Source organism: Hydrogenophaga sp. (assembly GCF_030656115.1).
GTDB lineage: Bacteria > Pseudomonadota > Gammaproteobacteria > Burkholderiales > Burkholderiaceae_C > Hydrogenophaga.
The window spans coordinates 1-50,183 of record NZ_JAUSOO010000043.1 but is presented as its reverse complement, the minus strand read 5'-3'; the positions used below and the strand labels follow the sequence as shown (position 1 = coordinate 50,183).

The 50,183-nt window shown below is 64.7% G+C and carries 42 protein-coding genes and 2 pseudogenes; 10 read left to right on the top strand and 34 right to left on the bottom strand.

Going from position 1 to position 50,183, the window contains the following annotated elements; all coding sequences use genetic code 11:
- Positions 1–753 (bottom strand): annotated as a pseudogene (locus tag Q7J58_RS05945) (pyruvate dehydrogenase (acetyl-transferring), homodimeric type); the annotation flags it as partial.
- Between the two features lie 103 nt (positions 754–856).
- Here Q7J58_RS05945 and Q7J58_RS05940 point away from each other — a divergent pair.
- Both Q7J58_RS05940 and Q7J58_RS05935 read left to right on the top strand, forming a co-directional pair.
- Positions 857–1,324, top strand: a complete 468-nt coding sequence (locus tag Q7J58_RS05940; protein WP_304824796.1) for an Lrp/AsnC family transcriptional regulator — start codon at positions 857–859, stop codon at positions 1,322–1,324.
- Between the two features lie 141 nt (positions 1,325–1,465).
- Entirely contained in the window at positions 1,466–2,002 is a 537-nt protein-coding gene (locus Q7J58_RS05935; RefSeq protein ID WP_304824794.1) for a hypothetical protein, read from the top strand.
- Positions 2,003–2,796: 794 nt separating this feature from the next.
- Here Q7J58_RS05935 and Q7J58_RS05930 read toward each other — a convergent pair.
- Together Q7J58_RS05930 and Q7J58_RS05925 are read right to left on the bottom strand one after the other, a co-directional pair.
- Positions 2,797–3,309, bottom strand: coding sequence for a hypothetical protein (locus Q7J58_RS05930; RefSeq protein WP_304824791.1), 513 nt, complete (start codon positions 3,307–3,309; stop codon positions 2,797–2,799).
- Positions 3,310–3,910: 601 nt separating this feature from the next.
- The gene (locus tag Q7J58_RS05925) at positions 3,911–4,927 is read right to left on the bottom strand and encodes a 1-aminocyclopropane-1-carboxylate deaminase (RefSeq protein ID WP_304824801.1); all 1,017 of its coding nucleotides are present in this window, start codon (positions 4,925–4,927) and stop codon (positions 3,911–3,913) included.
- A 264-nt stretch (positions 4,928–5,191) separates the two neighbouring features.
- On the opposite strand from Q7J58_RS05925, the gene Q7J58_RS05920 reads away from it, so the two are divergent.
- Positions 5,192–5,656 carry an Lrp/AsnC family transcriptional regulator gene (locus Q7J58_RS05920; protein WP_304824788.1) on the top strand — a complete coding sequence of 155 codons (465 nt, stop codon included), beginning with the start codon at positions 5,192–5,194 and terminating at the stop codon, positions 5,654–5,656.
- A gap of 121 nt (positions 5,657–5,777) precedes the next feature.
- On the opposite strand, the gene Q7J58_RS05915 is transcribed toward Q7J58_RS05920, so the two are convergent.
- The 9 genes from Q7J58_RS05915 to Q7J58_RS05875 all read right to left on the bottom strand — a co-directional run bounded on the left by Q7J58_RS05915 (position 5,778) and on the right by Q7J58_RS05875 (position 14,810).
- Positions 5,778–6,749, bottom strand: coding sequence for a PDR/VanB family oxidoreductase (locus Q7J58_RS05915; protein WP_304824785.1), 972 nt, complete (start codon positions 6,747–6,749; stop codon positions 5,778–5,780).
- 18 nt (positions 6,750–6,767) lie between these two features.
- Positions 6,768–7,808, bottom strand: coding sequence for an aromatic ring-hydroxylating dioxygenase subunit alpha (locus tag Q7J58_RS05910; protein ID WP_304824782.1), 1,041 nt, complete (start codon positions 7,806–7,808; stop codon positions 6,768–6,770).
- 88 nt (positions 7,809–7,896) lie between these two features.
- On the bottom strand, positions 7,897–8,406 hold the full coding sequence (locus tag Q7J58_RS05905; RefSeq protein ID WP_304824779.1) for a MarR family transcriptional regulator: 510 nt from the start codon (positions 8,404–8,406) through the stop codon (positions 7,897–7,899).
- Between the two features lie 89 nt (positions 8,407–8,495).
- A complete protein-coding gene (locus Q7J58_RS05900) occupies positions 8,496–9,893 on the bottom strand; it encodes a sensor histidine kinase (RefSeq protein ID WP_304824776.1) in 1,398 nt (465 codons plus the stop codon).
- Positions 9,894–9,933: 40 nt separating this feature from the next.
- Positions 9,934–10,635: a response regulator transcription factor gene (locus Q7J58_RS05895; RefSeq protein ID WP_304824773.1), complete on the bottom strand. Its 702-nt coding sequence runs from the start codon at positions 10,633–10,635 to the stop codon at positions 9,934–9,936.
- 196 nt (positions 10,636–10,831) lie between these two features.
- Positions 10,832–12,115 (bottom strand): outer membrane protein transport protein, encoded by a 1,284-nt coding sequence (locus tag Q7J58_RS05890; RefSeq protein WP_304824770.1) that lies wholly within the window; start codon positions 12,113–12,115, stop codon positions 10,832–10,834.
- A 164-nt stretch (positions 12,116–12,279) separates the two neighbouring features.
- A complete protein-coding gene (locus tag Q7J58_RS05885; protein ID WP_304824767.1) occupies positions 12,280–13,587 on the bottom strand; it encodes a multifunctional CCA addition/repair protein in 1,308 nt (435 codons plus the stop codon).
- An 83-nt stretch (positions 13,588–13,670) separates the two neighbouring features.
- A complete protein-coding gene (locus Q7J58_RS05880) occupies positions 13,671–14,378 on the bottom strand; it encodes a glutathione S-transferase family protein (RefSeq protein WP_304824764.1) in 708 nt (235 codons plus the stop codon).
- 105 nt (positions 14,379–14,483) lie between these two features.
- Entirely contained in the window at positions 14,484–14,810 is a 327-nt protein-coding gene (locus Q7J58_RS05875) for a metal-sensitive transcriptional regulator (protein WP_304824761.1), read from the bottom strand.
- A 220-nt stretch (positions 14,811–15,030) separates the two neighbouring features.
- Here Q7J58_RS05875 and Q7J58_RS05870 point away from each other — a divergent pair, with 220 nt between their 5' ends.
- Positions 15,031–15,609, top strand: coding sequence for a DUF302 domain-containing protein (locus Q7J58_RS05870; RefSeq protein ID WP_304824758.1), 579 nt, complete (start codon positions 15,031–15,033; stop codon positions 15,607–15,609).
- Between the two features lie 141 nt (positions 15,610–15,750).
- On the opposite strand, the gene Q7J58_RS05865 is transcribed toward Q7J58_RS05870, so the two are convergent.
- Both Q7J58_RS05865 and Q7J58_RS05860 read right to left on the bottom strand, forming a co-directional pair.
- Positions 15,751–16,707, bottom strand: coding sequence for a complex I NDUFA9 subunit family protein (locus Q7J58_RS05865; RefSeq protein WP_304824755.1), 957 nt, complete (start codon positions 16,705–16,707; stop codon positions 15,751–15,753).
- Between the two features lie 59 nt (positions 16,708–16,766).
- Complete coding sequence (locus Q7J58_RS05860; protein ID WP_304824753.1) at positions 16,767–18,740, bottom strand: lytic transglycosylase domain-containing protein; 1,974 nt, start codon at positions 18,738–18,740, stop codon at positions 16,767–16,769.
- Between the two features lie 108 nt (positions 18,741–18,848).
- Here Q7J58_RS05860 and Q7J58_RS05855 point away from each other — a divergent pair, with 108 nt between their 5' ends.
- On the top strand, positions 18,849–19,436 hold the full coding sequence (locus Q7J58_RS05855) for a 5-formyltetrahydrofolate cyclo-ligase (RefSeq protein WP_304824750.1): 588 nt from the start codon (positions 18,849–18,851) through the stop codon (positions 19,434–19,436).
- Between the two features lie 110 nt (positions 19,437–19,546).
- On the opposite strand, the gene Q7J58_RS05850 is transcribed toward Q7J58_RS05855, so the two are convergent.
- Entirely contained in the window at positions 19,547–20,464 is a 918-nt protein-coding gene (locus Q7J58_RS05850) for a DMT family transporter (protein WP_304824747.1), read from the bottom strand.
- Between the two features lie 166 nt (positions 20,465–20,630).
- Complete coding sequence (locus Q7J58_RS05845) at positions 20,631–21,662, bottom strand: LysR substrate-binding domain-containing protein (protein WP_304824744.1); 1,032 nt, start codon at positions 21,660–21,662, stop codon at positions 20,631–20,633.
- 117 nt (positions 21,663–21,779) lie between these two features.
- Here Q7J58_RS05845 and Q7J58_RS05840 point away from each other — a divergent pair, with 117 nt between their 5' ends.
- The gene (locus tag Q7J58_RS05840; protein ID WP_304824741.1) at positions 21,780–22,256 is read left to right on the top strand and encodes a DUF2917 domain-containing protein; all 477 of its coding nucleotides are present in this window, start codon (positions 21,780–21,782) and stop codon (positions 22,254–22,256) included.
- A gap of 312 nt (positions 22,257–22,568) precedes the next feature.
- On the top strand, positions 22,569–24,104 hold the full coding sequence (locus Q7J58_RS05835; RefSeq protein WP_304824738.1) for an MFS transporter: 1,536 nt from the start codon (positions 22,569–22,571) through the stop codon (positions 24,102–24,104).
- A gap of 239 nt (positions 24,105–24,343) precedes the next feature.
- On the opposite strand, the gene Q7J58_RS05830 is transcribed toward Q7J58_RS05835, so the two are convergent.
- The 15 genes from Q7J58_RS05830 to asd all read right to left on the bottom strand — a co-directional run bounded on the left by Q7J58_RS05830 (position 24,344) and on the right by asd (position 43,120).
- On the bottom strand, positions 24,344–25,258 hold the full coding sequence (locus tag Q7J58_RS05830) for a LysR family transcriptional regulator (protein WP_304824735.1): 915 nt from the start codon (positions 25,256–25,258) through the stop codon (positions 24,344–24,346).
- A gap of 569 nt (positions 25,259–25,827) precedes the next feature.
- Positions 25,828–27,036, bottom strand: coding sequence for an ABC transporter permease (locus Q7J58_RS05825; protein WP_304824732.1), 1,209 nt, complete (start codon positions 27,034–27,036; stop codon positions 25,828–25,830).
- Positions 27,037–27,038: 2 nt separating this feature from the next.
- Entirely contained in the window at positions 27,039–27,791 is a 753-nt protein-coding gene (locus Q7J58_RS05820) for an ABC transporter ATP-binding protein (RefSeq protein WP_304824729.1), read from the bottom strand.
- A complete protein-coding gene (locus Q7J58_RS05815) occupies positions 27,788–29,140 on the bottom strand; it encodes an efflux RND transporter periplasmic adaptor subunit (protein WP_304824726.1) in 1,353 nt (450 codons plus the stop codon). The genes Q7J58_RS05820 and Q7J58_RS05815 overlap by 4 nt, the downstream gene beginning before the upstream one ends.
- Positions 29,141–29,183: 43 nt before the next feature.
- Complete coding sequence (locus tag Q7J58_RS05810; RefSeq protein ID WP_304824723.1) at positions 29,184–30,692, bottom strand: efflux transporter outer membrane subunit; 1,509 nt, start codon at positions 30,690–30,692, stop codon at positions 29,184–29,186.
- Positions 30,693–30,805: 113 nt separating this feature from the next.
- The gene (locus Q7J58_RS05805; RefSeq protein ID WP_304824720.1) at positions 30,806–34,261 is read right to left on the bottom strand and encodes a DEAD/DEAH box helicase family protein; all 3,456 of its coding nucleotides are present in this window, start codon (positions 34,259–34,261) and stop codon (positions 30,806–30,808) included.
- A 25-nt stretch (positions 34,262–34,286) separates the two neighbouring features.
- Entirely contained in the window at positions 34,287–35,543 is a 1,257-nt protein-coding gene (locus tag Q7J58_RS05800) for a HipA domain-containing protein (protein ID WP_304824717.1), read from the bottom strand.
- Positions 35,540–35,821: a helix-turn-helix transcriptional regulator gene (locus tag Q7J58_RS05795; RefSeq protein ID WP_304824714.1), complete on the bottom strand. Its 282-nt coding sequence runs from the start codon at positions 35,819–35,821 to the stop codon at positions 35,540–35,542. Before Q7J58_RS05795 ends, Q7J58_RS05800 begins: the two co-directional genes overlap by 4 nt.
- Before the next feature lie 128 nt (positions 35,822–35,949).
- On the bottom strand, positions 35,950–36,084 hold the full coding sequence (locus Q7J58_RS05790; RefSeq protein WP_304824711.1) for a hypothetical protein: 135 nt from the start codon (positions 36,082–36,084) through the stop codon (positions 35,950–35,952).
- Complete coding sequence (locus Q7J58_RS05785; RefSeq protein WP_304824708.1) at positions 36,081–36,758, bottom strand: RloB family protein; 678 nt, start codon at positions 36,756–36,758, stop codon at positions 36,081–36,083. The genes Q7J58_RS05790 and Q7J58_RS05785 overlap by 4 nt, the downstream gene beginning before the upstream one ends.
- Positions 36,748–38,031, bottom strand: coding sequence for an ATP-binding protein (locus Q7J58_RS05780; RefSeq protein WP_304824706.1), 1,284 nt, complete (start codon positions 38,029–38,031; stop codon positions 36,748–36,750). Before Q7J58_RS05780 ends, Q7J58_RS05785 begins: the two co-directional genes overlap by 11 nt.
- A gap of 95 nt (positions 38,032–38,126) precedes the next feature.
- On the bottom strand, positions 38,127–39,314 hold the full coding sequence (locus Q7J58_RS05775) for a restriction endonuclease subunit S (RefSeq protein ID WP_304824703.1): 1,188 nt from the start codon (positions 39,312–39,314) through the stop codon (positions 38,127–38,129).
- Entirely contained in the window at positions 39,311–40,945 is a 1,635-nt protein-coding gene (locus tag Q7J58_RS05770) for a class I SAM-dependent DNA methyltransferase (protein WP_304824700.1), read from the bottom strand. The genes Q7J58_RS05775 and Q7J58_RS05770 overlap by 4 nt, the downstream gene beginning before the upstream one ends.
- Before the next feature lie 64 nt (positions 40,946–41,009).
- Positions 41,010–42,182, bottom strand: coding sequence for a glycosyltransferase (locus tag Q7J58_RS05765; protein WP_304824697.1), 1,173 nt, complete (start codon positions 42,180–42,182; stop codon positions 41,010–41,012).
- On the bottom strand, positions 42,179–43,120 hold the full coding sequence (asd, locus tag Q7J58_RS05760; RefSeq protein ID WP_304824694.1) for an archaetidylserine decarboxylase: 942 nt from the start codon (positions 43,118–43,120) through the stop codon (positions 42,179–42,181). Before asd ends, Q7J58_RS05765 begins: the two co-directional genes overlap by 4 nt.
- A 60-nt stretch (positions 43,121–43,180) precedes the next feature.
- Here asd and Q7J58_RS05755 point away from each other — a divergent pair, with 60 nt between their 5' ends.
- Entirely contained in the window at positions 43,181–44,842 is a 1,662-nt protein-coding gene (locus Q7J58_RS05755) for an aminotransferase class III-fold pyridoxal phosphate-dependent enzyme (protein WP_304824691.1), read from the top strand.
- Positions 44,843–45,180: 338 nt separating this feature from the next.
- On the opposite strand, the gene Q7J58_RS05750 is transcribed toward Q7J58_RS05755, so the two are convergent.
- A complete protein-coding gene (locus tag Q7J58_RS05750) occupies positions 45,181–45,789 on the bottom strand; it encodes a hypothetical protein (RefSeq protein ID WP_304824688.1) in 609 nt (202 codons plus the stop codon).
- Between the two features lie 249 nt (positions 45,790–46,038).
- Between Q7J58_RS05750 and Q7J58_RS05745 the strand changes: the two genes are divergently transcribed.
- Positions 46,039–47,277: a glycosyltransferase family 1 protein gene (locus tag Q7J58_RS05745; protein ID WP_304824685.1), complete on the top strand. Its 1,239-nt coding sequence runs from the start codon at positions 46,039–46,041 to the stop codon at positions 47,275–47,277.
- Between the two features lie 417 nt (positions 47,278–47,694).
- Entirely contained in the window at positions 47,695–48,552 is an 858-nt protein-coding gene (locus tag Q7J58_RS05740) for a UDP-2,3-diacylglucosamine diphosphatase (protein WP_304824798.1), read from the top strand.
- Here Q7J58_RS05740 and Q7J58_RS05735 read toward each other — a convergent pair.
- Positions 48,539–49,711: a mechanosensitive ion channel family protein gene (locus tag Q7J58_RS05735; protein ID WP_304824682.1), complete on the bottom strand. Its 1,173-nt coding sequence runs from the start codon at positions 49,709–49,711 to the stop codon at positions 48,539–48,541. The two genes, Q7J58_RS05740 and Q7J58_RS05735, sit on opposite strands and share 14 nt — an antisense overlap.
- Before the next feature lie 21 nt (positions 49,712–49,732).
- Positions 49,733–50,183: pseudogene (locus Q7J58_RS05730) on the bottom strand (AMP nucleosidase); the annotation flags it as partial.

Sequence of the window (50,183 nt, the reverse complement as noted above, 5' to 3'; positions counted from 1 at the left end):
CGCGCTCATGCTCTCGGGCTCGTCCATCTCGCCGTCGCCGAACACGCCCCACACTTTTCTGCCTTCACAGTTCAGCAACTGCCGGTGCGTGAGGTAGCGCATGAAGCGCGCGTGGTAGATCGAGCTGATGGGGCCGATGCCCATGGAGCCGGTGGGGAACTGCCAGAAGTCCGGCATCAGCCATGGGTGCGGGTAGCTGGAGAGGCCGCGCGCGCCACTGGCCGGCGCGGTGATCTCCTGGCGGTAGTGCAACAGGTCGGCCTCGCTCAGGCGGCCTTCCAGGAAAGCCCGCGCATACACACCCGGAGCGCTGTGCGGCTGGAAGAACACCAGATCGCCCTGGCGCCCGGCTTTGAAAAAGTGGTTGAAGCCGGTCTCGAACAGATCGGCCGCGCTGGCGTAGCTGGCGATGTGACCACCGAGCTCACCGTACGCCTGGTTGGCCCGCACCACCATGGCCAGTGCGTTCCAGCGCATCAGCGAGGCCAGGCGCTCTTCCACCGCGAGGTCGCCGGGAAAGGCGGGCTGGTCTTCCACCCCGATGGTGTTGATGTAGGGCGTGTTCAGCTCGGGTTGCCAGCCGATGCGCTGGCCCCGTGCCAGGCGCGCCATCTCGTCGAGCATGAAGCGTGCGCGCTCGGGCCCTTGTGAGGCCAGCAACGCGGTCAACGCTTCTCGCCACTCCGCTGTTTCGGAGGGGTCGGTATCGCTTTCCGGGGTGTTGAGATAACGGGCTTGGCGGGTGTCAGTCATGGGTTACTGTAAGGGTTTTTTGACCACATGTGCTTTTGAGTGGGTGCCGCATTCTGGCGTAAAACAGCATAAACTGCTTCAAAATCAATTTTTGAAAGTGTTTATGGCTTTGGATGCTATCGATATCCGCATACTGTCCGAACTGCAGGAAGACGGATCGCTCAGCAACGTGGAGCTGGCGCGGCGGGTGAATCTTTCGCCATCGCCCTGCCTGGTGCGGGTGAAGGCGCTGGAAAACGAAGGCGTGATCCAGCGCTATGTGGCCTTGGCCGACCCCAAGGCTTTGGGGCTCGGGCTCAACGTGTTCATCTCGGTCAGCCTGAAAGAGCAGTCCAAGGCCGCGCTGGCCGAGTTCGAGCGCCGCATCGCCGAGCACGACGAGGTGATGGAGTGCTACCTGATGTCGGGCGACAGCGACTACCTGCTGCGCGTGGCCGTGGCCGACATCGGGGCGCTGGAGCGGTTCATCCTGGAGCAGCTCTCGCCGATTCCCGGGCTGGAAAAAATCCGCTCCAGTTTTGCGCTCAAGCAGGTGCGCTACAAGACGGCGCTGCCGCTGCACGCGGTCTGAGCAACGACTCCCTCCCGCTCTGGGGGTGGGTTGGGGTGGGGACTCGCGATATGAAGGAACGCAACAACGACTCAGGTCTCGCTGAGAATTGGAGGCTCCCGTAAACTCTCTGCGCGCCCCCTGTTTTTTAAGGCCTGTGCAATGAAGCTCTGGAATATTTGGTTGATGGCCGTGCTCACTCTGTACACCGGGTCAACGTTTGCAATCTTCAAATGCACCACGCCAAGTGGACACATCACTTTCCAGGACTTTCCCTGCGGCGAAGCCACAGATCCACAGCGGATGGGAATTGCGGCGCCGGCCATGGGTACTTACGTTGCTCCCAACCCGATCAAGAAGGCGCCCGCCCAAGCACTTCCTATGCTGATGATCTATCGGCGATGGATTGATGCCGAACAGTTGGCCATTGCGGCAGATCGATCTGCTTTGGTCGGACCCATTGCCTCAATGCAGACGATCCGGCGAGATGTTGAGATGCTCCAGGTGCCGGAATGCCTTGAGAAGTCGAGGGCCGCACTTCTGGCGCTGGTATCGAATACCACCAAGAACATGCTGGAATTCATGTCCAGGACGGGAGCGGACGATCTGAAGTTCTTTTTGATCGAGCGTATCCCGCTGATCAATCAGTTTGAGCGCGCCTTGAGATTTGCGCCCTGCCCGGGGTACAACGCTGGATAGTTCCGTCAGCAGTGCGGCAGGCATTTTTTTGGTCATGCACCGGTCCGAAGGAACGGCGCATGACCAAGGACCGCTGGCGGACTTGACCGCGAACTTGCGGTTTCGGCCAGGAGCAGTCTACGGTCATAAGGAGAACCGCGGTCGCTCAACCGCCAAGGCTGAGCCGCGCGCCTTGGAGCATCGATTCCAACCCTTTGTTGAGCAGGTCAATATTATTTTGATGACTTTGTCAACTAAATGATTGAAAGCAGCGTTCTACCGCTATCCTGATAGTAGCGAAGCTGAAGAGACCGACTGTGTGTAAAGTTGAACACACTCTTTGTGTAGTTAAAACCTTGAGTGAGGTATACATCTGTGATTCGAGCTGTATCCGCAAGAATCAGAGGGGACAAATCTGTCCGCTTATAGGAGTAACCGTCTTCGATCAAGCCATACTTTGGAGAATACAAGTCATCCAGCCTGCAAGATATGACTTGATTCGATAGAAAAATACGGAACCAATAGCGTCCAATCTTAAAAAAAGTAAAAGCGGCATTATCTATTGTCTTGCCAGATTTCTGCCGCGTCAGCACGACGGCACTAGTACACTCATGCTCAAAGAGACGTTGGATCGGTCCATATTCTTCGGAAAGTGGAAGCGGTTTTTCATCCATTGTGGGACTTTCTCAGGCCTATTTACTATGAAACCAAAGTACTGAAGCGACTAGAGTTTGTGATGCTCAACGACTAATGCAACAGAGGCTAATCGTCCGAGTTTACTAGCAAGTTAGACCTTGCGGAGGTCGGGTATGGTTTCACGTGTACCATATCTCGATTTTGCGGAGATCGCATCCTAATATCTTCTTCGCTTTGTCCAACAGCTCCTTGTCTGAACCTTCATAGCTAACGTCAACAAGTTCAACAGCAAACCTAGTAAATCCACCGTAACCTTTGAAATCGAGCTGGAGTGCAGAAACGTCTGTACTACAACACGGAGTAATGACACGGTAAGCATCCAAATCGAGTTCTTCTTCGTCAACCAAGTGTTCATGTAACTCTTGAGCCCAGGTCTCAGTAGTTGGAATGGCCGCAAGACAGTTGGGGCAACCAATGGTCATCATTGGAAAATACCCATCATAACCGTCAATGTACGTAAGCCGTGGGAAGACGTGAACACGCATTGTTTCGCAACCGAAATCAGGTAAGTCTTCCGGGTTGTGAAAATATTCTTCGACCAGTCGTCTTGCATTTTCCATCGGAACTAAATTTACGTCTGTGGGTGCAATCCAAAAGTTCACCTGCATTTGTGTTTCCTTGAAAAACTGCATGTTGGACCGCCGTCAAACTTGCGGTTTATCTGTCCAGGCAGCGAATACTCACAACAGCGGTCAACAAACAAAGTGCGCGCCGCCTCCGAAAAGTTTTTGAAATCAACCAGTTGGCTCACTCTGGTAGGCCGGTGAGCAGATATAACAGATTCGACAAATCTGACCAAGTTCGAAACACCTCACCGAGATAGCTGGTAAGGCCAGCCGATCACCTTGTAAGTTTACTCTAGCGTTTAAGTTTTATTCCAAAGGTCTTGCCGGACAAAGCACCAGGGATGCGACGGCTATGAGGCCAATGGCTGGATGACAGCAACGGGTCGAGAGCACCAGTTTGCAGTTGGGGGCAGCGGACGTTCAAGATGGAGTTCCGTACTGGCGTTCCGGTGTCGGCCATACAACTCAGACCGGCCATCGTTCCTGCGGAGATCACTATTTCTCGGACGACCTGAACTGGACACGACCCCCGTCAGGTCACGTCATGCGATCCAAGGTAGAGGCGTATGGACAGGCCTGGCCCCACACCCCAACCCACTCCCCAGAGGGGCGAGGGAGTGAAGGCACGGCGCGCCGCTGTTTGGGGTCGCGTCAAGCTCGGCGGCTTTCAGCCGTTCCTGAACAGAAAGCTGTACGCGTTGAGCGCCGGCACGCCGCCCAGGTGGGCGTACAGCACGCGCGAGCCTTCGGGGAATTCGCCGCGGCGCACCTTGTCGATCATGCCGTGCATGGACTTGCCTTCGTACACGGGGTCGGTGAGCATGCCTTCCTGCCGCGCACACAGGCGGATGGCTTCCAGCGTGCCTTCGTTGGGCAGGCCGTATTCGGGGCCGCCGTAGCGCGTGTCGAGCACCACGTCGTCGGCGGTGATGTCCTGGTTCAGTTCCACCAGTTGGGCCGTGTTCTGCGCGATGCGCAGGATCTGCGCGTGGGTCTGCTCGGGCTTGGCCGAGGCGTCGATGCCGATCACTTTGCGGGCACGGCCGTCCGCCGCGAAGCCCACCACCATGCCGGCCTGTGTGCTGCCCGTCACCGAGCAGACCACGATGTAGTCGAACCGGAAACCCAGCTCGGCTTCCTGCTGGCGCACCTCTTCGGCAAAACCCACGAAGCCCAGGCCGCCATAGGGGTGCTCGGAGCAGCCGGCGGGGATGGGGAAGGGCTTGCCGCCGGCCTTCTTCACGTCGTCCATGGCCTGTTCCCAGCTGGGGCGGATGCCGATGTCAAAACCGGCCGCGTCCAGCCGCACGTCGGCGCCCATGATTCGGCTCATCTCGATGTTGCCCACGCGGTCGTACACGGCGTCGGAGTAGTTGACCCAGTTCTCCTGCACCAGCACGCACTTCATGCCGAGGTGCGCGGCCACGGCGGCCACCTGTCGCGTCTGGTTGGACTGGATGCCGCCGATCGACACCAGCGTGTCGTAGCCACCGGCGATGGCTTCCGGGATCAGGTATTCGAGCTTGCGGGTCTTGTTGCCGCCGAAGGCCAGGCCGCTGTTGCAGTCTTCGCGCTTGGCGTAGAGCTGCACCTTGCCGCCCAGGTGGGCGCTCAGCCGTTTGAGCGGTGTGATGGGGCTGGGGCCGAAGGTGAGCGGGTGGCGGGGGAATTTCTGCAGGTTCAGGGGGTGGGTGGTGGTGGTCATGGCGTCAATGGTCCTGGTGTGTAGGAGCGCTTGCAGCCCCGGTGCGTACAGCGTCATGGCGGCAAAGCACGTGGGCATGGGGCGAACTCCGGTGGGGTGAAAACGAAGTTCATCGTAGGACCGAGCAGGTGCTACGAATTGCAAACATGTCCTTCAAAAGCAGCCCTGAATGCTTATTCGATGGATTTCAACGAATAGATGGTGTGAAATGGCTATATGACGCAACAAATGAAGGTTTCAGCTATGGAAACGCCACTCGACCGCATCGACCGCAAACTGTTGGAGCTGCTGCAGCAGGACGCCTCCCTGCCCAACCTGGAACTGGCCGAACGCACCCACCTCAGCCCGCCGGCCTGTTCGCGGCGGGTGGCGCGGCTGCGCGCTTCAGGGGTGATCCGCAAGACGGTGGCGCTGGCCGACCCGCGCGCGCTGGGCTACACGGGGCTGGTGATCATTGGTGTGGTGCTGGACCGGTCCACGCCGGACTCGTTCGCCGCGTTCGAGAAGGCCGCGGCCAAGCTCACCGGTTGCCTGGAGGTGCAGCTGGTGACGGGCGAGTTCGACTACTTCGTCAAGCTGCGCATCCAGGGCATCGACTCGTTCAACGACATGCACAGCGCCCAGCTGATCGCGCTGCCGGGTGTGCGCCAGGTGCGCACCTTTGTGTGCCTCAAGGAGGTGTTCGAGACCACGGTGCTGCCGGTATAGGAAACACCCCCGCCGCGCTTCGCGCGACCCCCTCAAGGGGGCGATACCAGTCGTCCGGCAAAGCCGGCCCGACGGTATTTCTGGAAAGGATCACTTCGCGCCGGTTAGCGCTGGCATGCTTTTACAAGTCCAGAACAAGCCGTGTGCTGCTGGCGCGCGAACAGCAGGGCAGGAACTGGTCGTTCGCGGCCTGTTCTTCGGGCGTGAGGTACTGGTCGCGGTGGTCGGGCGTGCCGGCTTTCACGCGTGTCAGGCAGGTGCCGCACACACCCTGCTCGCACGACATGGGGATGTCCAGGCCGGCTTCAAGCAGCGCGGCCAGCGCGCTCTGGTCGGCGCGCACCGGGATCACGCGGCCGCTGCTGGCGATCTCCAGCTCGAAGCCGCCGTCGTGGCTGTGGTCCACCGGCGCCGCGGCGAAGTACTCGCGGTGCAGGCGCTCCTCGGGCCAGCCGGCGGCGCGCCCGGCGTTGAGCACCGCGTCCATGAAGCCTTGCGGGCCGCACACATAGAGGTGCGTGCCGGCGGGCGCGCGCTGCAGCGTGGCGGCGATGTCGAGCTTCTGTGCGGCTTCGCCGTCGTCGAAGTGGTGGTGGGAATGGCGCGCGAACGCCGAGGCCGCCACCCGCTCCGTGAAGGGCGTGCGTTCGCGCGAGCGCGTGCAGTGGTGCAGTTCGAAACACTCACCCTGGCTGCTCAGGTGCTCGGCCATGGCCAGCATCGGCGTGATGCCGATGCCGCCGGCCAGCAGCAGGTGGTGCGGCGCATCGGTGGCGAGCGGGAAGTGGTTTTTCGGCGCGCTGATGCGCAGGGTGGCGCCTTCGGCCACGGCTTCGTGCACCGCCTGCGAGCCACCGCGCGAGGCGGCATCGCGCAGCACCGCGATCTGGTAGCGGCCCGTTTCGCCGGGCGGGTTGCACAGCGAGTACTGGCGCACCAGGCCGTTGGGCAGCGCGACGTCAAGGTGCGCGCCGGCGCTGAAGGCGGGCAGGGTGTGGCCGGGCTCGGCCACCAGGTCCAGGCTGCAGATGTCCAGCGCTTCGGTGTGCTTGCGCACCACGCGCACCAGCAAGGGGGTTTGGGGTTCGCTCATGGTGGTTCGGCCGGTGCGTCAGGCGGTGGCTGGCTGTTCCACCGCGAGCGCGCGGTCGATCAGCTTGCGCGACTGCACGCCGCCGGTGTCGATGTTGAGCATGAGCAGCTTGCGGTCCGGGAAGGCGCTCAGGTTCTTCTGCTGGCGCTCCAGCATCTCCAGGTCTTCCGCAAAAATCTTGCCCTGGCCTTCGCGGATCTGCTCGGTGAGCGACGCATCCTGCGGCTTGAACTTGCGCGCCATGCCCCAGAAGTAGTGCATCGAGGTGTCGGTCTCGGGGGTGATGAAGTCGACCACCCAGCTGGCCGCTTTCACCGCGTCGGGCGCGGCGTGGCCGCCGTTGCCGGCCAGCGCCACGCCGACCTCGATCATCACGTGGCTGGGCGGCGTGAAGTGGCAGATCTGCCAGCGGTCCACCGGCTTGTCATCGGGCAGGCCGTTCATGCGCAGCGCCATCTTCCAGAACGGCGGCGCCTCGATGCCTTCCATGTAGCGCTCGGTGATCACGTGCTCGCCGTCCACGCGCGTCTGGCACGGCACTTCGTCGATCTCCTTCTGGCCGATGCTGGTCGAGTGCACATAGGTCTCGTGCGTCAGGTCCATCAGGTTGTCGATCATGAGCCGGTAGTCGCAGGCGATGTGGTACAGGCCGCCGCCGTAGCCGAAGGCGGGGTTGTCCTGCCACTCGAACTTGGGCACCAGCGCGGTGTCGGCCAGCGCGGCGTCGCCCGGCCAGACCCACACGAAACCGTGCGCCTCGTGCACCGGGAAGCTCTGGATGGCCGGGAACGCGCGCACGCGCTGGCAGGGCATCGAGACGGTCTTGCCGTCGCAGCCCATGGCCAGGCCGTGGTAGCCGCAGACCAGGGTGTCGCCCTCCACCTTGCCGAGCGACAGCGGCGCACCCCGGTGGGGGCAGAAATCGAGCACAGCGGCCACCAGGCCGGCGCTGTTGCGGAACAGGGCCATGGGCTGGTTGCAGATGCGTCGGCCGAGCGGGCGGTCGAACGGGATTTCTTCGCTGCGGGCAGCGACGTACCAGGTGTTGAGGGGGAACATGCGGTGTCTCCGAAGGTGTGGTGGTGGAGTCATTCAGTATGCTGAATGAAGTGCATTGTACGGACGCCAAGGGTTGGTGGCAAGGGGTTCAGCCCTCGGGTTTTCCCGAATCCGGGTCGCTGGGTGATGGGGTGTTGAACTGCACGAACTTGCGCAACAGGCGCAGGAATTCCGCTTGCTCGGCGGGCTCCAGTGGCGCCAGCAGCTGGCGGTACATGGGCGCCACACGCGGCAGCATGTGGGCCAGCACGGCGTCGCCTTCGGGCGTGAGGCGCAGGGCGCGCTGGCGCCGCGGCAGCAGCTCGCGCACGATCCAGCCCTTGGCCTCCAGCCGGGTGGCGATGTCGGCGGTGGTGGAGGTGTCGAGCGCCACCTTGTCGGCCAGTGTCACCTGGTCGATGCCAGGGCTGTCCTGCAGCGCGCGCAGGATGGCGTATTGCACCGGTGTCACCTGGCGGCCATGGGTTTCATGAAAGGTCGACACCGCCGCCTGGTGCGCCCGGCGGATCAGGTGCCCGGGCTCGGCCTGCAGTTCCACGGCACCTTCCGCCTCGGGGCTGAGCGGTCGGGGTGGCTGGGGCAGGGGTTTTTCGGGCATGGTTCGGGGATTCGGTATGCGGGGTTCGGGACTCAGGATGCGGTCGGGCGACTATACGAGACGGAAAGCGGGGGGCCGGATGGGCCGGGTCAGGGGCCGGCGTTCGGGCGGGCGAGCGCTGGTGTATCCAGCGCCAGCACCACCCGCAAGCCCTGCGGGAGCACCGGCGCCACGGTCGCGTCGCCGCCGTGGCGCCGGGCGATCTCGCGCACGATGGCCAGGCCCAGACCGCAGCCGCCGGGCTGTTCGCTGGCGCGCCAGAAGCGCTGGAACACGTGCGCCCGGTCGTCGTCGCTGAGGCCCGGGCCGTTGTCTTCCACGGCCAGCAGCGCGCCGCTGGGCTGGGCCTGCACCTGCAGGGTGATGGTGCTGCCGCGCGGCGTGTAGCGCAGCGCGTTGTCGATCAGGTTGGCCATGGCTTCGCGCAGTTGCAGCGGGTCGCCCTGCATCAGCAGGTGGTCTTCGCCCTCGTAGCCCAGGTCCATGCCGGCGGCCAGCGCCCGGGGTGTCCATTCGCGGGCCACTTCGCGCGCCAGCACCGGCAGGTCCAGCGGCTCGCTGCGGGCGCGCGTTTCGGTGCGGGCCAGCGTGAGCAGCTGGTGCACCAGGTGGGCGCTGCGCTGGGCGCCGGTGAGCACCTTGGCCAGCCGCTGCGACAGCGCGGGGTCGGTGGTTTCGCGCTGGGCCAGTTCCACCTGGCTGATCAGCCCGGCCAGTGGCGTGCGCAGTTGGTGCGCGGCGTCGTTGATGAAGCGCTTTTCCTGGTTCACGCTGCGCGCCACCTCGTCAAGCAGGCCGTTCACCGCCTGCACCAGCGCATGCACTTCGCTGGGGGCCTGCGTCATGCCAATGGGCGACAGCGCGTTCACCGAGCGGTGTTCCAGCTGGGCCGTGAGCCGCGTCAACGGCGCCAGCCCACGGCGGATGCCGCCGTACACCAGCAGGCTCAGCAGCACGCCCAGCGCCAGCAGCGGCGCCAGCATGTCGGCCACCAGTTCGCGGGCAATGCGCTGTTGCACCGCCATACCCTTGCCCACTTGCACGCGCAGGGTCTGTGGCGTGGCGCCTGTGCCGTACTGCACATCCATGGCCACAATGCGCAGCGGCTTGCCGTCCAGCAGGCCACCGTACAGCAAGGGTTCGCCGGGCCCGGCCGGTGTTTCGGTGGGCTGGGGCAGGCGCTGGTTGCCCAGCAAAAACTGCCCAGGCGGTGACGACACCATGTAGCTGATGCGGTCGTCCGGGTCTTGCTCCAGCACGTCTTGTGCGGCCCGGGGAAAGTCGATCAGCAAGCCCGAACCCACCGGCTTGACCTGCCGCGCCAGCGCCCGCACCGACTGGGTGAGCGACTGGTCAATGCCTTTTTCGGCGTAAGACAGCGCAATGCGGTAGGTCAGCAGACCGCCACCGGCCCACAGCACCAGCTGGGGCAGCAGCAGCCACAGCAACAACTGGCGGCGCAGCGAAAGCAGGGCGGGGGCGGGCATGGGCAAAGCGGCCGAAGCGGACTCTCAGTCTCTCAAGCGCTCAGGCGGCGGTGGTTTCCAGCATGTAGCCCAGGCCGCGCACATTGCGGATGTTCAGCGGCGCGCCCGCCAGCTTGCGCCGCAGGCGGTGCACATACACCTCCAGCGCATTCGACGCCACCGTGCCCGGCTCGCCGGGGTCTGACTGCCACGCCTCCAGCACGTCTTCGCGGCTCACCACCTGGCCGCTGTGGCGCACCAGCAGGTCGAGCAAGGCCCATTCGCGCTGCGTCAGGTCAATCGCTTCGTCGCCCAGCCAGGCGCGCGGCAGCTGCGGGTCCAGCCGCAGCTGGCCCACGCCAGCACCCCGTGTGGTCGTGGTGTTGCCAAACGCCGGCAGGCTGGCGCGGCGCAGCATGGACTGCAGGCGTGCCCGCAATTCGTCCAGGTTGAAGGGTTTGGTCAGGTAGTCGTCGGCCCCGGCGTTGAGGCCGGCCACCCGGTCTTCCACGCCGTCGCGCGCGGTCAGGATCAGCACCGGCAGTGCCGGCAAGCGCTGGCGCAAGGTGCGCAGCACGGTCAGTCCGTCCACCTTGGGCAGACCGAGATCAAGCACCACACCGTCGAACAACACGGTCTGCAGCAACTGCAGTGCCTGTTGGCCGTCGGCGGCGGTGTCGATGCGGTGACCGGCCTGCATCAACTGGGCACTCAGCCCGTCGCGCAGCAGTTCGTCGTCTTCAACAATCAGGAGGTGGGCCATGCCCTCATTATCCCGGCACAGGGGGCATTGGCGATGGCTTGTGCCACACCGGCATACCCGCATGACCAGGGTGTGGCGCGACCGGACCACCGCCGCGTTTTCGCGGGGCCCGATCTGCGCCATGGAACCTCTCAGCTTCTCAGCCGCACAGCCGCTTGGCCGGTGGTTGCGCCGGGTGGCGTCTGCACATCCGGCGTCAAAAACTGTAGTTGTAGTTCACGCGCAGGGTTTTCTGGCTGTGCGAGACCGTGCCGGGCATGCCGGCACCGAACATGTTCGGGTTGGTGCGGGTCACCTTGGGCGCAACGGCGAGCGAGGCCGCCACCGCATGGCCTCCGCCGATATTCCAGCCCACCCCGAAGGTGTAGTGGGACTCGATCGTGGCCGGGAACAGCGGGTTGAGCGTGCCATCGGGCACGGGGTTGCTGGCGTGGTTGTAGCCGGCGCGCAGGGCCAGGCCGGGTGCCAGCATGTACTGACCGCCGACCATGATGACGGTCTGGTCTTTCCAGTTCTGCGGCATTGCTCCCACCATCCAGGCCCCGCCCATGTTCATGCCCAGGCGGAAATCTTTCATGCTGTCCTTCCAGCCCAGGTGCTTGATGTCGGCGGCCAGCATCAGGGTCGGTGTGGCCTGCCAGGCCACGCCGACGCCGTACGTTTCGGGCCACTGAAAGTCCACCACCTTGAATTGCGTAGGAACCTGAATACCCCCTGGGAGCATGGTGAAGGTGCCGTTGCCTTGCAGGTCACCGATGTTGGTCTTGCTGTGGTAGGCCGCACCGAAGGCCAGTGCAGAGGAGACCTTGTAGTGGGCGCCCAGTTTGAACGCCCAGCCGTTGCCAGCGGCTTCGCCCGTGAAGTCGTTGTTGTCGCTGAAGCTGGCATGGCCCGAGCCGTCGGGCATGAGCATTTGCACGTCCATGCTGGCCCACACATAGTCCAGCTGGCCGGCCACGGTGAAGTTGTCGTTGACGTTGTAGGCCAGCGGGAACATCAGGCGGCCGAGTCCCACCTCGGAACGCATGGGCAGGCCGGTGCCGTTGGACAGAAAAGAGCTGCTGCCGTATTCGGTACCCATACCCCCTTGGGCCAACATGCCGGCGCCGTACGTGAACTTGCCCGACTTGCGGATGTAAGACAGCGAGGGCATCCAGTATTGGTCACCGTCCGATGGCGCCGTCATCGGACCTGCCAACGGGTGGTTCATTCGCGTTGCCACGTCCGGCATCAGCAGCGTCAGTCCGACGCCGATGTTGCCGCCTTCTTGGCGCAGGCCCAGCGTGGCCGGGTTGTTCATGATGGCCGAGTTGCCGTTTTCATAAGCGAACGAGGCGCCGCCCATGCCCCCGGCCTTGGCCCCGTAGGCTTCCAGATTCATGCCGTTGGTGGCGGCGGCGGGCAAGGCAATGCCTCCGATCAGGGCGGCCGCCAGTGCTGTGCGGATGGGGTGCTGTGCTTGTGTTTGAGCGTGTGGCATCTGATTGTCTCCTCGGTCCATGTTGGTGGTTGAAGATCAGCAGAATACCGGCATGGGTATTTTTTGGGGAGGTGGGAAGCTGCGGGTTGACGCCAGACGACAAACAGGATACAGATACCGGTAAGGGCATTTTCAGGCCCATTCCGGCGGTGCCGATGGTTCAATCAGTCCCTGGGCACATTGAGAGCCGTGGCGACCGCTTCCGAGCGTGCACTGTGGATGGCCTGTGCGATGCGCGGACCCAGTTGGGCGCGGTTGTGCGCAGTCGCGTCGTCGGGCAGGCTGGCTGTGACCCGCGCGGCCAGCGGTTCGGGGTCCACTGCGCTGGCTGCGGCCAGCGCGCGCAGCAGAAGCTCGCGCTGCGGATAGGTGCTGTCCTCGAAGCCCAGACGCCCGCGTGCATCGCATTCGCAGGCCAGCAGCACCTCGTCAAACCGTTCGGGGCGGCGCAGCGCGTCGCAGCGTTCCAGCAGGCGCAGCAGCGCGGCCGCGCCAAAGTCGGTGCTGCGGTGGACGTTGCCGTGTTCGCGGGCCACCACGTCGGCCAGCTCGCGGCTTTCGCGCGGCACGCGCCAGCGCTCACACAGGCCACGCAGCAGCTGGGCACTGCGTTCTTCGTGGCCGATGTGGCGCGGCAGCACGTCGGCCGGCGTGGTGCCTTTGCCCAGGTCGTGGCCCAGGCAGGCAAAGCGCACCGGCAGCGGCGCGGCCAGGCGGGCGCTCATGTCCAGCACCATCATCAGGTGCACGCCGGTGTCCACTTCGGGGTGGTAGTCGGCGCGCTGGGGCACGCCCCAGAGCCGGTCCACCTCGGGCAGCAGGCGCACCAGCGCACCGCAAGCGCGCAGCACCTCAAACATGCGGCTGGGGCGCTGTTCCATGAGCCCGCGCGACAGTTCTTGCCACACCCGCTCGGGCACCAGGTGGTCCACCTCGCCGTGGTCCACCATGTGGCGCATCAGGTCCAGCGTTTCCGGGGCCACCGAAAAGTCGGGGAAGCGGGCCGCAAACCGCGCCAGCCGCAAAATGCGCACCGGGTCTTCGGCAAACGATGTCGTCACATGGCGCAACACGCGGGCCTGCAGGTCGCGGCGGCCGCCGTAGGGGTCGATGACATAGGCGTTGGCCGGGTCGTCGGCCTCGGCTTCGCTCACTGCCATGGCGTTGATGGTCAGGTCGCGCCGCGCCAGATCGTCTTCCAGCGTCACGCCGGGTTCGGCGTGGAAGGCGAAGCCGTGGTAGCCCGGCGCGGTTTTGCGTTCGGTGCGGGCCAGCGCATATTCTTCGCGCGTTTTCGGGTGCAGAAACACCGGAAAGTCGCGCCCCACAGGCAGGTAGCCCTGCGCTTGCATGGCCTTGGGCGTGGCGTCCACCACCACCCAGTCGCGGTCAACGTGGGCGGGTGGGGTGGCCGTGGGGTCTTGCTGCATCAGGGCGTCGCGCACCGCGCCGCCCACCAGGTAAATCTTCATGCAGGGAAGTTTAGAGCGTGTTTGCCGCCCGGCGGCAAGGCCGCCACCGCATTCTGGGAACCGCCCAAGCTGGCGTGCGGGCTTCAGCGCCCCAGCCGGTAAGGCTCTTCGAAGTCCAGAAAGTCGTGCTCAGCCAACGCGCCTTGCACCCAGGCCACCACGCCAGGCAATGAGGCCACGCGGTCCACATAGGCGGCCAGGTCGGCCGGCAGGGGCAGGCCGTAGGTTTTCAGGCGCATGCACACCGGTGCAAAGTAGGCGTCGGCAATGCTGAAGGTGCCAAACAGCAGCGGGCTGGTGCCATCGGGCATGTGCGCGGGTTGCGCTGCCAGCAGCTCGCCCCACAGGCCGCACAGGCGGGCCACGTCAGCGCGCACACCGGCCTGGTCGCGCCAGATCAGGCGGCCCACCTCGGGCAGGCTGGCTTCGATGTTCATGGGGCAGTGGCTGCGCAGCGCACCAAAGCCGCTGTGCATTTCGGCGCACACGCTGCGGGCCCGCGCCCGTGCCCGCCCATCGGCGGGCCACAGGGCTTTTTCAGGAAAACGCTCGGCCAGGTATTCGGCAATGGCCAGCGTGTCCCACACGGCAAAGCCGTCGTCCACCAGCACCGGCACCTTGCCCACGGGGTTGATGCCGCGCAGCTGCCGTTTGAAGGTGGAGTTCGACTCGAACGAGTCGAAGCGGATCATGATTTCTTCGAACGCGATACCCGCCTGCGTCAGCAGCACCCAGGGGCGCATGGACCAGGACGAATAATTTTTGTTGCCAATGTAGAGTTGCAGCGCCATGTGGGTTCCTTGTCAGAGCCTGCATGCTAAAGCCTGGCAGGCGCCGCATTGATGCAAAAACGCCCGCGCATTGATGCGGGCTTTTGGCGACCACCCCGCGCTGGATCAGGCGTACTTTTCCAGAATGCGCGTGGAGCGTTCGACTTCGCGGAAGGTGTCCACTTCCGACTCGGAGCCCGACACCGCTTCCATGACCGAGCAGGCCATCATGCGGTAGAAGGCCTTGTCCATGGCCTTGCGGGCGGCCGACATCTGTTGCGCCACGTCTTCGCATGGGCGACCGCTTTCCACCATGTCGATCAGGCCGCGCACCTGGCCTTCAATGCGCTTGAGGCGGTTGATCACGTCGCGCTGGTGTTCGGACCGGTAGGTGGCTGCCGTGGGGGCTGCGGTGGCTGCATCGGCCGTGGTTTTGGCTGGGGTAACTGCCATGGTGGTTCCTGTAAATGAGGCTATGCCTGAGTTTGCCAAAGAAATGCCCTTGCACGCTTGCATGCAATCCCTAATCGTTGCGGTTTTGCGCTTGACTACCCTACCCCCTAGGGTAGTCACCAATGACGAGATGGGGTTGATTCGATACCTTAGAGGGTGCAAGACGTTGACAAATGTCAAACCGCAGTTTTTTCATCCACGGACAAAGAGGACCCGTTTCATGCTTATCTTCAAGCGCATCTCCATCGGTCTGGCCCTGGCGGCCACCTTGTTTGCCACCACCGGTTGTGGCAGCCTGGCCACCATCGGCAAACTCGAAGACGGCGCCGGGGCAGAAGCCTCGCGCATGTGGGACCGATGGATCGAAGGCAATGGCGACATCGCCGTGGCCACCACCTGGGAGGCCAAGGTCAAGCCTGGTCTGAAGGCCAGTGAAGTGGAGGAAATCTTCAAGCTGGTGGCGGTGGAGCGCAACATGCGCGATGTGGGTACCTTGCCCCTGTCCAAGGAGCTCGAAGCCCGCTCGGGCAAGAAGGAAAAGTTGCTGACCGTGTATTCCTTCTGCAGCCCCGCCACCGCCCGCAAGATGGTGGACTTCAGCCCGCACATGGCCGCCTATTTGCCTTGTCGCATCAGCATGGTGGAGCACGACGATGGCAGCCTGTGGCTCTACACGCTGAACATGGACATGATGGTCAAGATGGGCCGCAAACTGCCCTCGCCCCTGAAGGAAGAAGCCCAAGCCGTGCGGGACACCATCTGGGAAATGATGCAGCGCGGCTCCAAGGGTGAGTTCTGACCGGCCTCTGCGGAGAGGCTGAGAGAGTGAGGGGCTGAGGCCTTACAAACACACGAACACGCTTCATCTGAGACGGGGTCTCATTCGGCCACCCGGTCCCAAGGATCGGGTGGTTTTTTTCGTCGGAATGGTGGCGCTCGGTCAGCGCCGCCCGGCGCCTTGCCGTGCCTGCAGCAAGGCGCTGCGCCCGCCGCGGTTGCCCAGGTAGCTGGGCGCCACCGCTTCCACCCGCGCCGGCACAATGCCCAGCGCCGACAAACCCGGGCACTGGCCGCTGGCCACGTTGTCCACCGACATGGCGGCCAGGTTGTCGCGGCTCATGAGCGGCTCACCCGGGGCCAGCTCCATCATCAGCGCTTGCAGCCGGCCCACGGCCATGGGCAGCGGCAACACCGGGCGCTCGGTGCTGCCATGGCGCCCGGCCAGGCGCACCAGTTCGCCCAGGGTCAGCACCTCGGGACCGGCGCATTCAAAGGTCTGGCCCACGGTGCTGGTGGGCCCGTCGCTGGCTTGCAAACAGGCCAGCACGGCGCTGGCCACGTCGTCCACCCACACGGGTTGAAAACGCGCGCTGGCGCCGGCCAGTGGCATCACCGGAAACACCGCTTGCAGGCGCGCAAACAGGTTCAGAAAACGGTCGCCCGCGCCAAAGATCACGCTCGGGCGCAGCACCGTCAGGTCCAGATCGGCCTCGCGCAACACGGCTTCACCGCGGGCTTTGCTGCGCTGGTACAGCGAAGGGCCGTCCGGGCTCACACCCAGCGCGCTCACATGCACCACGCGGCGCACACCGGTGGCGGCGCAGGCACGCGCCAGTTTGGCGGGCAGGGCCACGTGCACGTGTTCAAAAGCGGCCTCGCTGCCGTGCAGGATGGCCACCAGGTTGACCACCGCGTCGTGCCCCGGCAGCAGGCGGGTGAGCTGGGTCTCGTCGTGCACGTCGGCTTCGAGCACCGTCACGCGCGGCAGGTGTTGCACAGCGGCGGCGTTGAGGGCGCGGCGCGTGGGCACGGTGATGCGCCAGCCCAGGCGGTGCAGTTTTTCGCACACATGGCGGCCCACAAAGCCGGTGCCGCCGAGAACGAGGATGTTTTTCATGGATGGGTCTGGTTGGGGGGCAGGGGGTTGAATACGGACTATCGCGGCGTGCCCGCCGCTCAGGGCAGTTCGCGGTTCACGGCCACCGGGCTGGCGCGCGGCCCCACCACACCCAGCCGTGCGCGCAGCGACTGCGGCTGGCCGGTGATGCGTGCGGCGTAGTTGGTGGTGTTGGCCAGCACGCGCTTGACGTAGTCGCGTGTTTCGTCAAACGGAATGTTTTCCGCCCAGATTTCAGCGGGCAAGACGGGGCCGTTGCGCCAGGCACGGGCGCGGTTCGGCCCGGCGTTGTAGGCGGCGGCAGCCAGGGGCAGCGAGCCCTCAAAGTCGTCCAGCGCGAATTTCAGGTAAGCGGTGCCGATCAGGATGTTGGTGTCCAGCTCGTTGATCTGCCCGGCCTTGAAGTCGCTCAGTCCGATTTTGTTGGCGGTCCAGCGGGCGGTGGCGGGCATCACCTGCATCAGGCCCGAGGCGCCCACGTGCGAGCGGGCATTCATGACAAAACGGCTCTCTTGCCGGATCAGCCCGTACACATACGCGGGGTCCAGGCCAATGGCGTTGGCCCGTTGCACCACAGCGCTCTGGTGCGGCATGGGAAAGCGCTGGCTGTGGTCCAGCGCGTCGGGTGTGCGTTTGCTGGTGTTGATGCAGCGGTCCCACAGCTCGTGGCGGCAGGCCAGCGCCGCGGCGGCCAGCAGCTCGCGCTCGGCTTTGCCGCCGGGGGCGTGCAGCGCCACCGTGTAATGCCATTCGCGCACGCCTTCGCTGCGCAGGCCCAGCTGCATGGCGGCCAGCGCACGCCGCAGGCCAGGGTGGTTGTCGGCGGCGGCCTGTTCTTGCGCGGTGAGCGGGGGCGGGGCGGGTGGCACGGTGATCGGGCGACCCAGCTCCTCCATGGCCAACTGCTCGTAAAAGCCGCGCGGCGATGCGATCGACTCCAGCAGCGCGCGGGCCTGTGCGGCGGCGGTGGCGGCATCGGGTTCTTTCAGGGCTTGCAAGGCGCGTGCGCGCCAGTAAACCCACACCGGTTCGCCGCGCTGGGTCTCGCCCATGGCGGCAATCGCATCGCGCACAGCACCCCAGGCACCCGCGCGCAGGCCGGCGCGCGCCTTCCAGGCCAGGTGTTCGCTGTGCATGAAGCTGTCTTGCCCGTTGCCAAAATGGGTCAGCGCATCGTCTTGCAGTTTTTGCGCCGAACGCCGCCCAATCACGCCCCAGAGCCAGCTGCGCTCTTCTTGCGTGAGCTGCGCCACCCAGCGTTTGCGTTGCAGTTCCTGCGCCGCAGCCGTCGGGTCGCTGGAGGCCAGGCGAATGGTGGCCAGGGTCACCATTTCTTTGGTGCGTGGTCGGATGGCGGTGAACTTTTCGTCGAGGTATTTCGCCGGGTCTTTGGCCAGGGCTTCGATCATCGGGACCCAGTCGGGGTCGAGCATGGCCACGGCTTGGGCCACCGCGCGGGGCTGGTTGGCGTCCATGGCCAGGCGGGCGCGCTGCCACACCGCCAGGGGCTTGAGGTGACCACTCTCCAGCAGCGCCTGGGCGGCGGTGGCGCAGCCGTCGTCCACATCGCGCTGCGCGTGCCACAGCGGTGCCACCTGGCGGGCTGCCTCGCTGCCCGAGGTGCGCCCGGCCACGGCGTCCAGCATCAGCGCATAACACTGCACCTGGCGGTCGTCGTTCATGCGGAATGCGGGCAACTCGGTTTCAAACGTGACCCAGTCGCGCCGTTTGCCCAGCTGCAGCAGCCAGTCGTTGCGCAGGCGGTCTTCCCAGTAGGTGCCCGCCATGCGGTCCATGGCGGCGCGTATCTCCGCGGCTGGAGCGGTGTCCAGCCGGGCTTTCATGTTCCAGTAAATGGCCAGCGGTTCCAGTGCGTGGCCGCGCACGCGGGGCAGCAGGGCGGCCAGCTGGCTCGTATTGCTGCGCCGAAATGCTTCGCGCATTTCCAGCAACGCGGTATCGGCAGGGGTTTGGGCCCAGGCCGCTGCTTGCAGCGCCAGCGCGGCCATAATGGTTGCGAGACCTCGCTTCATCACTTTTCCCTGTTTCAGGCTTACCAGTTTCATCTGCTGATTATGGACAACAAAGACGGTCAAAGTTCCCCATCCTCCTCTGAGAAACAGACTGCCGTATCTGCGGTGGTGGCACAAAAAGCCGCTTGGCGAAAAACGCTGGTGGAGAAGCGCCAGAACCTGGCCGACCGTGCCTGGCGCAACGATTTGTTGCAGCGCGTCATGCGGGTCTGGTTGATTGAGCGGCCCGACGCCATCATCGGCGCCTACTGGCCCATCAAAGGCGAGTTTGACCCTTTGCCGGCGCTGTTTCGCTGGCAGGAGGCCGGGCTGGAAGAAGACGCGCAGGGTGCCCAGCGGCACCGCCGCATTGCCCTGCCGGTGGTCAACAAGGTGGACAAAACCCTCACCTTCTACACCTGGTACCCCGGTTGCCCGATGGAAGAAGACGCCTTTGGCATTCCCAAACCCAAAGACACCGAGGTGGTGGAGCCCACGCTGATCTTTGTGCCCTGTGTGGGTTACGGGCCGGGCGGCTACCGGCTGGGCTACGGCGGCGGCTTTTACGACCGCACCCTGGCCGCCCTGCAGCCCAAACCCTTCACCGTGGGCCTGGGCTACGACTTTGCCTACCTGCCGCAGCTCCAGCCTGAAATTCACGACGTGCCGCTGGACGCGATTCTGGCCGACACCGGCGTGATGTGGCCTGAGCGGTAAAACCCAGCCTTCCATCTGCACCCCGCGTAGCCGGAGCTTCCAGCTCCGGTCCTCTGGGGTGCAAGAAGACCAAGCCACATCTGGAGCTGGAAGCTCCAGCTACCTGGCCCTCAAGGATGCTCCGCATTGGCGTGCACTTCGGTGATGCGCTTTTCTCGCCGCACCACATACAAACCACTGCCCACAATGATCGCCGCGCCCAGCCAGGTGTGGGCGGCGGGCAGGCTGTGCCAGATCAGCCAGTCCAGCCCCACGCCCCAGGCCAGGGCGCTGTATTCAAAGGGCGCGACGGCCGATGCCTGCCCGTGGCGAAACGCTTCGGTGATGGCCAGCTGTCCGCCAAAGCCGGTGATGGCCAGTGCCAGCAACAGCGCGGCGTCGGTGCGCTGAATGGCCACCCAGCCGGGCGCGGCCAGCGCGCCAGCGCCCAAGGCCATCATCACCATCATCGACAGCACCATGCTTTCGCTGCTGTCGGTGCGGCTGGCCAGCCGGCCCGCCACGGCCGCCACTGCGTAACACAGCGCAGCCCCCAGCACCGCCAGCCCGCCGGGGGTGAAAAAACCGGCTTGCAGGTCTTCTCCGCTCGGGCGCAGGGCGATCAGCACGCCCACAAAACCGACGGCAACGGCCCACCAGTGGGCGGCGGGCACACGCTCTTTCAGCACCGGTACCGACAACACCGTGATCAGCAGCGGCGCAATGAAAAACAGCGTGTAGGTGGCCGACAGCGGCAGCTCGCGCACCCCCAGCGTGAACAGCGACAGCATGGTGATGCCCAGCGCCCCACGCAGCAGGTGCAGCGGCCAGCGCACCCGCCACACCGTGTGCCACGCGCCACGCCAGGCAATGTAGAGCAGCACCAGCGGCAGCGCGGTGATGCCGCGCAGCGCCGCAATTTGCAGCACTGGGTAGCGGGTGGAAAGCAACTTGAGCACCGTGTCCATGAGCGCAAAAAAGCCCACCGCCACCAGCATGGCGACGATGCTGCGCAGGTTGCCGCTGGGGTGGTGGTTGGGCTGGGGCATGGTGCGGTGAAGGTCGATGGCTTGGGATGGGATGGCCGGTGAGTGTGCCCCACCGAGCGGCCGCACGCAGCAGCAGTGCGCATCAACAGGATGGACGCAAAGCCGCAGGCCGTACACCCGCACGGCAAGGCGCAGCAACGCCAGGGCGGTTTTGTGTCCGTCCTGATCAATCCAGGTGGTCCACCGTGTCCGGGTCGGGCACCTCGCCGATGGCTTCCCGGGTCGCTGCGGCCTGCTGCTGCAGCCAGTCGCAAAATGCCTTCACCTCCGGGCGCATGGGGTTGCGCGGGGCCACCAGCAGCCAGTAGACCAGCGGCGAGTCCATGCGCGCGTGGGGCAGCGGCTCCACCAAAGCGCCGCTGGTCAGGCTGTCGGCCACCAGCGGCAGCCGCGCCAGCGCCACGCCCTGGCCGCTGAGTGCGGCCTGCACGATCTGGTGCGCGTAGTTGAAATACAGCCAGCGCTGCGGCGTGAGCTTGTGCGCCACCGCCGCTTTGGTGCCGCGCGCGCGCTGTCCGGTGCTTGTGGGGCTGCCAAACAGGTCCAGCCAGCGCTGCCAGGTCAGCCATTCCAGGTGTCGGGTGCGGTGCGCATCGCCGGCTTCAATCAGCGTCATCCTGGCCAGGTCTTCCACTTGGGCGAGCCGGTGCTCTTTGAGCAGCCAGGGGCTGGCCACCGGGGTCAGTTGCTCGCCAAACAGGCGAATGGCGCCCGGCGGGGCGGCCTGCGGCACTGCGTAGCGCAAAGCCAGGTCCACATCGGCGGTGGTCAGGTCCACCGCCGCGTCGGATGCGTCGATGCGGATGTCAATGTCCGGGTACTCGCGCTGAAACGCTTCCAGCCGTGGAATCAGCCACATCGACGCAAACGACGCCCAGGTGGTGATGGCCACACTCTTGCGCCCCGCGCTCTGGCGAATCTGCCGCACCGCCGCATCAATGCGTTCCAGCGCCATGCCTGTGGCACGCAGCAGCTGCGCGCCCGCGCTGGTGAGTTCCACGGCCCGCGTGTGGCGCAAGAAAAGCGCTGTGCCCACCTCGTCTTCCAGCGCCTGAATCTGCCGGCTCACCGCACTCTGTGTGAGGGACAGCTCCTCGCCCGCCGCCCGAAAATTCAGGTGCCGTGCCACGGCTTCAAAGGCGCGCAAATGTCCGGCTGAAATGGGCCGTGTGCGGGGGTGGCTGCTGGTGAGTTGCATGGTCGGGGTTGAAGTGATTGATGCGATTATCGAATCAATAGCTTAGTGCCATTTCATTGGACGAAGCCACGCCGCAGCGAGAAGATAAGCCCCACATTGCATCCACAGGAGGTTTCCATGCCACACCCCCATACCGCCCCAAGCCGCCGCCCAGCCATCGGAACCTGGCGCCTCTACCCCGGCCACGCCATGACGCTGCGCCCGAAGCAGACCGCCGTGCTGCGCATTTTCTGCGGCCAGGTGTGGGCCACCCAGGGCCAGCCCGCGGGGACCACGCCCCACAGCGCAGGCGACCACTTTTTGGGCCCCGGCGATGTGCTGGTCGTGCCTGCGGGTATGCGGCTGGTGCTGGAGCCTTTGGCTGCGCGCGGTGACACCGCACCGGTGCATTTCGACTGGTCCGACGCCTGCGCGCAGGCCGCACCGACCCGGTTTGACCGCGAGGTGCTGCAGCCCACCCGCGAACTGGGCGCGGCGCTGGGTCAGGCGGCCATGGCCATGGCCCGCGTGCTGCGCGGCCTGCTGGGCTACCGCGAATTTCTGGTGGCTGGGCGAGGGCGCGTGCTCACCCCGCTGGAGTCGCTGCGGTCTTGACGCGGGGTTGCGCTGCGCTGTGTGGGCTCACTCTTGGCCCAAGCGCTGGTTTGGGCGGCTGATCGTGGTTTGTGTGCGACCAAGTGCCGTGGCCGAGTAATTTTGGACTCCGAGATAGGGCGACAAGCGCTAAATCGGAACCAACCTATGACGAAAGTTGAAACGAGCAAGACAATTTTCCAGGTCAGTACGGGCAATGTATCGACTTCGGCTTCAGCAGTCCTTGATCGAATGAGCCAGCGTGGCTTGCATCGGTAGGGGCAGCATGCAGTAACGCACGCACTCTGATACGGCGTCCCGTGCACTTATTCAATGCAAATGGTGCGTCTTCCGCTTTTCCAGAGGAAGCCCTATCTTCCTCCTGACTCCAAATTCAGAGTCACAAAAAAGGCGGAACAAGAAATGTCGACATCGAACCCCCCCCACACTGCGCTTCAAAGCGCTGCTGAAGAAAAACTTCCGAAAGGAGTGATGGCAAGCCTTGCCTTGAGCATGCTGCTGCCCTCTCTTGGCACCAGCATTGCCAACGTCGCACTGCCGACTTTCGCCGAAGCTTTCTCTGCCTCATTCCAGCAAGTGCAGTGGGTCGTCCTCGCCTACCTGCTTGCAACGACAACCCTGATCGTCGGCGTGGGTCGACTGGGCGACCTGTTCGGTCGCAGGCAGCTTTTCATGTTTGGCGTCGTCATTTTTACAGCAGCTTCATTCTTTGCCAGCTTGTGCTCACGGCTGGACCTGCTGATTGCTGCACGGGCCCTTCAGGGAACCGGCGCCGCCATCTTGATGGCATTGCCCATGGCCTTTGTGGGTGCCGTCGTTCCCAAGTCGCGGACTGGTGGTGCTATGGGCATGCTTGGCACGATGTCGGCCGTTGGCACCGCCCTTGGTCCATCACTCGGTGGCCTTCTGATTGCCAAACTGGGTTGGCAGTCGATTTTCCTGGTCAACGTTCCGCTGGGTGTGCTGGCTCTTGTTCTTGCGCGGCGCTACTTGCCTGCAGAACAAACTGTTCCCAATCCAGCAAAGACAGGCTTCGATAAGTGGGGGATGCTGCTTCTGGCCCTGACCTTGGCTACCTACTCGCTTGCGATGACCATGGGGCGCGGCAATTTTGGCCAGCTCAATATCTTGCTGCTGTTGGCTGCCGGTATGGGACTTGGAATGTTTATCTGGGCCGAGCGCAACACCGCTTCTCCCTTGATTCGCCTCTCAATGTTCCGTGATCCTGTGCTCAGTGCGAGTCTTTTGATGAGCGCCCTCGTCTCGACAGTGATGATGGCCACGCTGATTGTGGGTCCGTTCTATCTCGGACTTTCTCTCCAGCTGAACACGGGCATCGTCGGCGCGGTTATGTCCACAGGCCCTATTGCTGCGGCTTTGACCGGGGTTCCTGCGGGGCGCATCGTAGACCGCTTTGGTGCACAGCGAGCCACAACAGTTGGACTCTTCGGGATGTTTGTCGGGTGCTTTGCCCTGTCCATGCTGCCGCAGTCTTGGGGTGTTGCAGGCTACGTCATACCGATTGTTGTCATCACCTCCAGCTACGCGCTTTTTCAGTCAGCCAACAACACCGCTGTCATGGTCGATGCGCAGCCCGAAACGCGGGGACTCACCTCAGGCATGTTGAATCTGTCACGTAATCTCGGCCTCATTACGGGTGCATCGGTCATGGGTGCGGTCTTTGCAATGGCATCGGGCACGGTGAACTTTGGCAATGCCGATACCGCTGTTATTGCATCAGGGATGCGGACAACATTCACTGTGGCGACGGTGCTGGTCCTTGGGGCGCTGGTCGCTGCCGCCGTTAGCCGAGCGCTCGCACGGTCAGGCCGGAGAACTTGTTTTTGATCTGAGAGGCTGAGCGTCTTTCGTTCATGCCCGCTCACCACCCCAAAACGCACCCGCTAGTCTCTGCAAACGCGCGCCATAGCCCTGCTATGGCTGTGCTTTGCGCCTTGATCGGGCACGTTTTGATGCGTTGCTCGGACACGCCCGAAAAACGCTCAGCCTCTGAGTCGCCCACCGACGCCGCCTTCCACAGAATGTCTCAGTGGGCCGAGGAGTTCTTCCATATGGTCCCTGTGAGGTCACCACTTCGACACATCTCCCAGCTGTTCGGTACAGACGTCAAGAAGGCATCCACGAAACCAGCGATGTGCCGTATCGGCATCCATCCGCGGGTGCCAAAGCATGGAAACCGTGATTTCTGGCGTGGGCACGGGCAGAGGAAAACTGAACATGTCCGCACGGAGGTTTCCCGTATGCCGCTCTGGAACGGTGGCGATGAGGTCTGACGATCGAGCAAAGGCCAGCGCACTGGAAAAGCCTCCAACGAGGGTCACAATATCTCGCTCAAGGCCAAGCAGCTTTAACGCCTCGTCCAGCACTCCCTTGTCCAGACCGCTTCGCGAAACGAGGACATGCTTCCCGCTCGCATACCGCTTCGCGGTGATGCTTCGCTTGCTAAGGGGGTGGTCCTTATGCACGACACCAATGAACCGGTCTCGAAAAAGAGCACGCGTGCGCACCTCGGGTCCCGTCAGATCGCCGATAACACCCGTCTCCAGGTCAACGGTTCCATCCCGAAGTGACGTGCTGCCCTTGTCCTGTTTGGGGACAAAGCGAATCCGCACGCCAGGAGCCTGTGCGCTGACGCGTGCGACGAGTGTGGGGCCAAAGTTTTCGGCAAATCCGTCACTGACGCGTAGGGCAAATGTTCTGCCTAGCTGCATGAGGTCCAGTTTTTCAGCAGGACGCAGAACAGCACGGGCATCCTGAACGAGTTGTCCAACTTGCTCACGCAGCTGGAGAGCTCGAGGCGTGGGAACGAGGCCGCGTCCAGCCCTCACCAGCAACGGGTCTCCCGTCGTGCGACGCAACCGGGCCAGAGATCGGCTCATCGCAGACGGGCTCAATTTCAACCGTTGCGCAGCTCGTGCCACATTGCCCTCTGCGAGCAACACGTCCAGGGTAACGAGTAAGTTGAAATCTGGCGAAGACATGTTTGAACCTTAGCATTTCTCTCGTTATTGGGACAAGCGTTGTATGCTCTTATCGAGTGCAAGTCATGCCTTTCGCACAATCGGATTGTGGATACGAAGACGAAAAATTTCCGCTAAGTTCGGTAGCTGACGGTCGTTGTTTTAACCTGGAAACGGCAGTTCGACAGGTCCGGGTGGGCTGGCAAGGCGCGACGACGCAGCGGGCTACGGCCCGCCAGGAGGAGCAACGCCGCCCGCGCGCGTCTGGCGGCTCAATCGGGGTGCAAGCGCGTCCCTCCACAAGGGGAGCTGGCTCGTGGGCAAAATTCTCAGCATTCACCAGCCTTTCCAGCGGTTAGGGCGCGGTCAACTGCCGTTTCCCGGTTGAACGCAGCCAAGCCGGGCTGGCCGAAAATTCAGCGACTGGACCATGGCTGGAAGATCCGCGCGATAGAGGCCGCCAAATGCTGTGAACAACCTACCGCAGCAGCGCAAACCGGCACTGCCCAAGCGGCATGGGACAACGTGGGCTTCCATGTCGCCCATCCCAGCCCTCCCTCCGCGGGAGAAGGCGCCCATTCACCGCAGGTTCACTCGTGCCGCAGCGCGTCAATCGGGTCCAGCCGCGCGGCGCGGCGCGCTGGAAAGTAGCCGAACAGCACGCCGATGCCGGCTGAAAACACGAAGCTCAGCAGGTTCACCCCCGGGTTGAACACATAAGGCACGTTCATCAGTGCGGACAGGCCGATGGATGCTGCGGTGGCCAGCACGATGCCGATGAGCCCACCCAGCGCGGCCAGCACCACCGCTTCAATCAGGAACTGCAGCAGCACCTCGCGCTCCAGCGCGCCAATGGCCAGGCGCAGGCCAATCTCTCGGGTGCGTTCGGTCACGCTCACCAGCATGATGTTCATGATGCCGATGCCGCCCACCAGCAGGCTCACCGCGGCCACGGCGCCCAGCAGCGTGGTCAGCACCTTGGTGGTGCCTGAGAGGGTTTCGGCCAGCTGCTTGGTGTCGAGCACGTTGAAGTTGTCTTCGTCGGTGTCGGCCAGTTTGCGGCGCTCGCGCAGCAGCTGGGTGATGCCGGCTTTGACGCGGTTGGCGTCGCTGCCGTCGGCCATGGACACCAGCAGGGTGTTGACACGGGTGTTGCCGGTCAGGCGGCGCTGCAGGGTCTTGATGGGCACCAGCACCATGTCGTCCTGGTCGTTGCCAAAGGCGCCCTGGCCTTTGGAGGTCAAGATGCCGATGACTTCGCACGAGATCTGTTTCACCCGCAGCTGGTCGCCCAGCGCCGTGCGCTGGCCGTACAGCTCGCGCCGCACGGTTTCACCGATGATGCACACGGCCGAGCCGGCGCGCAGTTCGTCGTCGCTGAAATTGCGGCCCTCGCTGAGCTTCCAGTTGCCGGTGATCAGCCATTCGTTGGTGCTGCCGATGATGCTGCTGGTCCAGTTGCGGCCGTTGGCCACCACGGTGGAGCCGGTGCGTGCTTCGGGTGCCACGGCCACAATGCCGCCGATCTGGCTGGCAATGGCGTCGGCATCGGTGTCTTTGAAGGCGGGTGCGCTGGCACCACTGCCGCCCGGTCCCATGCGCTGCCCGGGGCGCACCTGCAGCAGGTTGGTGCCCAGACCCGAAATCTGGTTTTGAATGGCCATGGTGGCACCGTTGCCCAGCGTCACCATGGTGATGACGGCACTGACGCCGATGACGATGCCCAGGATGGTGAGGAACGAGCGCATGAGGTTGCGCCGAATGGAGCGCAGCGCCAGCAAAAGGGTGTTGAGCCACATGGTCAGCCTGCTCCCATGGCGGTGGTTTCGTGCCCGACCCGCAGTCCCACCGGATCGGGGTTGCGTTCATCGCTGGCCACCACACCGTCCACAAAGCGCACGATGCGTTTGGCGTAGGCGGCCATATCGGCCTCGTGGGTGACCATCAGCACGGTGATGCCGTGGTCGGCGTTCAGGCGCCAGATCAGTTCCATGATTTCTTTGCTGCGCTGCGTGTCCAGGTTGCCGGTGGGCTCGTCGGCCAGCAGCACGGCGGGCTGGGTGACGATGGCGCGCGCGATGGCCACGCGCTGCTGCTGCCCACCCGAGAGCTCGGCCGGCGTGTGGTGTTCCCAGCCTTTGAGACCCACCGAGGCCAGCGCGCGCGCGGCGGCAGCATGGCGCGCGGCGGCGGGCTCACCCCGGTAAATGAGCGGCAGTTCCACGTTTTCCTGGGCCGAGGTGCGCGCCAGCAGGTTGAAGCCCTGGAACACGAAGCCCAGGTAGCGCCGGCGCAGGCGGGCGCGCTGGTCGCGGCTGAGCGACTGCACCTGCACGCCCTGAAATTCGTAGGTGCCGGTGGTGGGCGTGTCCAGGCAGCCCAGGGTGTTCATGGCGGTGGACTTGCCCGAGCCACTGGGGCCCATGATGGCCACAAAGTCGCCGGCCTCAATGTCCAGGTCCACGCCCTTGAGGGCCTGAAACGCGGTGCCGCCTTCGCCGTACACCTTGGTGACCCCGCGCAAGCGGATCAGCGGTGGGTTGGCGCCACTCATGGTGCCGTGCCTGCGGTGCCCGCAGTGCGTTGGTCGGTGATGACGGCCATGCCCTCGCTCAAGCCCTCACCACGCACTTCGGTGTTGCGGCCATCGCTGATGCCGGTTTGCACCGCCTGCGCCACGGGCTGACCGTCTTTGAGCACCCAAATTTGCCGCATGCCCGGTGCGTTGCCGTTGGTTTCGGTGGCTTTGCGCTGGGTGGTGCTGCGGGGCATGCGCGGCATGAGCGTGGACAGCACGTTGGAGCCCGAGCCCGATCGGGCCGCGCTGGCGTCCGTGGTGGCGGGCGTGAAGCGCAGCGCCGTGTTGGGCACCAGCAGCACGCCGTTGCGTTCGGTGGCCACGATGGTGGCCGCTGCCGTCATGCCCGGGCGCAGGCTCAGGTCGCTGTTGTCCACGTCGAGGGTGGTCACGTAGGTCACCACGTTGTCCGTTTTGGTGGATCCAAAGGCCACGCGGTTGATGGTGGCCGGGTAGCGCCGCGACGGGTAGGCGCTCACGGTGAAGCTGGCTTTCTGGCCGGTTTTCACCGAGCCCACGTCGGCCTCGTCCACGCTCACTTCCAGCCGCAGCTGCGACAGGTTTTCGGCCACCGAAAACAGCGTGACGGCCTGCAGCGAAGCGGCCACGGCGTTGCCCGGGTCGACCGAGCGCGAGAGCACCACGCCGTCAATGGGCGAGCGGATAGAGGCTTTGGACAGGTTGGTCTCGTCGGTGGCGAGCGTGGCGCGGGCGCTGGCCACGTTGGCGCGGGCGCTGGCCTCGGCGGCCACGGCGCGTTCCACGGCGGCGCGGGCGGTGTCCAGCTCGGTGGCTGAAGGCACCTTACCGCCCGAGAGCCGGGCCACTTCTTCGAAACGCGCCAGGCTGGCCTGTGTTTCTTTCACCGTGGCACCGGCCTGGGCCAGCTGGGCCTGCGACGCCGCCAACGCTGCGCGCGAACGCAGCACCTGGTCGTTGAGCTTGGCGGTGTCCAGCTCCACCAGCACCTGGCCGGTTTTGATGCGGTCGTTCACGTCCACCAGCACGCGCTTGACCGTGCCCGACAGCTCGCTGCCAATGTTCACCGCCCGCGTGGGCTGCAGCGTGCCGTTGGCCGACACGGTGAGCGTGAGGTTGCCCTTGCGCAGGGCTTCGGTCACGTACACCGGCGCGGCGCTGGTTTGTTTTTGCGCCTGCCAGTAATAAAAGCCGCCCGCGGCCACCAGCGCGGCAGCCACGCTCAGCCAGAGCGACGAGCGCTGCCACCAGCGCGCAGGCTTGTCGTCGCCCAGCAAGGTGTTGAGGTTGGCCGCCGTTTTGTTCGGTGCGGCCGGGGTGGGGGCTGGGGTGTTCGGGGTGGTCATGGGGCAAAAAGCGGTGTGGGGTTCGGCGGGCTCAGTGGCGGGCTCAGCGGTCGGTGAGGGGGCTGGATGTGAGGCCGTCAGCAGGGCGTGCGTGGGCGGCGGCGGTCGTGGCGGCGGTATCGGTGTCGCCGGGGCCGGCCCAGCCACCGCCCAGCGTTTTGTACAAGCGCACCATGTCGGCGCTCAGGCTGGCCTGGGTGCTGGCCACGCTGTCCTGGGTGGACAGCAGGGTGCGCTGGGTGTCGAGCACGGTGCGGAAGTCGATCAAGCCGCTTTCGTAGCGCTGGCGCGCCAGCAGCTCGGCGTTGGCCGCCGCCTCGCTGGCGGCCTGCAGTCGGGCCAGGCGTTCGCGGTTGCCTTGCAGCGACACCAGCGCGTCTTCCACGTCTTTCAGCGCGGTGAGCACCGCAGCCTGGTAACCCAGGCGGGCCTGCTCCAGCGCGGCTTCTTGCGATCGCACCTGGGCGCGGGCAGCGCCGCCGTCCAGCAGCGGCACCGACACGCTGGCCAGCAACGAATTGGCCACCGACGCGCCGTTGGTCAGCGCGCCCAGCGTGAGCGCGCTCAGGCCCAGCGAGCCGCTGAGCCGAAAGCTGGGGTAGCGCGCCGCGTCGGCCTGTGCCACGCGGGCCAGTGCCGCACTCACGCGGTACTCGGCGGTGCGCACATCGGGGCGCTGGCGCAGCGTGTCGGCCGGCAGGGCCAGGGCCAAGTCGGCCGGGGCTTGCGGCACCGGCGCGGCGGTGGCCAGCCGGTCTTGCAGCGCGCCCGGGGCTTGGCCGGTCAACACCGCCAGGCTGTTCAGCGCCTGGGTGATGCTGGTTTGCAGCGCCGGGATTTGGGCCGCTGTTTGCTCGCTGGCGGCCACGGCCTGCTCCACGTCGAGCGACGATGCCAAGCCCGCCTGGCCGCGCCAGCGCGTGATCTGCAGGGTCTCGGTTTGTGCGGTCAGGTTGCGGCGGGCAATCGCCAGCCGCGTCTGCAGGCCGCGCAGCTCAATGGTGGTGACCGCCACCTCGGCCGCCAGACTCACCTGCACGTTGGCCAGGCTGGTGGCGGACGCTTGCACATCGGCCTCGCTCGCGTTCAGCGCGGCGCGGTTGCCACCAAACACATCGGGCTCCCAACTGGCGTCAAACCCGGTTTGAAAGCTGTTGCTGGCGTCGTTGCCCCCCGACTTGCCGCGCCGCGCCGAGCCCGAGGCGCTCACCGAAGGCCCCATGCCCGCTTGCTGCACATCGCGCTGCGCACGCGCCTGCAGCAGCGCTGCCTGCGCGCTCTTGACACTGGTGTTGGCTTGCAGGGCTTCGGTCACCAGCGCGGTGAGCGTGGGGTCGTTGAAGCGCTGCCACCAGCGCGCCAGATCGGTGGTGGTTTGCCCGGTTGCCGCGGGTGTGGCCGCGCCAGACCACGCCGCAGGCGTGGGGGTTTCAGGCAAGGCGGCACCGGGCAGCGCCAGGCTGGCACAGGCCGACAGCAGCACGCTGGCCAGCAGTGCCAGGGCCAGACCGGGCCGGTGAGGCGGTGGTGTGAAGGTCAAGGTGGGTTTCATGGTGTTCATTCAGCATACGTTGTATGCAGCGCCTCCATTGTGCGCAAGCACACACAACCGAGCGTGATCGTTGGGTGAAGTTCTGGTAAAGAACCGGGGGAAAACCGGGGGCATCAGGCCGCCAGGGCGGTTGCCCTGATGCGGTGCAGCGTCTGAAACAGCTGGTCCACCTGCGCGCTGGTGAACAGGCCGTCTGGCCCTTGCGGCGCGTAGCCGGTAAACGGTGGCTCGTAGAGCAGGGCAGGGTTCACCACGCCGCGCTCCGTCAGGTGGTTCACCACCAGGTTCAGAAACTCCATCTGGTTGCTGCCCAGCGTCTTGTCTTGCAGAAAACCGCCCAGCGCCTCGGTGGCGGCTTGCCGGTCCAGCCCCACCAGCGAGCGCACAAACAGGCCCAGCCCGTGCGATTCGGTGGCGGCGCGCTCGAACTCTTGCGCGGTGCCGGTGCCGCTGGCGGCCAACATGCGGTCCAGCTCGGCCAGGTCGGCGGGTGTGAGCGGCAGGTTGCGGCGCAGTTTGTGCAGGGCCATGTGGTCTTCGTGTGCGCGCAGAAAAGCGCGCACCTTGGTGCGAAAGCGCTCAAAGTCGCCCGCGCTGCCGCCCAGCGGCAACACCACCTCGGAAAGCTCGCCCAGGTGGTCTTCAAAGTCGGTGTAGAGCTGCTTGCGGCCGGTCTTGTCGATCAGCTTGATCAAGCCCCGCAGGTGGCGCCGCGCCTGCTCCAGCATGGGCAGCGTCACGTCCACCCACCAGGCCTCGCCCGCCACCGCCTCCAGCAGCACCGCGTGCTTTCGCACATCAGGAATGTTGCCCAGCTCCAGCAACCGGGCGGCGAGGTCGCGCATTTTCTGCGCCAGCCGCCCAAAGCCCGGCTCTGCGTTCAACACCCCCAGCTGCAGCCGCAGCACCAGCAGATCGAAGCGCTTGGCGTCTTCGTCTTCGTCGCGCACCGCGCTGGGCAGGCCCGAGAGGTGCACGCCCACCTCCACCAACTGCTCGCCGCTCGGCCGCGCCCAGGCGCCGGGCGCGGCCCAGGTTTCCACCCACTGGCGCTGGGGCCGCACCACAAAATTGTCCAGGCTCATGCCCGCCACGATGGCCTGCAACAGGTTCGCCGTGTCGCGCCGCAGGCCGGCTTCGGTCAGCCGAATCTCGCTGCCTGCGTCGGCGTCTCCCGCGTGCTTGCCGGTGGCGGCCAGCCGTTCGTCCAGCGCCCCAATCAAGGCCAGCCGCGTGTTGAACAAGCGTTGCCCCAGCGGCTGCGCCAGCGCGCCGTCGCTGCCCTCCAGGTTTTGGCTGAAAAACTCCAGGTTCTGGCAGAAGTCGAACACCAGAAAGTCGGCTTTGTCTTGCCCCGGGCCAAACAGGTCTTTGCACAAGCGCGTGCCGCGCCCCAGCATCTGCCAAAACTTCGCCTTGGACCGCACGATCTTGAACAGCACCAGGTTCACCACCTCGGGCACATCAATGCCGGTGTCCAGCATGTCCACCGAAATCGCAATGTGAGGCGCCTTGTCCTTCACGGAAAAGTCGTCGATCAGGGTCTGCGCATAGTCGGTCTTGAACGTGATCACGCGCGCGAACTGCCCTTTGTGGTGCGGGTAGTTGGCGTCAAAACGCTCGGCAATGAATTCAGCGTGCGCGTGGTTCTTGGCAAACACAATGGTCTTGCCCAGCCGGTCGCCGCCCGCCACCTTGTGGCCCCGGGTCATCAGCGTTTGCAGCACCTTGTCCACCGTGTCCTGGTTGAACAACCACTGGTTCACCGCTTCGGCGTTCACCTCGTCGGGCACGTTGCCGTCTTCGTCCCACTCCAGCGCGTCCCACTGCTCGCGCTCGGCCTCGCTCAACTGGGCGTAGCGAATGCCCTCGCGCTGAAACCGCAGTGGCACCGAGACCGTTTTGGGCGGCACCAGGTAGCCCTCGGCAATCGCGTCGTCCAGCCCGTAGGCATCGGTCGGCACCCCGTCTTCCAGCCCAAACAGGCCGTAGGTGTTGCGGTCAATCTCGTCTTTGGGCGTGGCCGTCAGGCCCACCAGCAGCGCGTCGAAATAGCCAAAGATCGCGCGGTATTTTTGGTAAATGGAGCGGTGCGCCTCGTCCACCACGATCAGGTCGAAATGCCCCACGCCAAAGCGGCGCTGGCTCCCGTTCTTTTCATCGCGCGCTTCGTTGATCAGGCCCATCATGGTCGGGTAGGTGCTCACATACACCCGGCCCTCGGCGGTTTTGTCGGTCACCAGGTTCACCGGCACCGCCTCGGGCACATGCGCCTTGAACGCGTTCACCGCCTGCCTCACCAGCGCCACCCGGTCGGCCAGAAACAGCACCCGCTTGGCCCAGTGCGCGCGCATCAGCACGTCGGCCAGCGCAATCACCGTGCGCGTTTTGCCCGCGCCCGTGGCCATCACCACCAGCGCCTTGCGCTGCCGGTCCACCTCAAAGGTTTCACCCACGCGGCGAATGGCGCGCAGCTGGTAATGGCGCTCCACCATGGTCGGGTTGATGACGATTGCCGCCAGCGGCTTGCGTGTTTGCCGCCGCTGCACCAGCCATTGCAGCTCGTCCTTCTTGTGAAAACCCTGCACCGTGCGCGGCGGGTACTGGGTGTCGTCCCACAACACATGCTCGTAGCCGTTGGTGCAATAGATCAGCGGGCGCTGGCCCAACTGCTGTTCCAGGCAGTCGGCATACAGCTTGGCCTGCTGCTGGCCGGCGCGCGCATCGCGCCGTGTGCGCTTGGCCTCCACCACCGCCAGCGGCAGCCCGTCGTCGCCCCACAGCACGTAGTCCACATAGCCCACGCCCTGGTTGTTGGGCATGCCGCGCACTTCAAATTCGCGGTCGCGGGGTTGGTCCAGCGCCCAGCCCGCTTCCTTCAGCAGCAGGTCGATGTACAAATCCCGCGTTTGCGCCTCGGTGTAGTCGTGTGTGTCGGGCTGCGCTTCGTTGGCTTGTTTGGCTGTGGCCACTTCGGTGCGCAGGCGGGCCAGTTCGGCGTCCAGCGCCGCGTTCTTCTGCTGCGCGGCAATCAGGGCCGCGTCGCGTTCGGCCAGCTCGGTGGCCAGGCGCTGCAGCTCGGCTGGCGTCTTGGCGGTGTCTGGTTGTGCCGGCTGAGCGGCGGGCAGCAGCTCGGCGCGGAACTGCAACGCCGGCTCGGGCCGCGCTAGCGCGTGGCGCCCGTAATGCCGCGCCAGCCAGAACGCCACCTGAAACAGCTCGCGCAGCACTGCCAGCGCGTCCGCGCCGCTGATGGGCCGCGTGCTGTGCGCCGCGCTGTTGCCTTGGCGGCGAATCACATCCATCTTGGCGTGCAGCGCCGGGCCCACCAGCTGCTTGAAGCTCGGTTCAAACAGAAACGCCGACAAATCCGCCTGGTACGGCATGCGCAGCGCGCCACCGGCACCACCCTCGGCCCGGTACAACCAAGCCACCGCCAGCTCCAGCGTGCGCCGTGCATAAAAGCAGGCCGTGCGCGGGTCCGCGTGGCAGGCCGCTTCGGCGCGCTGCGCCTCGGCCAGCAGCTCGGGCCAGCCGGTTTGCAGAAAGCCGAAGTTCGATGGGTTCATGTGTGTGTCCCTCCCAGAGCTTGGTTCAGCGTTCCGTCATCGACAGCGCGTGGGCGCAGTGCTGTTCAAAGATGGCTTGCATGCGCGACAGCAGGGCCTGCTCGGAAACCGTCACCTTGGGTTCCTTGCTGATGCGTTCGCTCACCTTGTGCCAAGTAGGCAGTAAGTCCTGCGCCATCCGGCGAAATTCTTGCAGTACCGGTGCAAAACCAAAGCCACAGTCTGCGCACAGCGCTTCCCACGAGTGCGCGCCCACCGCGTCGAAGTGGTCTTCGTCGCCAATGAACAGCGCCAGCCCGGTATCGCCATAGGCGCGCACGCACAACAGGTCGTAGAACGGCGCCAGTCGAAAACCCTTCTCGTCGAGCAGCACCGACAGGTTTTTGGCGTGTGCGTCGGCATTGCCGATCAGGTAGTTGAACATCACCCAACGCTGCAACTGAAGGAGGTCACTGCCGCGCAGGTGCAAGGCCCGTAACGCCGCCACCAGCTTGGGAATGCTCACCAGCCCGCCCATGCGTTCGTATTTCCAGCCCGGCCCGTGGCCCAGCAACTGACAGCCGTCGATCTGATGCAGCCCCACGGTGTTGCCGGCTGTCATCAGTCGGTCGTAGCGCTCCACCACATACACCGACTCGGGCACGCGCAACAGCCACACATCGGGCACGGGCAGCTTCAAGGCCCGTGCCAGCTTCATGCAGGCGTATTCGTTGATGGCACTGGGCTGGTAACGCGGTTGGCGTGAATCGGGTTTCAGAATGTGCGTGGTGGGCGAGTGCCCCACGCTGTCGCTCAGTTTTTTGCTCTTCTTGTCAAAGCGCAGGCCGATCTTGTCTTGCGCACCCGCCAGCGACATCGTCGCCTGCTCGTTCGACACCAGCAACGGCGTGCGCCCCCGGTCGGCCAGGCGCTGACTCAGGGTTGCAAACGACAGGGGCTGGTATGCCTGCTGCTTGTCCGGGCGCGCATCCTCGGGCAACAGGGACAGCACACCCGGCAACTCGGCCCCCAGCCTGCCCAGCACCTCGAACGACGAAGCCCCCCGCAGATGAACGGCGCTGACGATGTCGTCCAGCGCCTCGCCTTCGGGCAGCAGGTTCTCGAAAAACGTACGCACCGCCTGGCCGGTGAAGCGCTTGGTTTGCACCGGAAACTGCGGCGCCAGCACAAACCCGCCCGACTGCTCGATCCACTGGGGGTCGTACTCGAAAAAGTAGTCGCCTGCCGCATGGCCAAACCAGCCCATCGGGCGGACATTGGCCCAGACGCGCAGGCGGATCATGCGCCGCTCAGCGGTTGCGACCCGGGCGCAGCGTCGTCAGCGCCCCCTGCCGGTCCGGCGCCTTGCCAGCCCGTGACCGACAACGTCAGCCCCAGCCCGCCGGTCAGTTGCTGCAAGCGTGCCAGTGAGCAGCGCCCCGGGTCGGACTCCGCGTCGCGGATGAACGACGTACTCACATTGCACACCGCCGCCGCCTGCACGCGCGACAAGCCCTGGCGCTTGCGCTCTGTCATCAGGCGCTTGGCGAACGCGGGCAGGGTGTCGGGTGTGATGTCCATTTTTTTGACCTTAGAGGGTCAGTTTAGCTTAACTATTGAGCAATCAAGTGACAATTGATCTTATGAGGGCAGATTTTCGCCATGTCGCAGCGGGCACAGAGCACCCCACGGGCAGCGAGGCGGGCACATCAAAAAAATTGATCCTGCGGGGGCGAAACTGCCTGTTCGTTCAGCAAATCCGAGTAATTTGCTTTCAGGAGATCAAATTTGCGAAGTGGAATGGTCTGCTGCAGAACCGTTTGAACGTTCGTGCGAGCGTTCATGTTTCAGAAAGTGCCTGCAGCGCCGCCACCAGTTCGTGCATCCGGGTCGTCGGGTTGTCTTCGCCCGTTTTTGCCGCGTTCTTCAGCCCGAGCGCTGCGCCTTGTATGGCCGTGGGCAGCTTGTCCTTGAGCAGGGCGTAAATGCCCTTCTGGCCCTTGCCGTACTGCTTGAAGCCTGGCTTGGTGCGCAGCTCGGCAATCAGCCGGTCTGCCGCCGACTTCTTGCCGGCCGCATCAAACGGTTGATCGGTGAAGCCGAAGTGCAGCAGCAGCCAGTATTCAAAACACGGAATCGAGGTCACTGCATGGAACGGCTTGCCCGCCGCCTTGCAGTCGTTCAAAGCCTGCAGTGCTGCCGCATAGGTGGGGTGCTTGTCACGGTCAAACACGAAATACACCGCGTCAAAGCTGTCGCCCTGTCTGGCGTCTTCCTCGTACAGAGCATGGCCGTGGGCTACCACCCGGTCGGGAGACGACCCGTCGTGCGGCGCGATCTTCACCGCCGCCGGGCGGATGCGCAGGTCCGCCTTCAGGTCGTTCAGGTACAGCGGCTCGGTCTTCTCGCCCTCGCACACGATCAGCACCCGCGGGCTCTGCGCCCGTGTGGCTGCACCCCGCGCCAGTTCCGCCGCCTTGCGCGCCTTGCGTTTGTGGAACAGGTTGTCAGACCCCATAGAAGTCCAGGTCCTTCAGGAACGGAATGCTGCCGTAGCGCCCGTTCAGGTAACCACGCTCCACCGCCTCGTTTTCGCGCGTGCTGAACTTCGACAGCGGGTACAGCTGCGTCGCACGCGCCGCGTCTTTCTCCATGAACCAAACCTGATCGCGCCGCAGCAGTTTCTGGCTCAGCAGCGTCGTGTCGTGCGTGGTGAAGATCAGCTGCGCCTTGGAGCCCGTGTGGTGCAGCAGCTTCACCAGGTGCTGCACCAGCAGCGGGTGCAGGCTGGTGTCCAGTTCGTCCACCACCAGCACGCGCTCGTTCTCGGTCACGTCCAGCCACGGGCCCGCAAAGGCAAACAGCGCCATCGTGCCGTCGGATTCCTCGTCTTCGTCGAACTCCACGGGTTCGCCCGTCTGGGCATCGCTGTGGAGGAACTTGAGCGTGGTCAGTGCCTTCCCGCTCATGCGGCGGATCAGGTCCTCTTTCAGCGTGGCCGACATCGTCTTCGGCAGCACGTCTGGCGAAAAGTCCGTGGTCTTCACGCGGATGTCGGCAATCGACAAGTCGGCCGAGTTCATGAACGCCACCACCTTCGCCTTCTCTGTCTGCGTCTTGCAGAGATCCACCGTGTAGTAGGTGTTCAGGTCGGCCGTGGACGTCACCACCCTCAACCGGTGCTGAAACCAGTCAAACACCGGCCTCAGCTGCTCGTTGTTCAGCTGGATCGCGGTGGACAGGAACAGCGCGTTCGAGCGCGTCAGGTCTTTCCAGTCCTGCCGCTTGCGGTCACCCTCAAACAGGCTGCTGAATTTGTACGCGTCCTTGCCCGCTTCGGCGTCAAACACCCGGTGGAACCACTTCTGCGCCCGCCCTTGCGGGTAGGCGTACAGCCATTCCTCGGTGAAGCGCTGGCGGTTGCAGCGAAAGCCGTACTCGTAGCGCACCCCCCGTTCCACGAAGGCGATTTCGAACTCGCTGTCGTCCGCCCGCGAAGCCGCGCTCAGCTTGAACGGCACGGTGTCGATCTCGTCGCCAACCTGGCTCTCCTTCTGCGAGTGCAGCACCCGGTCCTGCATGAAATCCAGCGCCTGGATCAGCGTGCTCTTGCCCGAGGCGTTGGGCCCGTACAGCACCGCCGACCGCAGCAAGCGCGGCGCCTTTTCGCCCGTGCCGGCGTCGAATGTGTTCAGCTCCTCCAGCTCCTTGAAGTAGGCCGACGCCGCCAAGCTCAGCGTCTGCCGTTCGCGGATGGACCGGTAATTGGTGATGGAAAAATCGATCAACATGCCGGAATCATATTCTTGGATTGATTTTTTGCTGAAAATCTACAAAAAATAGTTTGAAAAATTGGTTTTTGGTGTTTTGAGCGTCTTGACGTGGTTCACAGCGTGCCGGCAAAGGCGCGCTGTTGCAGCGAGGCGAACAGCGCGTCTTGCGCGGCCAGCGCGGCGCGGTGTTGGGTTTTCAGGGCTTCGATGGCTTGGACGCGGGTGGCGAAGGTTTGTTGGAGTGAGGGTTCTGGTTGCAAGACGCGAATTTTCTGGAGACCTTGTGAATCCAGGCGTTTCGTACCGTGACCAGCCTCGGACACTTGTTCCAAAACGAACCCTGACTGACTGCGCAAACAAGCAGCCAAGAACTGCGCGTCGATGGGCTGTCGCGGAATCAGCGCTTTCAGGTCCTGATTGATCGTGGCCGGAACGCGCAAGACACACACAGGAAACGTGTGGGCGAGGATCATTCCGCGCACGACGATAGCTACCGTGTCTTTGGGGAGGAGCTTGAGCGTGGTCGTTGTGGGGACTGTTTCAGCAATGTGGTCTTCAGAGTCAAAGAGGTCTGCTGCCTTCATGTCTTTGGCGCTGAACCAAGGCACTGGGCCTTCCCAAAAGGCGTTATTCGCTTTTGATGGCGTACCGCCGCTGTAGCCGTGGCAAATATCGGTGAGCGACACAACAGGCCAGCCCTTTGGATTGATCACCGGGTCGCCGAACATGTCGAGGAAGAGGGACTGGGTGAGGCTGTCGAGGTGGGCGAGGGCAGCGCGGCGCTGGGTTCGCAGGGTGTCGGCCTGGTCCAGGATGGCGGCGATGCGGCGTTGTTCGGGGAGGGGTGGGAGCGGGATCGCCAGCTCGGTCAGATAGTTCGCTGGCACACGCCGCTGGCCCCCGCTGCCGGTCATGCGCCGTTGACCTTCGCTGCGCACATGCTCCAATCGCAGGAAGTGATGGAGGTAGCGGCCATCGCTCACGCCCGGAACTGGACGAATGACGTGAAACTCGGTGGATCCGAAGCCCTGATGGAGCGGCAAAAGCGCTTGTGCGATCTTGCCGTTTTCAAAGCACGGAGTGATCTTGGCGAAAAGAATGTCGCCCGACAGGAAAGGTGTGTACCCCTTGCTGACCTCGGAATAGGGCCGCGTTGTTGAGCTTTCGACACGGGCCGTTTCGGCACTGACAGCAGCCATCGGAACGAAGCAGACGGGCTCGTCGAGAGGCAGTTTTGCGTTCAGTGGCGGGTTGATCTGCGCCGCCTTGGCGAGCGTGGACATCGCAACGGATGCGCTCACTTCAACATCTCCGCCAGCGCCTTCGTCCCCTGCGCAATCTCTTCCTCCAGCCGCGCCAGCTCGGTCAAGATGTCGGCGGGCGCGCGGTGGTTCACCTGTTGGTGCACCACTTCGCGGTAGCGGTTCAGGCTCAGGTCGTAGCCGTTGGCCGCGATATCGGCTTTGGGGACGAGGAAGCTTTGGGCGGTGCGGGGGCGGTGGGATTCGGGAGGCGGGGAGCCCTCACCCCCGCCCTCTCCCAGGGGGAGAGGGAGTGAAGACGGGCTCGGGTTCGGGGTCAGGGACTGCCAGCGTTGGAGCACGTCGGGCAGGTTGTTTTTGGCGTGTTCGGCTTCGGTCAGTGGCTGCGGGGGGCGGGTGCCCAGTTTGTCTTCGCTCAGCAGGGGCTGGCGTTTGTCGTCCAGGCTCCAGCCGTCGGCCTGCAGGTCGTAAAACCACACGTGGTCGGTGCCGCCGCTGTTGGTTTTGGTGAAGAACACGATGGCGGTGCTCACGCCCGCGTAGGGTTTGAACACGCCGCCGGGCAGGCTGACGATGGCGTCGAGTTTGTGGTCTTCCACCAGCATCTTGCGCAGGGTTTTGTGTGCGGTGCTGCTGCCGAACAGCACGCCGTCGGGCACGATGACCGCCGCCCGGCCACCGGGTTTGAGCAGGCGCAAAAACAGGGCCAGAAACAGCAGCTCGGTCTTTTTGGTTTTCACCGTTTGCAGCAGGTCTTTGGCCACGTTCTCGTAGTCCAGGCTGCCCGCAAAGGGTGGGTTGGCCAGCACCAGGCTGTAGCGGTTTTCTTCCAGCCCGTGCTGCTGGCCGAGCGAGTCGCGGTAGGTGATGGCGGGGTTTTCCACGCCGTGCAGCAGCATGTTCATGCTGCCGATGCGCAGCATGGTGTTGTCGAAGTCGTAGCCGTGGAACATGCCGTGGTTGAAGTGCTGGTTCAACGCGGGGTCGTGAAACAGGCTGGCGTGGTGCGTGCGCAGGTGTTCGCCCGCTGCCACCAAAAAACCGCAGGTGCCGCTGGCGGGGTCGCAAATGGTGTCGGTGGGGGTGGGCGCGGTCATCTCCACCATCAATTGAATGATGTGGCGCGGCGTGCGGAACTGGCCGTTTTGCCCCGCGCTGGCAATTTTGCCCAGCATGTATTCGTACAGGTCGCCCTTGGTGTCGCGGTTGTCCATGGGCACGGCGTCGAGCAGGTCCACCACCTTGGACAGCAGCGCGGGCGTGGGGATGGTGAAGCGCGCGTCTTTCATGTGCTGCGCGTAGGTGGAGCCGTCGCTGCTCTGGGTGTTGGTACCGTTCTGGCCGTTGGCGCCCAGCGTGCGCAGCATGGGGAAGACGTGTTCGCTCAGGGTTTCAAACATCTCGGCCGGGGCTTCGTTTTTGAAGCGGCTCCAGCGCAGGGTGTCGTAGTGGCGGCCTTTGGGGTCGTGGCCGTAGGGGAACACGCGGCGCGCCAGGGGGCGGCCCAGGCGGTTGGCCTTGTTTTCTTCGAGGATGTGCAGATCGTCAAGCCGGCGCAAAAAGAGCAGGTAGGTGATTTGCTCGATGACTTCGATGGGGTTGGCGATGCCGCCAGACCAGAAGGCGTTCCAGATCTGGTCGATTTTGCTTTTGAGTTCGCCGGTGAGCATGGAAAGGGTTCGCTAGAGAGACAACCCCGGGAGCTTAAAGGAACGCGCTGAAGGAACGCGGTGTTCACCGTTCTTGCAACGGCTCAGCCCGCTGCGCCGGGGTGTCGGGGTTCTCGTCGCGCGACTGTTGCAGCACCCGGCTGAGGATGTCGGGCACTTCAAACAGCGCCCGGTTGCGGATGCGCCGCACCTGTGCGCGGTAGGTGTCGAGCGCGTCCACCATGTGGGCCACCGCCCGGTGCACGGTGCGAAAGCTTTTCAGCACCAGACCGACCTGGTTTTCCAGAATCCATTCGGCGTTGTAGCGCTCTTGCGGCATGGTCCAGGCGTTGTCCACCACGATCACGGGCAGGCCTTGTTGCACGGCTTCGCTCACGCTGCCGGGGCCGGGTTTGCCAATCAAGAAGTCGGCCAGCTGCATGGTGCCGGGTATGTCGGTGCTGAAGCCCACCACCAGGCGCGGTGCGCTGGCGGGCAGGGCGCGCAGCCGGTTGGCCAGCGCGGTGTTGTGCCCACAGACCAAGATGAGTTGCGTGTCGGCCAGCCGCTGGGCAATGCCGAGCATGGCTTGGGAGCCGTGGCCGCCGAACAGAACCAGGCCGGTTGGGCGGGCTGGGTCCAGGCCGAGTTGGCGCTGCCGGGTGGCTTTGTCCCACAGGGCCGGTTGGTAGAACTCGGGGCGCAGCACCATGCCCGAAGTGGCGTGGATGCGCTGCGCCGGGTGGCACAGGGCGCGGGCCTGTTCTACCGCGCGCGGCGTGCCGCAAACCACATGCTGTTTCGGGTGGGATTCGATCCAGAAATGGGGCGGGTGGTCGGCCAGATCGGTCAGCACGGTCACATACGGCACACCGGGCAGGGTGCTTTCCAGGCTCTCGCACAGCGCGAGGTTGAAGTTGGGAATGAGCGACACCACCAGCTCGGGCCGCGATGCGTTCCAGTGCGCTTGCAGGCGGCTGACCAGGCTGTGGTGCCCCAGCCGGATCAGGCTTTGCAGCAGTTTCAGTTCTTGCGCCATGCCCAGCGTCCAGCCACGGGCGAGCCGCTGGTTGTACCAGTCTTCGGGGGCTTTGCCGGTGATGCGGCGGAAGTGGTCGGCGGGGTCGAGCACCTCGAACAGGTTGACCAGGCGGGCGTCCCAGGCGTGGGGCGGTTCGCGCAGCACCGCTTGCAGCGCGAGCGCCGAGGAGCGGTGCCCGCCCCCGGCGTTGAAATAGATCAGATCGACGCGGGTCATGGCGAGGGCGCTGGCGATGTCGGGGTGTGGGCGGCGCTGTGCTGCAGCAGGGCTTGCCCCATGCGCAGGCGCAGGCCGTCACTCAGGCCGGGTGCGGGCTCCAGGCCGGGCGGGGCCAGCACCAAAATCGTGGAGCCGTGTTCGAACCAGCCCATTTCTTCGCCCTGGCGGTAGTGGGCGGCGCAGGGCAACTGGTTGGGGCCTCGGTAGCGCAGGTTCAGCGGCACGTCCAGCGCGCGCAGCCGCATGCTGGCCACCAGAATGGCCGCCACCGGCACCAGCACCAGCAGCCCGCCGTCGGGCCGGCGCAGCTGCAGCACCGCGCGTTCGTTGCGGCAAAACAGCCGCTCGACGCGCTTGAGGGCGATGGGGTTGACGTTCCAGGTGTCGCCGCTGATGTAGGTGACGTGTTCCAGCGTGGCGTCGCACGGCGCGTGAAAGCGGTGGTACATGCTGGAGGTGAGGCGCAGTGTGATGAAGCTGCCGCCTTGCAGTTGCTGCGCCAGTGCGCGCCCGCGCGCGTCGTCGCCCAGCAAATCGAGCAGCCGGTACGGAAAGCCCTTGGCCTGGAACAGCTGGGCGTCGGCGCCGTCGGGCGTGCTGTCGATGCGCCCGAACGCGCCGACGATGCCGTCGCTGGGGCTGGTGAGCACGCCGGGGCGGGCGTCGATGGGGCGCAGGCCCGGTTTCAGCTCGCGGATGAAGCAGTCGTGCAGGCTCTCGAAATGGGTTTTGCGGGCTTCGCTCAGGTTCAGGTCGGAAAAGGTTTTCCAGATCGCCATGGACAGGTCGCGCACCCAGGGGTGGCGGATGCGGCTCCAGCGGCCCATGAAGCGGGTGAGCGCGATGCGCGGCACGCGGTTGGTGAGCAGAAAGTTCAGGTCTTCGTTGAGCGCCAGACGCTGCAGGGTGTTTTGGAGTCGGGTGCGGGCATTCATGCGGGTGTCATGGGTGTGAAATAAAAAAGCGGAATTGCAATCAAAAGAAAGTCAACGTTCATGTCCGTTCTGGAATACGCAATCCCCGCCGCTTTGGCGGCCATGGCGCTGCCGTCCATCAAGCGCCGCCTCGATCTGTCGCGGGCCAAGCACCGCTCGCTCGCCGGCCATTCGCGCATGGCCAAACGCGTGGCGCGGCTGTTGCCGGGCTACGCTTACGACGAGGAGCGCTTCTTCAATTGCGACGGTGTGCCCGACGCGGTGGCGCAGCAGCGCCGGGCGGCGTTTGAGCTGCTCTGCGCCGGCTTTGCCGAGCGTTACGCCAAGACGCTGGCGCTGACGGCGCAAGCCCGCGAAGGGTTGGCGGACTTGCAGTTCACCGGCCAGTACCGGGTGCCGTTTCAGTTCAGCCCGATCGTGAGCACACGGCTGAAGGTGGGCGCGTTTGTGCAGTCGGCCGACGGTGTGAGCCTGACCGACTTGGACGGCAACCGCTTCATCGACCTGACGGGTTCGTACGGCGTGAACGTGTTCGGGGTGGACTTTTACAAAGAAACCATGGCCGAGGGGGCCGAGCTGGGACAGGCGCTGGGGCCGGTGCTGGGCGCCTACCACCCGTGCGTGGCCGACAACATCGCGCGGCTGCGCGCCATTTCGGGGCAAGACGAGGTGTCGTTCCACATGTCGGGCACCGAGGCGGTGATGCAGGCGGTGCGCCTGGCGCGCTACCACACGCGGCGCAAGCACCTGGTGCGCTTTTGTGGCGCGTACCACGGCTGGTGGGAAGACGTGCAGCCCGGCCCCGGCAACCCACTGCCGCCGCGCGAAACCTACACCCTGGCCGACCTGAGCGAGCGCAGCCTGCAGGTGCTGCGCGGGCGCAAAGACATTGCGTGCGTGCTCATCAACCCGCTGCAGGCCATGCACCCCAACCGCGCCGCGCCCGCCGATTCGGCGCTGGTGGACAGCAGCCGCAGCGCCCACTACGACAAGGCTGCGTACACCGCCTGGCTCAAGCGCCTGCGCGAGGTCTGCACCGAGCGCGGCATTGTGCTGATTTTTGACGAGGTGTTTCTGGGCTTTCGGCTGGCACCGGGCGGCGCGCAGGAATACTTTGGCGTCAAGGCCGATTTGGTGACCTACGGCAAAACCCTGGCCGGGGGTTACCCGGTGGGCGTGGTGTGTGGCCGCCACGAACTGATGCGGCGTTTTCGGTCCGAGCGGCCCGCCGATCTGTGCTTTGCGCGCGGCACCTTCAACGCACACCCGTATGTGATGGGCGGCATGAATGCCTTTTTGCGCCGCCTGGACACGCCCGAGGTGCAAGCCCTTTACGACGGCCAGGAAGAGCGCTGGAACGCACGGGCGCAGCGCTTCAACGACACCATGCAGGCCGAGGGCCTGCCCATGCGCGCAGCCAACATGCTGAGCATCTGGACCATCAGCTACACCGAGCCCTCGCGATACAACTGGATGCTGCAATACCAGATGCGCTGGCGCGGCCTGGCCCTGAGCTGGGTGGGCACCGGGCGCTTGATTTTCAGCTTGAACTTCAGCGATGCCGACTTTGACGAGGTGCTGGCGCGCTGCGTGCAGGCCGGTCACGACATGCAGGCGCAGGGTTGGTGGGTGCCGGTTCAAGGCCAGAGCAACAAAACCATCCGGCGCGGCATTTTGCGCGAGGTGGTGGCCCGGCTGCTGGGCCGGGCCGACGCAGGCTGAACAGGGTGCCAAGGCGTGCGGCGCTATCGCAGCACGTCTCATGTTGATACGGTCAGCAAAAACAAGACACCATGGATCTGGCACATGTGCTGCACGCGGGCCCCCATCCCAACCTTCCCCCAGAGGGGGAAGGAGTAAGACAGCCCAGTTCCAGTCTTGTGCCAGCGGGGGACGGAGTAAGGCAGCCCGGTTATAGCCTTGCGCCAGCGGGGGAAGGCGCCATCTGTGGGCGGCAGGGTACGCAGCGCGGGGGGGATTTGCTCCCTCCCCCTCTGGGGGAGGGTTGGGGTGGGGGCACTGCGCGCTTGTCAAAATCGGAACCGCTGGCGCAGCCAGGCTCAGCCGCGCTGGCCGTAGTAGGCCGGGTCGATCAACTCGCCGCGCAGCAGGTACAGCGGCGCCTTGTGGTAAAGCACCACGTCGTTGAAAGGGTCGGTGATGATCTTGGTCATCCAGGCCAGGCCGGTGCGCACGTCTTGAATGAAGAACAGGTGCACCGTGCGAAACAGCAAACCGCCCACGCCAATGAACAGCCAGGCGGCGCCCACGTCGCGTGCAAAGCCGTTCCAGTCGGTGTGTGGCTCGATGGTGCCAAACACATCGGGCGACACCAGCAGCACCACCGGCACGGCGGCCCACAAGGCCATCAGCACCACTTTGCGGAACAGGTTGTAGCCCACCTTGATGGATTCTTTGTGCTCGTGCGTGGCCTGGTTGACGTGGTCGTAGCCCTTGGGCTCAAAGAAGAAATGGCCGGCTTGGCGCGTCACCATGGACACCAGCCAGGCGATCAGGGCCGAGACCACCGGGTCCACCAACAGCCAGGCGTAGGCCACCAAAAAGCTCAGCGCGCTCACCAGGTGCAGCGCCTGGTTGATGCGGTGGTGGTGGTAGTAGCGGTGGTCGTCCCAGCGCAGGGTGCGCAGTGTTTCCAGGAAAGCGTTCACGTCGGTTGTCCTTGAGTCAAAGAGTGGGTCGGAAAAGGTGGAATTCCCTGGGCACCTGGTTGGGCAAACGACATGGATCGGTGCGTGTTTCGCACCGTTGCCGTCTGCCGCGTTCAAGCCCGGGGCTTGACCATCTTCAGAGCTGGCCATGAAAACGGTGTGACAACGCACCGCTTGTCATGCCGGTGTCGGCCGTGCCGCTGGGGGATTTGTCACGCGCTTGTTATGTGCAGCGGCCACCATTTCGGCATGAAATCAGCCAACGAAGCCGTGGTGGACCTCACCGACCTGCTGCCCGCTCAACGCAGCTTGCGCGTGGCGGTGGTCACCGAAACCTACCCGCCCGAGATCAACGGTGTGGCCCTGTCACTGGCGAAGTTGGTGGAGGGCATGATCTCGCGCGGGCACGAAATCCAGCTGGTGCGGCCACGCCAGACCCCGTCGCCGCAGGCTCAGCACAGCGAGGGCCTGCAAGAAATGCTCATGCGCGGTTTGCCCATTCCCCGTTACCCGCAGCTGCGCCTGGGGCTTCCTGCCAAGTCGGCGCTGGTGGCGGCCTGGCAAAAGCGCCGGCCCGATCTGGTTCACATTGCCACCGAGGGGCCGCTGGGCTGGTCGGCGCTGCAGGCGGCGCGCAAGCTGCGCCTGCCGGTGAGTTCGGAGTTCCGCACCAACTTTCACGCCTACAGCGCGCATTACGGGCTGGGCTGGCTCAACCGCACGATTGCCGCTTACTTGCGCAAATTTCACAACCAGGCTGGCTTGACCATGGTGCCCACCGAGGCCTTGCGAGAGCAGTTGGCGCAGCTGGGTTTTGAGCGCCTGTCGGTGGTGGGGCGCGGGGTGGACACGCGGCGCTTTGACCCGGCGCGCCGCGATGCGGGCGTGAGACAGCGCTGGGGTGTGCAGCCCTCTGACCCGGTGTTGCTGTACGTGGGCCGTTTGGCCGCTGAGAAAAATCTGGGTTTGTTGATCACGGCATACCAAGCCATGGCCCAGCAGCAAGCGCGGCTGCGGCTGGTGGTGGTGGGCGACGGCCCGAGCGCGGACGAGCTGCGCAGGCGCTGCCCCAGCGCCATCATGCTGGGCATGCAAAGCGGCCTGGAGCTGGCCACCACCTACGCCAGTGCCGACCTGTTTCTGTTTCCCAGCGTCACCGAAACCTTTGGCAACGTGACGCCCGAGGCCCTGGCCAGTGGCCTGGCGTTTGTGGCCTACGAGCACGCGGCCGCCCAGGAGCTGGTCTGCCACGGTGATAACGGGCTGCTGGCGCCGCTGCACGACGAAGACGCGTTTGTGCGGCGTGCCTGCGATGCGCTGGACCGCTGGCAACCCGACAGCCCCATGCGGCTGGCGGCGCGCCGCAGCATGCTGGCGCGCGACTGGCACAGCATTCTGGAGCAGGTGGAAGACCGCTGGTGGAGCGCCATCGGGTCTGTCGATCCGCAGCGCCGGCGCGGTGTGGCGGGTTGGGCCGTTCAGGCCTGAGAGCGTGTTGGTGCTCTCGCGGGGCGCGCGCCTGTGCCAGCGCGGGAGGGGGTTTACGGGTGTCGCACATGACCACCGACCGAGCGATGCGAAGCATGTTTCATGCAAGTGTCACCCGTCTGTCATGCGTGCTGCCAACAATCTGTCCAGGTCGGGAATCAATGGGTCACAAGGGGCTTTTTTGAAAGTACTGTTCAAGCATCAACCGCAGCAGACACGCCTGCCCGCCCGGGCCGGGTGTGTCGGTGCAACGTTCAAGGCCGTTTCCGGGCCCATGGCATGGGCCGCACGGCGGGACCCGGTGCCACGCCGGGCGGGTTTTTGGGGGGCGTGCTGATGCGAACGGCGTTCAGCCCTACGGGGCTTTCCGTGTCGGGTATGTCCATGCCACCCATGCCCAGCGCACGGGATGCCGACATGGACAACAGCCCTGACGGTATCGACAACGAGCCGGAGCGCTACACCGATGGCCGGTCGGGCTACCGCACGGTGTTCATCTCCGACATCCATCTGGGCACACCCGGTTGCCAGGCCAAGGCGCTGCTGCATTTTTTGCGCTGCAACCCGTGCGACACCTTGTATTTGGTGGGCGATATTGTGGACGGCTGGCAACTGCGCCGGCGCTGGTTTTGGCCGCAGGCACACAACGACGTGGTGCAAAAGCTGTTGCGCAAAGCGCGCAAGGGCTGCCGCGTGGTGTTTGTGCCCGGCAACCACGACGAGTTTGCGCGCCATTTTCTGGGCCACAGTTTTGGCGACATTGAGGTCACGGCCGATGCGGTGCACCTCACGGCCGATGGCCGCCGCCTGTGGGTGATGCACGGCGACCATTTCGACGGCGTGATTCAGTACGCCAAGTGGCTGGCGCATGTGGGTGACACCTTGTACGAGCTCACCCTCAAGCTCAACCGGCACCTGAACTCTTTGCGCGCCCGCATGGGTTTGCCGTATTGGTCGCTGTCGCAATACCTCAAGCACAAGGTGAAAACCGCGGTCAATTTTGTGTCGGACTTTGAGAAGGCGGTGGCGCAAGAGGCCCGTTCCCGGGGGTACGACGGTGTGGTGTGTGGCCACATTCACCGCCCGGAAATGCGCACCATCGACGGCACCCTGTATTGCAACGACGGCGACTGGGTGGAGAGCCTGTCGGCCTTGGTGGAGCACCCAGACGGGCGGCTGGAGATCGTTCACTGGGGCGATGCCTGGAGCGCCGCGCAAGCGCAGGCGCTGGCGGCAGGCAAGTCGGCCAAGGCCAAGCAGGTTACGGTGGCTTGACCGGCGGTGCCGGGGTTTGCCCGGGATCCTCAAACAAGGCGCGGGGCGCCGTGGGGGGGCCGTCTTGTGGCGGCTCGGTGGGCGCGGGCGTGGCCACATGCAGCGTCTGGGTCGGAAACGCAATTTCGGCACCGTGCGCGGCCACGATGCGGCCCATGCGCAGCAACACGTCTTGTTTGATGGCGTGAAACTCGACCCAGACGGTGGTTTTGGTGAAGCCGTAGACCAGGATGTCGAGCGAGCTGGTGCCAAAGGCCGTGAAGTTGACGATCAGCGTCTGGCTGGTGTCGATGCCTTCGTGGGCGAGCAGCATGGCCTTGATGTCGGCCACCACGGCTTCAACCTGCGCGAAGTCGCGGTAGCGCAGGCCCAGCGTTTCTTTCAGGCGGCGGTGGCTCATGCGCGAGGGGTTTTCCACCACGATGGTGGTGAACACGGCGTTGGGCACGTAGATGGGGTTTTTGTTGAAGGCTCGGATGCGGGTGTGGCGCCAGCTGATGTATTCCACCGTGCCTTCCAGGCTTTTGTCGGGTGAGCGAATCCAGTCGCCCACGCTGAACGGACGGTCGAGGTAGATGGTGAGGCCGCCGAAGAAGTTGGCCAGCAGATCGCGCGCGGCCAGGCCCACGGCAATGCCGCCCACGCCGCCCAGGGCCAGCAGGCCGCCAATCTGAAAACCCAGCGTGTGGGCCACGGTGATGGCGGTGACCACGAACACCACCAGCCGCACCAGCTTGCTCAGGGCCATGGCGGTGGTGACGTCGAAGTCGTGGCCGCTTTGGGTGCCGCGCCGGATGCTGGTTTCCGTCACTTCGCCGGCAAAGTGCCACAGGAACCAGGCCACGCAGAGGATGATGCCGATGTCGCGCCACTGCAGCGCGCTGGCCAGCAGCTCGGGCTCGGGCCAGTGGGTGTTGAGTACGCGCGCCATCCAGCCCAGGCTGACGAGCCACACCAGCAGCCGCAGCGGTTTGCTGGCGGCGTTCAGCAGCGCTTCGTCCCAGTGGGTGGCGGTGCGTTGGGCCCAGCGCGCCGCATGCTTGAGCAACACGCGAACGGCCTGGTTGGCCAGCAATGTGAGCACGGCAATGGCCAACACGGTGGCCAGCCACAGTTCAAGGCCTGCGGCGTTCTGCAGCCGTTGTGCAATGTCGTTCATGGTGTCTGTGCCGGGTGGCGTTTACTGAAAGGCCACCTCGGCAAAGCTGCGCAGTTTGCGGCTGTGCAACTGGCCCACGCCGCCTTCGCGCAGCAGTTCCACCGCGCGGATGCCGATGCGCAGGTGCTGGTCGACCCGCTCGCGGTAGAAGTGGTTGGCCATGCCGGGCAGCTTGATCTCGCCGTGCAGCGGTTTGTCGCTCACGCACAGCAGGGTGCCGTAGGGCACGCGAAAGCGAAAACCGTTGGCGGCGATGGTGGCGCTTTCCATGTCCAGTGCCACGGCGCGCGATTGCGAAAAGCGGCGCTGGGGCTTGTTGTCGGGCAGCAGCTCCCAGTTGCGGTTGTCGGTGCTGGCCACGGTGCCGGTGCGCATGATGCGCTTGAGTTCGGCGGGGGCCACGCCGGTCACATCGGCCACGGCGGCCTCCAGCGCCACCTGTATTTCAGCCAGGGCGGGAATGGGCACCCAC

Coding starts and splice junctions, on each gene's coding strand:
- Q7J58_RS05940 (WP_304824796.1), top strand. CDS start 857: ATGGCTTTGGATGCTATCGATATCCGCATACTGTCCGAACTGCAGGAA.
- Q7J58_RS05935 (WP_304824794.1), top strand. CDS start 1,466: ATGAAGCTCTGGAATATTTGGTTGATGGCCGTGCTCACTCTGTACACC.
- Q7J58_RS05930 (WP_304824791.1), bottom strand. CDS start 3,309: ATGCAGTTTTTCAAGGAAACACAAATGCAGGTGAACTTTTGGATTGCA.
- Q7J58_RS05920 (WP_304824788.1), top strand. CDS start 5,192: ATGGAAACGCCACTCGACCGCATCGACCGCAAACTGTTGGAGCTGCTG.
- Q7J58_RS05915 (WP_304824785.1), bottom strand. CDS start 6,749: ATGAGCGAACCCCAAACCCCCTTGCTGGTGCGCGTGGTGCGCAAGCAC.
- Q7J58_RS05910 (WP_304824782.1), bottom strand. CDS start 7,808: ATGTTCCCCCTCAACACCTGGTACGTCGCTGCCCGCAGCGAAGAAATC.
- Q7J58_RS05905 (WP_304824779.1), bottom strand. CDS start 8,406: ATGCCCGAAAAACCCCTGCCCCAGCCACCCCGACCGCTCAGCCCCGAG.
- Q7J58_RS05900 (WP_304824776.1), bottom strand. CDS start 9,893: ATGCCCGCCCCCGCCCTGCTTTCGCTGCGCCGCCAGTTGTTGCTGTGG.
- Q7J58_RS05895 (WP_304824773.1), bottom strand. CDS start 10,635: ATGGCCCACCTCCTGATTGTTGAAGACGACGAACTGCTGCGCGACGGG.
- Q7J58_RS05890 (WP_304824770.1), bottom strand. CDS start 12,115: ATGCCACACGCTCAAACACAAGCACAGCACCCCATCCGCACAGCACTG.
- Q7J58_RS05885 (WP_304824767.1), bottom strand. CDS start 13,587: ATGAAGATTTACCTGGTGGGCGGCGCGGTGCGCGACGCCCTGATGCAG.
- Q7J58_RS05880 (WP_304824764.1), bottom strand. CDS start 14,378: ATGGCGCTGCAACTCTACATTGGCAACAAAAATTATTCGTCCTGGTCC.
- Q7J58_RS05875 (WP_304824761.1), bottom strand. CDS start 14,810: ATGGCAGTTACCCCAGCCAAAACCACGGCCGATGCAGCCACCGCAGCC.
- Q7J58_RS05870 (WP_304824758.1), top strand. CDS start 15,031: ATGCTTATCTTCAAGCGCATCTCCATCGGTCTGGCCCTGGCGGCCACC.
- Q7J58_RS05865 (WP_304824755.1), bottom strand. CDS start 16,707: ATGAAAAACATCCTCGTTCTCGGCGGCACCGGCTTTGTGGGCCGCCAT.
- Q7J58_RS05860 (WP_304824753.1), bottom strand. CDS start 18,740: ATGAAGCGAGGTCTCGCAACCATTATGGCCGCGCTGGCGCTGCAAGCA.
- Q7J58_RS05850 (WP_304824747.1), bottom strand. CDS start 20,464: ATGCCCCAGCCCAACCACCACCCCAGCGGCAACCTGCGCAGCATCGTC.
- Q7J58_RS05845 (WP_304824744.1), bottom strand. CDS start 21,662: ATGCAACTCACCAGCAGCCACCCCCGCACACGGCCCATTTCAGCCGGA.
- Q7J58_RS05840 (WP_304824741.1), top strand. CDS start 21,780: ATGCCACACCCCCATACCGCCCCAAGCCGCCGCCCAGCCATCGGAACC.
- Q7J58_RS05835 (WP_304824738.1), top strand. CDS start 22,569: ATGCAAATGGTGCGTCTTCCGCTTTTCCAGAGGAAGCCCTATCTTCCT.
- Q7J58_RS05830 (WP_304824735.1), bottom strand. CDS start 25,258: ATGTCTTCGCCAGATTTCAACTTACTCGTTACCCTGGACGTGTTGCTC.
- Q7J58_RS05825 (WP_304824732.1), bottom strand. CDS start 27,036: ATGTGGCTCAACACCCTTTTGCTGGCGCTGCGCTCCATTCGGCGCAAC.
- Q7J58_RS05820 (WP_304824729.1), bottom strand. CDS start 27,791: ATGAGTGGCGCCAACCCACCGCTGATCCGCTTGCGCGGGGTCACCAAG.
- Q7J58_RS05815 (WP_304824726.1), bottom strand. CDS start 29,140: ATGACCACCCCGAACACCCCAGCCCCCACCCCGGCCGCACCGAACAAA.
- Q7J58_RS05810 (WP_304824723.1), bottom strand. CDS start 30,692: ATGAAACCCACCTTGACCTTCACACCACCGCCTCACCGGCCCGGTCTG.
- Q7J58_RS05805 (WP_304824720.1), bottom strand. CDS start 34,261: ATGAACCCATCGAACTTCGGCTTTCTGCAAACCGGCTGGCCCGAGCTG.
- Q7J58_RS05800 (WP_304824717.1), bottom strand. CDS start 35,543: ATGATCCGCCTGCGCGTCTGGGCCAATGTCCGCCCGATGGGCTGGTTT.
- Q7J58_RS05795 (WP_304824714.1), bottom strand. CDS start 35,821: ATGGACATCACACCCGACACCCTGCCCGCGTTCGCCAAGCGCCTGATG.
- Q7J58_RS05790 (WP_304824711.1), bottom strand. CDS start 36,084: ATGAACGCTCGCACGAACGTTCAAACGGTTCTGCAGCAGACCATTCCA.
- Q7J58_RS05785 (WP_304824708.1), bottom strand. CDS start 36,758: ATGGGGTCTGACAACCTGTTCCACAAACGCAAGGCGCGCAAGGCGGCG.
- Q7J58_RS05780 (WP_304824706.1), bottom strand. CDS start 38,031: ATGTTGATCGATTTTTCCATCACCAATTACCGGTCCATCCGCGAACGG.
- Q7J58_RS05770 (WP_304824700.1), bottom strand. CDS start 40,945: ATGCTCACCGGCGAACTCAAAAGCAAAATCGACCAGATCTGGAACGCC.
- Q7J58_RS05765 (WP_304824697.1), bottom strand. CDS start 42,182: ATGACCCGCGTCGATCTGATCTATTTCAACGCCGGGGGCGGGCACCGC.
- asd (WP_304824694.1), bottom strand. CDS start 43,120: ATGAATGCCCGCACCCGACTCCAAAACACCCTGCAGCGTCTGGCGCTC.
- Q7J58_RS05755 (WP_304824691.1), top strand. CDS start 43,181: ATGTCCGTTCTGGAATACGCAATCCCCGCCGCTTTGGCGGCCATGGCG.
- Q7J58_RS05745 (WP_304824685.1), top strand. CDS start 46,039: ATGAAATCAGCCAACGAAGCCGTGGTGGACCTCACCGACCTGCTGCCC.
- Q7J58_RS05740 (WP_304824798.1), top strand. CDS start 47,695: ATGGACAACAGCCCTGACGGTATCGACAACGAGCCGGAGCGCTACACC.
- Q7J58_RS05735 (WP_304824682.1), bottom strand. CDS start 49,711: ATGAACGACATTGCACAACGGCTGCAGAACGCCGCAGGCCTTGAACTG.